This window comes from Nocardia arthritidis, from assembly GCF_011801145.1.
Taxonomy (GTDB): domain Bacteria; phylum Actinomycetota; class Actinomycetes; order Mycobacteriales; family Mycobacteriaceae; genus Nocardia; species Nocardia arthritidis_A.
On the sequence record NZ_CP046172.1, the window covers coordinates 1,838,684 to 1,895,473 of the forward strand.

The following is a 56,790-nucleotide window of genomic DNA, read 5'->3' on the forward strand; positions in this document are numbered from 1 at the left end:
TTCGTTTGGACGCCGATTGCTCGGCGGCAATTGCGTGCGATTCCGCAACCGGCGGCGCTGGCATTGCTGACCGCGCTGACTCTGCTCGGTGACGACCCCTATCGGCGCGATGGCGTCGATGTGAAAGCACTGACCGGTCGCTCGGGCTACCGCCTGCGAGTGGGCGACTATCGCCTTGTCTATCGCGTTGACGACGGCAAGCTGATTGTCCTCGTCGTGGCCGCCGGACATCGACGCGAGGTCTACGAGCGCTGATCGAAGAACTGGGCGTTTCTCAATCCGCAGCAGGAGGCCTTCGCCGTCGACGGAGGTTGGGCGCTGAGCGGGGCGAAGCGGTTCGTCTCCGGCGCCGAGATCGCCGACTACCTGTTGGTGAACGCGCTGGTGGACGGCGTGCCAACGTTTTTCGGCGTGGTGCCGGACGCGACGGTCTCGGTGATTCCGATCTGGGACACCCTCGGGCTGCGCGCGACCCGAAGTCAATTGCTGGCCTTCGACAATACGGTGCTGTCCGGTGAATATCGCGGGCGCGCCCCGGGTCCCGGCGATTTCGCGGTGATTCCGGCTGGGCTGCCCGCGATTTCGCTCGGTATCGCCGATGCCGCGCTCGATGCGCTGGTGGAGCACGCCCGTTCGCGCGTCATCCTCGGCAAGCCGCTCGCGCATCAGCAGTGGGTGCAGCATGAAGTGGCCGACGTACAAACCAAACTCGCCGCCGCACACGCACTCTACGATTGCGGGTTGGCCGAGGCGGACGAGGGCCTGCCGTCCTTCTTCCCGACGCTGGTGCGGTCGAAGTATCTGGCGAACAAGGTCGCGGTGGAGGTGGCGCAGCTCGGCGTCCGGGTCGGCGGCGCCTCCGGCTACCTGAAACAGTCACCGATCCAACGACATCTGCGCGACGCCGAGGCCGGACAGCTCATGGCCTACTCGACCGAGGTGCTCGCGGGCGAAATCGGCATGGAGGTATTGGGCATTTCCGAAAAACATTGACCCGCACGGAAATCACTCGATACGCGCCGCGACAGCGGGTAATCGATCCACCATCGCGATGGCGAAATCGGCGACGAGATCGATCAATTCGGCTCGGCCGATGTCCAGTCCGCCGTCCAGCCAGACCAGGACGAGTTCGGCCGCGCCGCCGGTAATGAGCTGTGAGGTCGCCGCGACCGCCAGGTCCTGCCCATCGGGCAGGTGCAGGACCAGGCGGGTCTGCTCGATGATCACCTGCGCGACCTGGCGCATCCCGTCGAATCTGCTGCGCATCAGTGCCGGGCTGCCATACGCCTGCGCGAAGGCGATCTGCGCGCGCCGCGGATCGTCGGTGAGGTCGGTGATGAGCGCGGCGACGCCTGCCCGGATCCGGTCGGCCGGTTCGCCCGGCGTCTCGGCGATGGCGGCCTGCGCCCTTTCTAGCGCGGAGCGCTGCACCTCCAGCAGCAGTCCGGCCGCGAGCGCGTCCAGATCCGGGAAAGCCTCGTAGAAGAAGCGCGGTCCTACCTTGGCCAGCTCGCATACCCCGCGCACCGTCAGGGCGGAAAGTCCTTGGGTACCAACAATTTCCAATGCGGCATCGAGTAACCGCCGCCGCCGGTCGGCCTGGCGTTCGACGGTGGATGTCCCGCGGTAGGTGCCGGTGGATGCTCGGGTCACGGGTTCAGCGTAGACCAAATCGGGAAACAACCGTTTACGGAAACGAGTGTTTCCCGTATTGTCAGAGGTATCGCACCGCCGCGAAGGGATCGACCATGACGCTTCTCCTGCCTCCATCGATCGATGCGGTGACCAGCGGCGTCCGTCAGGCGCGGGCGATGTTGGCCTGGCAAGCGCAGCGGGTGGGCGCCGGTATCGCCGGGCACTATCCGGTTCGGCCGCGACCGCTCGCCACGCCGCCGCCGGGAAGTGGATTGCGGCCTGTGCTCGGCGATTTCGGGCCGCCGGGCATCGGCTACACCCTGCAGGTGCTCGCCGATCCGATCGCGTTCTCCCAGGAGCGGGTGCGACGTTACGGCCCGGTGCAGTGGATGGGTGTGCTCGGCCGCCGTGCGGTGGCGGTCGCCAGCCCGGAGGCACTGGAGGCGGTGTACCTGGACCGGGCGAAAGTCCTTTCGGCGCAGCGTGGTTGGGAATATCTGATCGGTCCGTTCTTTCGCGGCGGCCTGCTGCTTCGCGACTTCGACGAACATCTGTTCCATCGCCGGATCATGCAGCAGGCGTTCACCAGGACCAGATTGGTCGGCTATCTCGAGCTCACCACGCCGCGGATCACCGCGGGGGTCGCGGGCTGGCGGCCGAGCCGCAACTTCCATGCCTACCGGGCGATCAAGCAGTTGCTGTTGGAGCAGGCGACGGAGGTGTTCGCCGGTGCGGAACTCGGTCGCGACGGTGCGCGGTTGGAGCGCGCCTTCGAGGATGCGGTGCGCGGTGGCCAGGCGCTGATCCGCACCAATATGCCGGGCGGAATCTGGGCCCGCGGCATGCGCGGCCGTCGGGTGCTGGAGGAGCATTTCCGCCGCGAGCTGCCCGCCAAGCGGGCCGGTGCGGGCGCGGATCTGTTCAGCGTGCTGTGCCGGGCGAAAACCGAAGAGGGACATACCTTCACCGATGAGGAAATCGTCCAGCACATGATCTTCGTGATGATGGCCGCGCACGACACCAGCACGATCGCCACCTCGATGCTGATCTACGAGCTGGCGCGGCATCCGCACTGGCAGGATCGCCTGCGCGCGGAATCGCGCGCGCTGGGCAAACCCGCGCTCGACTACGCCGATCTGGATCGGCTGCCCGCGCTGGATATGGCCTTCCGCGAGGTGCTGCGCATGTATTCGCCGGTGGGGCAGCAGGTTCGGGAAACCGTCGCGGACACCGACCTGCTCGGCCACTACATACCCGCGGGGACGCTCATCATGTGCGGCTCGTACGCCATGATGCGCAGCGACGAATACTGGCGCGACGCCGCCGTTTTCGATCCGGAGCGGTTCGCGGCCGAGCGTCGCGAGGACAAATCGCACCGGTTCGCGTGGGCGGCCTTCGGCGGCGGCGCGCACAAGTGCATCGGCATGTATTTCGGCGGTATGACCGTGAAAGCGGTATTGCACCAGATGCTTTCGCGCTACCGCTGGAGCGTGCCGGATGGCTATCGGGTTCCGCTCGTCGCGACCACCGGCCCGACGCCCGGCGACGGACTGCCCATTCGCCTGGAACGGTTATCCGACTGAAATTCGTTGGCGCGGTATGAGTTCAGACATCGAGGCCGTGCTGGAGGGCCGTGATGGTGGTATCCAGGATCCGGTGCAGCGCGGTGATGGAGTGATCGGCGCCGAGCGTCCAATTGTCGAGGGCCACCGCGAACGCGGTGAAGCTGGTCGCGGCGGCGAGCTGCGGGCGCAGATCGGTCTCCGGTAGGCCGGAGCGGGCGGCGAAGCGCTGGGTCAACGCGTGTTTGCGGCTCATCGCACCGGTGAAATTCTCCTGCCGCAGTTGCGGATTGGTGACAAGCACATGCCTCGCCCTGCGCGCGGTGTCGGCCTGCCGGTCGAGCCGCTGCCGGTCGTCGGTGTCCAGCAGTAGGTCGCGGACCGCGTGACGCAGTGCGGTGAGCGCGGATTCGCCGGGCGGGCGGCGGTCGAGCGCCGAAAGCAGTTGCGCCATCAGATCTTCCTCGTGCGCGAAGACCACCGCCATCTTGGAGGGGAAGTGCCGATGGAAGGTACGGCGCGAGACGTGCACGGCGTCGGCGATCTGCTGCACGGTGGTCTGCTCGAAGCCCTGCCGCTCGAACAGGCGCAGCGCGGTATCGATGAGCTGCCCGCGCACCCGGGTCTTCTCGCGTTCGCGCAGCCCGTTCGAATCCGTCATCGACCCCTCCCGTTATCCGCGTCACAGTCAATGGTGTCTCAAAGTGACACTTTCTAGGATAGCGGGAGCAAAGTGTCTCAATGTGACACCATCGAAAGTGAAAGGAATGCGCCGTGCAACTGCGACGCACAGTGCTCGCCCTGGCCGCCGCCGGCCTGCTCGCCGGACCGCTCACCGCCACCGCCGCGGCCGAACCCGCCGGTCAGGCACCGGGGACCGTGGTGCGCGACGAGGCGCTACCCGCGGACCTCTGGATCGCAGGCACCGGATCGGCCCGCCGCCTGACCTACTGGACCCAGACCTCCGACGGACGGCCCGCGCTGTCCACCGGCGCGATCTTCGTTCCGGCGGGCACGCCGCCCGCAGGTGGCTGGCCCGTCGTTTCGTGGGAACACGGCACGGTCGGCGTGGCCGACGAATGCGCGCCATCCGTCGCGGGCCGCTCCGGTCGCGACATGGCATACCTGGCCACCTGGATGAAGCAGGGCTATGCGGTGGTGGCGACCGATTACATCGGCCTCGGCACGCCGGGCGTGCACACCTACCTCGACGGGCGGGCCGAGGCGCACGCCGGAATCGATATGGTGCGCGCGGCCCGCGCGGTGGAGCCGGCTCTCGCGGCGAAGTGGGTGGCCATCGGCCAGTCGCAGGGCGGCGGCGCCGCGGTGTTCACCGCCTCGCTGGCCACGAAATACGCGCCTGAGCTCGATTATCGCGGCGCGGTGGCCACCGGGCCCGCCTCCAACGTTGTCGAGGCGGCCATGCTCATCGGCCCGCGGACGCCGCCGATTCCGTCCGCGCACATCACCGCGTACGCGACCTATGTGATGAACGGGCTGCAAGCGTCCCGGCCGGACTTCGACCTCGACAGCTACCTGACACCGGTCGGCCGGGAACTCGTAACCGCCGCGCAGACCGAATGTTTCACCACGCTCGCCGACCGCATCGGCGGCGTGACGGTGAATCAGCTGTTCTCCCGGCCACTTTCGGAGGGCGATTTCGCCACCGTCGCGCATTCGGTGATGGATGTGCCGCTGACCGGTTACGACCGCCCGCTCTTCATCGGCCAGGGCACCAACGACACCGACGTCTTGGCCCCGCTCACCACCAAACTCGTCGCGGACCTGACCGCCAACGGCGTTCGGCCCGAGGTGCACTTCTACCCGGGGCTCGACCACAGCGCGACCGTCGCGGGATCGCTTCCCGACAGCGTCCCGTTCGTGGCTCGCGCCTTCGCCTGACGCCCCGAGGTTTCGGCTACCCGCGCATGTGATGGTCTGCGCGGGACGCGAATCGCCTACGAACCGGCGTTCAGGAAGTTGAGGACGAGTGGTGTTGCGACACTGCGGAATTCGTCGAAGTACGCGTGGCGGGCGCCGGGGATCAAGTGCAACAGCGCGCCGGGGATGCGGTCGGCGATCAACGGGGCGTTGGCGGTCGGGTTGAAGATGTCGTCGGTGCCGTGGACCACCAGGGTGCGGGATCGGATATGCGGCAGGGCATCCCACGCGTCGTGCTGTGCGCTGGCGACGCGGTGCCAGCGCTGTGCGTACGGCGGCATGGCCGGGTCGCCCAGCGTGTTGAAGGGGCCGGGTTCGGTGGCGAGCCAGGCGGGGGTGTACATGAGTTCCAACAGGGCCTGCCGGGCGGCAGCCGGATCACGTTGGGCGAGTGACCTTTTCACGTCTTCGCTGCGTTCGAGGCCGTGGGCGCCGCCGGGGGAGGTGCAGCCGAGGACCAAAGCGCCGACGCGGTCCGGGTGGCGGACGGCCAGCCACTGGGCCACCCGGCCGCCCATCGATGTGCCGTACACATCCGCTCGCGCGATGCCCGCGTCGTCCAATACCGCGATCACGTCATCGGCGAATCCGGTTGTGCTGTAAGGGGTATCGGGCCGGTCGCTGTCGCCGGTGCCGCGCCAGTCGAGCGTGACGGTGCGTCGCGTGGCGTCGAAGTCGTCCCGGATGCCGTCCCACCAGTGATGGTTGTTCGCCTGCCCGGCGAGCAGGATCAGCGGGTCGCCCGCACCCGAGACCTGGTAGGCGATGCGGACCCCGTCCGCGGCCTTCGCGTACGGCACGGCTAGCTGTACCTCCGGTTCGAACAGCGAATCATGTGCCCGATGGTAACCGGCCGGTCTCGGCCGCCGTCCGGCCCACACTGCCTGATAGCGTGCGGTCATGCAGGACAGCGACACCACCGCACCGGTATTCCTCGGGCTGGGCGCAGGGCCGGGCGTCGGCCTGGCCGTGGCCAGATGCTTTGCCCGCGACGGCTATTCGATCGCGTTGGCCACCCGGTTCGCCGAGGAGGCGGAGCCGCTGGCAAAAGACCTGCGCGAGAGCGGTTTCACAGCCGATGGCCTCGGCGTAGACCTCGCCGATCCGGACGATGTCACCCGATTGGTAACCGAAGTGGGCGAGCGGTACGGGCGCATTGACGTCCTGCACTTCAACCCCAGCATCTTCCGCGAAGCCGATCCACTCCAGCTGACGGTGGCCGAACTGGTCGCCGACTTCACGATCGGCGCCGCCGCGCTGCTGCCCGCCGTGCAGGCCGCCAAGGCCTACTTCCCGAAGGGCGCGCGGGTGCTGGTCACCGGTAGCGCCGCGGCCGATAAACCGTGGAACCGGGCCGCCTCGCTCGGGGTGCAGAAGGCGGCCGTGCGCAACCTCGTCATCAGCCTGGACACCACCCTCGCGCCGGAGGGCGTGCGTGCGGTGGCGGTGCAGGTGAACGGCGTGCTCGACAGCGGAAAGTTCACCAGGGAACGCGTCGCCGAGGCACTGTATGCCGCGGCTATCCGCCCTGACGCGGAATGGACGCCGCACGTCGCCTTCGACGGATAGTTCGATCCGTCGGCAGCGGGTACCCGGCGACCATGAGCACACCCGAGATCGATCCGACGACGGCCGAATCGCGACAGCAGGACCCGGATTTCGCCGAGGAGCACCGGAAACCGACCCACGCCGACGAACATTCGCAGCCCGATGCCATCGAGCGCGACGAGTCGACGCCGGATGAGCACGGCGGCATGGATTTCTGACGCACGGATCAGGCCCGTTCCCGCACGGAGTGGGAACGGGCGCTCAGGGTGGCGTCGCTCAGGCCTGCTGGCCGAGCTCTACCTCCAGCGACAGGTTGATCTTCTCGCCGATCACCGCGCCGCCGTCCGGCAGCGGCATATCGATGGTGATGCCGAAGTCGCGGCGGTTCAGCACGGTCTTGGCCTCGAAGCCCGCGACCGGCCCGTGGCCCATGCCCGGGTTGACGCCGAGGAATTCCACCTGCAGCGTCACCGGCTTGGTGACGCCGTGGATGGTGAACTCGCCGTCGACCTCGAATTCCTCTCCGTTCACCCGGAATCCGGTGGACTTGAAGGTCGCCACCGGGAATTCCTCGACGTGGAAGAAGTCGGCGGTGCGCAGGTGCGCGTCGCGCTGCTCGTTGTCGGTGGTCACCGAATCGACGCGGATCTCGGCCTCGGCGGTGGCGCTGCCGTCCTCGCCGATCACCAGCTTGCCGCTGAAATCGGTGAAGCGCCCACGGATTTTGCTCACCATCAGGTGGCGGACCGAGAAGCCGAGGGTGGAATGGGCCGGGTCGATAACCCAGGTGCCCGCGGTGAGCTTGTTGGCGGTGTCGGTGGACATGACGTCTCCTCGAGTGTTGAACAATTCGATTGTCGGACAGGGAAGTTCGGCGCCGTTGCCGAACGATCAGGCAGTGCCGCCGCCCAGCAGTTGGGCGAACGGCACGGGTTCGTCGTAGGGATCCGCCGGACGTCCCGGGCGGTCACCGCTCAGGACACCGGCGAATTCGCCTGCCGCGCGGGCGATCCGGGCGTTCAACCCGTCCGTTGTCGCGGAGGCCCAGTCTTCGGATGCGGCGAATACCGAGGTCGGCACCACCGTCGAACGCAGGTAGGTGAACATCGGACGGATGGCGTGCTCGAGGGCCAGCGAATGCCGCGCGGTGCCGCCGGTGGCCCCGATCAGCACCGGCATACCGGTTAGCGAATCCGGTTCGAGCACATCGAAGAACGTCTTGAACAGCCCGCTGTAGGACGCGTTGAAGATCGGCGTGACGGCGATCAGCCCGTCGGCGGTCGTCACGCCCCCGATGGTCGCGCGCAGCGCCGCCGACGGAAAGCCGGTGAGCAGGTTGTTTGCCAAATCGTGTGCGTGGTCGCGCAATTCGATGACGTCTACCCGGACATCTCGGTCGGGCAGCGCTCGCTCGGTGGCGGCCGCGAGCCGGTCGGCGAGCAACCGCGTCGACGATGGTTCGGACAGTCCGGCGGAGATCACCGCGATGCGCTTCATGCGATCACCGAATCCTTCTGCGCCGCAACGAGGCTCGCATGGGTCGGGGCGTCGGGAACGTGGGCGGGGCGCCCTGCGGCGAACTCCTTGCGCAATACCGGGACGACCTCCTCGCCGAGCAGATCCAGTTGCTCCAGCACCGTTTTCAGCGGTAGGCCCGCGTGATCCATCAGGAACAGTTGGCGCTGATAGTCGCCGAAGTACTCGCGGAAGGTGAGCGTTCGATCGATCACCTGCTGCGGACTGCCGACGGTGAGCGGTGTCTGCTCGGTGAACTCCTCCAGCGTCGGCCCGTGCCCGTACACCGGTGCGTTGTCGAAGTACGGCCGGAATTCGCGCACCGCGTCCTGGGAGTTCTTGCGCATGAACACCTGTCCGCCGAGCCCGACGATCGCCTGGTCCGCCGAGCCGTGCCCGTAGTGTTCGTAACGCCTGCGGTACAGCGAGATCAACCGCTGGAAGTGCTCTTTCGGCCAGAAGATGTGGTTGGCGAAGAAGCCGTCACCGTAATAAGCGGCCTGCTCGGCGATTTCGGGGCTGCGGATGGAACCGTGCCAGACGAACGGCGCTACGCCGTCGAGCGGGCGCGGTGTCGCGGTGAACGATTGCAGCGGGGTGCGGAACCGGCCCGCCCAGTCCACCACGTCCTCGCGCCAAAGCCGGTGCAGTAGTTGGTAATTCTCGATGGCCAGCGCGATGCCGTCCCGAATGTCCTTGCCGAACCAGGGATACACCGGGCCGGTGTTGCCGCGGCCGAGCATCAGGTCGACCCGGCCGTCGGCCAGGTGCTGCAGCATCGCGAAATCCTCGGCGATCTTCACCGGATCGTTGGTGGTGATCAGGGTGGTCGCGGTGGACAGCTGCAGGCGCTCGGTGCGCGCGGCGATATAGCCGAGCATCGTGGTGGGCGAGGACGGTACGAAGGGCGGGTTGTGGTGCTCGCCGGTGGCGAAGACGTCGAGACCGACCTCCTCGGCCTTCTGGGCGATGGTCACCATCGCCTTGATCCGCTCGTGTTCGGTCGGCGTCCGACCGGTTGTCGGATCGGTCGTCACATCACCGACGGTGAAGATTCCGAACTGCACGCCACCCTCCTTGGTGAAGTAGTCTGCCACTCATTTGGTGGATGTGGCAACCAAATGAACCGACCAAGGTATTGGGGTATTCCCGATCCCGTTCGGTGGCGTAGGTCACTACACTTGTTTTCCCGAGATGTGGCGAGAGGGGCAGGCCATGGGCGGCGCGGATCCGTTACTGGCCATGATCGCGGAAGAGGCGCGGCGGCACGGATATTCGTGCCGGGTGCTCGCCAGCGACGAATTGGTCCTGACGCACAGTGGCGCGAGCTTCGCCATGTCGCTGGTGAACCTGCGCAGGTTGATCGCCCGCGAGCCGCGCGACGAGTGGCGGGCCATGGTGGCCGACCATCTGAGTACCGGCATCGCCAGCTTCGAGCTGGAACAGCGCAATCCGTTCGACTTCCGCGAATTCGGCGATGTCCGCGGGCTGGTGCGCACCCGGTTGTATCCGAGCACGGCCGCCGCGGGCGGCGCGGTCCGCCGGTTCGTCGCACCGGGCCTGACCCAGCGCATCGTGCTCGACAACGTGCACGCCGTGCGCACGGTGACCTACGACATGCTGCGCGACTGGCCGATCAGCGAGCGCGACCTGTTCGAGCTGGCCGAACGCAATGTCAGGGCCGACGGACCGCTGGACACCCTCACCACCGAATTCGACGATCCGATGGCGGCCGGGCTGCCGTTCTCCATCCTGTTCGGCCCGGAATACACGACCGCGCACGCACTCTGGCTGGCGGAATACCCGGTGACCGGGCGGGCGGGGGCGCTGCTGATCATCCCGTCCAAGCGCTTTCTCTACACCTATCCGATCAACGATCTGGACGTGCTGCGCGCCGCGGTGATCCTGGCCCGCCTCGCCGTCCACGGCTATGCCGAACAGCCTTGGCCGGTAAGCCAATTCGTCTATCACTGGCACGGGCGGGTGCAATTGGCCGCCACCACGTTCAGCAACGAGGACGGCATCACCATGGTGCCGACCGACGACTTCCACAGCCTGCTGAACGCCCTGGAAAGTATCTAGTGCCTCTAGGACAGATACTGCCGCAACCACGGCAGACCGAGTTCGCGCAGGACATGGGCGCCGGTGTCCAGCGAGACACCGCCGAAACCGTGGTCGAGGAACGGCAATTCGACGTAGCGGTTCGGCACGCCTGCCGCGCTCAGCTTGTCGGCGTACGCGGCAGTGTGGTCGGCGAGCACCAGATGGTCGCCGCCGCCCTGGACGATCAGGGTCGGCGGGGAATTCTTGGTGATGTAGGGGTCGGAGTTCACGGCGGCGTAGCGGTCGGCGTATTGCGCGGGCGGTCCGCCGACGTACTTTCGGGCCGCGTCGACGCCCACCGCGGTCTCGGTGCCCGACGCGGTGAGGTCGACCGCCGGGTAGAGCGCGATCACGGCGCGAATGCGCGGCAGTTCGGCGGCGGTGCCGCAGGTGGGTTGCAGCGCACCGGAATTGATCTTGTTGGCCACATTGACGGCCAGGTTGCCGCCCGCCGAGCCGCCGAGCGTGGCGACCCGGCTCAGGTCGAGGCGGTATTCGGGGCGTGGGCGCTCGCCCAGGTCAGCGCGCAGCCGACATCGCCCTCCTCGGTATCCCACCGGTGGTGTTGACCGTCGGCCAGGCGGTAATCGACATCGAGGACGGCGTAGCCCTGCTGGGCCAGCCAGGTGGTGTACGGGTTCGTGCCGCGGCTGCCCATGATGAACGCGCCGCCGTGGATGCTCACCACCAGCGGTGCGGCGGAGCCGTTTTCGGGGAGGTAGAGGTCGGCGCGCATCGGCTCGCCGTCCAGCGTCGCGTAGGTGACGGTGTGCGTCGGCGGCTTACCGGTCTGCCGGAACGGCGCGGCCGGTGCGAACGCGACCCAGCTGCCGGTGGCGTTGTGCACCGAGAACGCGAGCACGGCGCTGGTCACCAGCGACAGCGTCAGCGCGAGCGCGGCGAGGCCGGTCACCGCGCCCGCGAGCCGCTTCCGGTCGCCCAGGCGCAGCGCGAACAGCGCGACGAGCACGCTGATAAGTGCGAGCGGCACGATCCACGAGCCGAGACCGTCGCGCAGCGAATCGATCATCAGGATGGTCGTCTGCGGGAAAGTGTGCCGCAGTGCGGGCATGGTCCAGGAGACCGGAATCACCGCGAGCAGCTGGCCGATCAGCACGAACAGCCCCAGCAATACGGCGGCCAGCAGTAGCACGGCCCTGGCCACGCGGATCCAGGGGCCTCGCTCAGTTTCGGTCGTTTGCTCGGTGCTCATCCGGATTGCTGCCCTTCGCCTGGTGGAACTCGAACTATCCGACGCGATGGCGCAAGGGTACCGACCGTATGGTGTGTGCTACCAGGTGTAAGTGACCGCCCGGCGGGTGAATCAGCGCACGGCGGTGGCCTCCAGTCCGCGCGGTTTCTGTTCGTAGACGAACTCGACGCGCTGTCCGGCGGTAAGTGTTTTGTATCCCGGCGTGACGATGGCGGTGTAATCGACGAATACCTGGCCGATGGGTTCGTCGGGATCGATGAAACCGAAACCCTTTTCGGTGTCGAACCAGCGCACCGTCCCCCGGTGCCACGGTGTCGTCATAGCACTGGAGTGTGCAGCGTCGGGCGTGGTTGTGGAAGGCGCGGCAGGCGTCATGCGGAAGTTGCGGCCGGGGTGGGTTCGGTATCGGGGGACATCACCTGTTGCCACCATCTCGCGAGCGGGCTGGGATCGGGCCATCGGATGGGTTCGTCCGCGCTGTCGGGCTGCGGGAGCGTGCTGCGCGCGGAGGTCGACAGTGGGTGCTGTTCGGCAATGGGCATGACGTGACTCTCTGCGGTTGGTGACGCGAGCATGAAGCACCGCGAGCACGAGGGGGAGCACCGTGCTCGCGGTGGAAAGGGAGGAAGATGTGACTTTGTTCGTGGGGTCACCCGCTTCAGCGATGCGGTGGCCGGTTCCGACGCCACATCGTGTGGCAGTGCGCTGGTCTCCGGTTCATTCGATGCGCCTGATCTGGCCGTTCCCCGCACGCTGTCGCGTGGATTCGAGCATGGACTGGCATCACCTGCCCTTCATGTGAAATCAACTGCACTGCACTAAGTTTCGATTCATGCGACCGCTGCCTCCGGCTCGCGGAGGTGCGCGTTCGGTGGCCATGACCGGTAACGCCGGTTGCCGGCCGGGTGTTGGTAGCGCGCCCTCGGTCGGTCCGGTCGCCGGTTGCCGCGACGTACCGGTGCGCAGTGGCGGTGACCGTCGCGCTCGGCATACGGTCATTGCCGCGCAAAGGATCTCGTCGATTTCGGCATACAGCTCGGTGACCTCGGGCGGGTCGAGCACCGCGAGCGGCCTGATCTCTCCGGTGGACATATCCGACACTTCCTTCGCGAAAAGTGTTGGTTCCGTGGATCAGACGCGGATGTCGAGCCGTTCCGTGCGGCAGGGAGGCGGCGTGCGCCGGAAAGGACTACGGAACGAATCGGAATGCCTCAGCATGGTCGCCACCTCCAACTCACTCGTATCGGGTTCGACTGGTGTCAGATAATCTATGTCATCGGACACACATTTCTTATATCACTACCTATAGGAGATCGCAAGTGGGTTGGGCAGGTAATCTTTGCTAGATGCGGGAAGTGAGAATGCGATGAGCCGTGACCAGGCCGGTTCGCCACGGCACCCGGACCCCGGCGAAGGGGTGTACGGGATCTCGGTGGCCGCCGGACTCTCCGGTGTCGGGGTGCAGACGCTGCGCCTCTACGAGCGGCACGGGCTGCTCAACCCGACCCGCAGCGCGGGCGGTACGCGTCGCTACAGCAGCGACGATCTCACGCGGTTGCGCCGCATAGCCGAACTCGTCGCGGCCGGAGTGAATTTGGCGGGCATCGGCCGCATCCTCGCGCTGGAGGACGACAACGCCGAGCTGCACGCCGACAATGTCCGGCTGCGCGATCACAACGCGGAGCTGCGCGGGCAGGGGTGAGGTGCGGTCGGGGCGGTGCGCTAGCGTCGGCGATATGCGGCTTCACGTGGGATGTGCGATGTGGACGCACCCGGCCTGGCAGCAGGCGCCCAGCGAGCGGTTGCGGTCCTATGCGGACCGGTGCACGGCGGTGGAGGGCAATACGACGTTCTACGCGACGCCCGCCCGGCGCACCGTCGAATCCTGGGCGCGGCAAACCGATTCGGATTTCCGCTTCATGATGAAGCTGCCGAAGACGGTCACCCATGAGCGAAGGATGTCGGGGGCCGACGCCGAACTCGGTGCCTTCCTCGACGCGGTCGAACCGCTCGGCCCGCGGCTGCACGCGCTGTGGGCGCAACTGCCCGCCTCGTTCGGCCCGACCGATCTGGGCGTGCTCGCCGCCTTCCTGCGCGGGCTGCCCCGCACCTACCGGCCCGCGGTGGAGGTGCGGCACCGGGCGTTCTTCGAGGACGAGCGGGCGGCGCGGCAGCTGGAGAGCGTGCTCGGCCGGGTCGGCGGTGAATGGATAACCTTCGACACCACACTGCTTTTCGACGGTGCGCCGATTTCGCCCGCCGAGCGCGAGGCATGGTCGAAGAAGCCGAGGGTGCCGCGGCGCACCGTCGCGCTCACCGAACACCCGATCGTCCGATTCCATGGCCGCGACGCCGAGGAGCGCACCGTCGCGGGGTGGCGGCCGTGGGTCGATGTCGTCGCCGACTGGCTGCGCGAGGGGCGCTCACCGACGATGTTCATCCACACGCCCGACAATGCCGCGTCGCTGGAGCTGGCGCGCCGGTTCCACGACGAGGTGCGGGCGCGGGTGCCGGAGCTGACGCCGCTGCCCGAACCGGCGCCGGCCGAACCCATGACGCTGTTCTGATCAACCCGCGATCATGCACGCCCGGCCGACTCCTCCAGCCCGTAACCCAGGCGGATGTCGTGGGTGGCCCGGCCGCCGGATACGGTGACGCGGCTGGTGACGGGCGGATAGCCGCGCGCGACGACGGTGTACTCACCCTCGGGCAGGTCGGGGACGAGATAGCGGCCGGTGTCGTCGGTTTGCGCGGTCGCGGTCAGGTCGCCGACCGCGTCGAGCAGCATGATCTGCACATCGGGTACGGATCTGCCCTCGGCCCAAGCCGTTCCGGCGAGTACCGCCATCGGCTCCAGTTCGATGTCGTGATGGAGCAGGCCGCTGTCGGTCACGGTGAGCGTGGTCGCGGCGGGGCGCATGTGGTCGGCGACGGCGACCATGGTGTACGTGCCCGACACCACGCCGTGGCAGGCGTAGCCGCCGTCGGCGGTGGTGACCGCGGCGCCGACCACCTCGCCGTGCGGATCGGTGAGCGTTACGGTGGCGCCGGGCAACGGATTTCCGCTCACCGCCGACCTGACGACCCCGGATACCTCGCCGGACCCGCTGAGCGTGAGGTCGAGCCGCTGCGGCCACGGCCCCGCGACCACGCTGATCGCGGCGGGTTGATGGCCGCCCGCGGACACGATCAGCACGTAGCTGCCCGCCTCCGGCGCGTCGATCGCGTATTCGCCGTCGGCATCGCCCGCCCCGCGGGCCACCTGGTGGCCGCGTTTATCGATCAGGGTGAGCGCCGCGCCCGGCACCGCGCGGCCGTCCGCGTGCCGGATTCGGCCCGTCAGTGAGTGCTCATCGGAAGTGGTTGCGCTGCTGTATATTTCGGGTTCAGGTTCAAAGGCATCGTTCCATTCCGCACCCTCGAAGGTGACCGGAATGTCTTCCAGCGGAATCTCTTTCATGAACAGCAGCACCGCACCCGCCAGCACGGCGACGGCCGCCGCGGCATAGAACACCCAGTCCATCGAATCGGTGAATCCGACCAGGATCGGCGCCCGCAGATCGGCGGGCAGGTCGGCGATGCCAGTGGTATTGCTCTGCAACTGGCCGAGCCGCGTCGCGTCGAGTCCCGGCGGCAGCTGCCCGCCGAACGCGTCGACGATCTTGTGCGGCAACAGGTTGAACAGGATGGTGAGGAAGATCGCGACACCGAGCGTGCCGCCCATCTGCCGGAAAAACGTTGCCGCCGCGGTGGATACGCCCATATCCCGGCGCGGGCACGCGTTCTGCGCCGCGAGGATCAGCGGCTGCATGCACGCGCCGAGCCCGGCGCCGATCACGCCCTGGTACACCAGCGAATGCCAGAGCGGGCTGTCGTAGTGCACCCGGCCGAACAGCACCGATCCGGCCGCGACGACGAAGCAGCCGAATACCGCGAGCAGCTTGTAGCGTCCGCTGAATTTGGTGATCATTCCGCCCAATTGGGCGCCCGCCATGATGCCGACCACCAGCGGCAGCATCAGCAGACCCGCCCGGGTGGGCGAATATCCGCGCACCACTTGCAGATACAGCGGCACGACGACGATCGCGCCGAACATGGCGACGCCGAGTACGAATCCGCCGACGATGGCGACGCTGAAGGTCGAATTCCGGAACAGGCGCAGCGGGATCAGCGCCGCGTCCCGCATCAGGAATTCGGCGAGCAGGTAGAGCGCCAGCCCGCCGGCCGCGATCCCGTAGCAGAGCAGTGCGCGATCCGACCGCCAGCCCCAATCCCGGCCCTGCTCGGCGATGATCAACAGCGGCACAACGCAGATCGTCAGCGCGAGCGCGCCCGGCCAGTCGATGTGCTGGCGCTGCCGCTGATGCGGCACGTTCAGTACCCGCGCGACCACGATCAGGGCCACCAGCCCGATCGGCACGTTCACCAGGAACACCCAGCGCCAGCCGTCGAGCCCCCAGAGCCGGTCGTAGTTCGACAGCAGGCCGCCGAGCACCGGCCCCAGCACCGTCGCGCTACCGAATGCGATCATGAAAACGCCCTGGTAACGCACGGTTTCGCGGGGTGGAACAAGATCGGCGATGATGGTGAACGCCAGCGACATCAGCCCACCGGCGCCGAGCCCCTGGAAGGCGCGGAATCCGGCCAGCTCGTACATCGATGTCGCGAAGGTGCAGGCGATCGATCCGATGACGAACAGCCCGATCGAGATGAGATACCAGGGTTTGCGCCCGTAAATGTCGGCGAGCTTGCCGTAGAGCGGCGTGGCGATCGTCGCGGTGATCAGGTAAGCCGTTGTCGCCCATGCCTGTTGGTCGAATCCGTGCAGGCTGTTGGCGATTCGGACGATCGCGACGCTGACAATGTTCTGGTCCAGTGCGCCGAGGAAAACGCCGAGTAGCAGCCCGGACAGGATGGTGAGGATCTGCCGGTGCGACAGCGCCGCCCGCTCACCGGCGACCAGGTCCGGCGCCGGTGCCGGGGCCTGGGCGGTCGTATTCGTCATGGATGTGCCCTGATTCTGAATCGGTCAACGGTGGCAATGTCGTGCGCGGTGCGCGGCACAAAACAAACTGCTCGGTCGAACTGACGGTGAATCTCAGCGTGCTACAACGGCGGCGATCTTACCGGTACGGTTTCCGCCGTCTTTAACGAGGCTAACGGCAGACCGCCCGTTACCCGGCGGTGGGGTTGGCACCACCGCATTCGGCCGTACGAGCCCCATGGACGGGGCGGCGCCGATGCCGGATGCTGGGCGAATGCGCATGCGGCACAGCAGGATCGCGGCGACCCTCGCCGTGGTGCTCGCGACCGGTACGGCCTGCGGCGGCACCGCAGATCCCGGTTCCGGTGCGCCGGACGGAGTTTGGGAGGTCACCGACTACGGCACGGTGCTCGACGTGCGCGGCGACCTTTTGCAGACCTATCAGGTGACGTCGATCAGCTGCCTGAAGGGCGATGCCGGGACCGGACCGGACCATCGCTTCACGCTGCCCGGCTCCGACGTGTACACGGTGCGGCCGGGTGCCGGTCCGGACCGTGCGCTGCTGCACGTCGACGGTTCGCCAGGCGACCTCGCGCTGCGTCGGTTGCCGAGGCTGCCCGAGGCGTGCGACGCGCCGCCGCCACCGGCGTTCGACGTCTTCTGGCAGACCTTCCGGGAGCACTATCCGTTCTTCGCCATGAAAGGCGTTGACTGGCAGCAGGTTCGGGATCGGTTCCGGGAGCGCGCGGTGACCGCCGACGATCCGGGTCTGTTCGCGGCGCTGCGGGATATGGTCGCGCCGCTCAACGATATGCACGTCATGGTGTCGGCGGGCGATCTCGGCAGGTTCACCATGGTCAGGCCGGGCACCGAGATGCCGACCCGAGATCTGGATACCAAGGTGCGTGAGCACATTCGGCGCCGGGACCTCGGCGATCAGCCGTTCACCGAATTCGCCGGTGGCCGGATCGCGTTCGCCACGCTACCCGGCCATCCGGAGTACGGCTATCTGCGCGTCTCCGGTTTCGCGGGCTATACCGCCGCGCACACCTTTGCCGCCGACAGCGCCGAATTGGACCGGGCCATGGACGCGATCCTCACACCCGGCCTGCTCGGCCGGATGCGCGGACTGATCCTGGATCTGCGGGTGAACGGCGGCGGCGCGGACAGCCTCGGCCTGCAATTGGCCGGACGGCTCACGGACCGGGCGTATTTCGCCTATACGAAGAAGACCGCGGGCACCGATGCGCGCACCTTCTCCGTCGAACCGGGCCGGACGCGCTATACCGGGCCGGTCGCCATCCTCACCGGCGGGTCCACCGTGAGCGCGGGCGAAACGTTCACCCAGGCAATGATGCGACGGCCGGGCAAGACGGTGCGGATCGGCCAACCGACGCAGGGCGTGTTCTCGGATGTGCTGGAGCGCAAGCTACCTGGCGCGGGCCATGACGATTGGGCCTTCGCGCTGCCCAACGAGATCTTCCTGACCGCGGACGGTCGCGCATTCGACGGCACCGGAATACCGCCCGAGCTGGCCGAACCCGTCTTCACCGACGAGGAATTCGCGCAGGATCGGGATTCGGCCTTCGATCGGGCGGTCGCCTGGTTCGGCTCGTGATCAGCCGGTCAGCGATCGGGACAGGCGCTTTCGCGTGCTGTCCAGCACTGCGGGATCCAGATCGGCGCGCGCGGTGAGCAATTCGAGCACGCGCAGCACCTGTAGCGCGTGAACACGTTGCGGTAGTTCGGGTTCCGCGGGATCGATACCGGCGCTCACCAAGAATTCCGGCCAGGCCGGGTCGTCGATACGCGGGCCCGCGAGGCCGACCGACCAGGCCCACCAGGCCGGGTCGAGTAGTCGATCGGCCAGCCGCACCGATTCGAAATCGAGTAGGCCGGTGAGCGCGGCGCCGTCGGTCAGCATGTTGTCCGGCGCGAAATCGCCGTGTGCCAGTCGAATCTTGCGGTTCGCGAACAGGTCGGGCACGGTGTGCAGCAGCCGATCGAGCGCCGCCCGCTCGGCGTCGGTGAGCGCCGGATCCAGTTGTGTCACCCAATTTTTCGCCCGGGCCACCAGCCTGCGTGGATCGGCCCACAGATCGTCGATGCCGAGACCGGCCGGGCGCAGCCGCCGGAAACGGGCGAGCAGTTCACCCATCATCCGCGCGGATTCGACACTGCTGGAATCCATTTCATCGCTGACCGAGACCGGGACGCCCGGCAGCGCGTCGAAGACGATCCACGCCGGATCCGCGTCGAGATCGAAGTGCCGGACCCGCGGTATGGCGATACCGCGCAGCGCGGCCGGATCCAGCAGCGCGAGCATCACCCGGACTCTGCGTTCGGCATCCACCCGGCTCCGATAGCGTTGCAGCACAACGCGCGCACCGTCGGTGAGGGTGATGAGTTCGGTCCGATTCCGGAATCCCGCTGGCGCGGCGGCCCGTTCGGCGATGGGCTGGGCAAGTATCCGCTCCAGCCAGTCATACTCCTCGCGATCCACCCGGCCACACTAGTGGTCGCGCAACGGAATCGCTTACTTCATCCGCGGGACAGTGCCGCCCGGATAGGTCGCGCCGATGGCGTCGGTATATCCGACCTGCACCTTGTAGTAGCGGTCGTCGGGGCCGTATGCGACGTAGAACACCAAACCCTCCGGGCGTCCCGGTCCCGAATACGGTGCGCCTTTTACGAATCTGTCGAGCACCGGGTGCAGGTGTGTCGGGAAGTTGTCGATATCGCAGCGCAGCGGAAAACAGATGCGGCGCATGCGGGGTGAGGTCCAGGAGAAGGTGCGGTAGAGGTTGAAGGTGCCCGTCAGCAGCCGCAACTCCTCCTCGGAGGCGGGCACGAAGTCGAGATCGGCCAGTATCCGGGAGATTTCGGCCGGGGGGAGTTCGCCGGGCGGGAACACCTTCGAATACAGGTTCATCGTTCGATTGGCGAAATCCACTGCCATGATGCCGATTTCGCCGCCGTAGCGGTCGAGGTGCGCGGCATGGGCGCGGGCGCTATCCGGTATGCCCGGGAATTCGAGCATCCGCGTCACCGGAACCAGTTCGGGAAAGACCGTCCAAATCTTCTGCACGCCGCTTGTGACCGAGACGTCAACGCCCCAGGCCACCGGTACCGCGTCGCCGACCGCTGTGAGCAGCTGTTCCATCGGGTGGCCGGTGTAGGTGAGCAGTCCGGCTTTGCGCAGCCGCGGCACCAGATCGGGTGCGTTGGAATGCATCATGCGCACGTTGAGCTCGCGCTCGGCCACCGGATGCGTTGTGGTTCGAACGCCGACCACCGAGGTGGTCCACAGGTCGGCCAGCGTCTCCAGTATGGGGTCCATGACCGCGGAGTCGTACTCGACCTCGGCCAGGTCCGCGTAGCGGCGAAGATCGTGCCGGAATTGCTCGAGCGTCACGCCGGGCGTGCTCATGGTCACCTCGAATACCCACGTGCAGGTGTGGGCTGTGGTCCGTAACAGCGATGTCGTGGCTCAGAATAACTCTTCGTGCACGGACGTTTGGGCGCTCGGACCAAACCCGGCCGACCTCCGTCTTCTGGTTATTACCTCCGAAGTAGTGGACACTACGGTTTGTAGTAGATACTGTGTGTGTTGTCAGAGCCGCACCATGGGAGGGCGACATGACGATCACAGAGATCTTCGCAGTCAATCTTGGGCAATCCGGTGTCCCCGTGCCGCGTGGGGTACGGAACTTCTTCCGGATATTCTCGTTCTAGCTCGGGCCTTCGCCCAAAAACCTTGCTGCATTTGATGTTCTAGCCTTCGCGCGCATGCGCGCCGCAGGGCTGGTTCAGGCTGCGGCGAGACGTCCAGCCGCAGCACTTCGACGTTCTGCGATGTTGCTGTTATGGTATGTATGTACCATCAAAAATGAATGGGAGAGTGGTATGCCGGTCAGTGTGGACCGACGTCCAGTTCTTGCCGCCGCCGTATTCGGGCTGCTGGCGTCGGCGGTCACCGGAGCGATCGGTCGGCCGCTGTTGGGTGGATTCCTTTGTGCCGGACTGATATTGGGATTCGGCAATGCGCTGATCACCCGGTGGGGCGTATCCGGTGATCTCGACCGATCGCGGTTGGCCGCCACCTCGGCATTGAGATTGCTTGCGGTAACGGTGATTTCGTTGGTGATCGGCTACTTCGTTCGTCCCGACGGTATCGGTATATTCTTCGGGCTCACCGCATTTCACGTCATCATGGCGCTGCACATGGGGCTGCCCGCGCCGCGCAGGCTGCGATCATGAGCGCCGAGGTGCGCGCGGGCGCGAAAATCGAAGTGGGCGAACATCAAACGACCCACCTGCTCGGCATGGACTTCAATGTCGACACCATCCTGTCCACCGCGGTGGCCGCGGCGGTCGTGCTCGGACTCGCCTTCTACCTGCGCGCCCGGCTCACCAGCGGCGTGCCGAACGGGGTGCAGCTGTTCTTCGAGACGGTCACCGTGCAGCTGCGCGGACAGGTGGAAAGCGCGGTGGGACTGCGGATCGCGCCCTATGTGCTACCGCTCGCGGTGACGCTGTTCGTCTTCATCCTGCTGTCCAATTGGTTGTCGGTGCTGCCGGTCCAGTACGGGTCCGGTGAGCTGATCAAACCGCCTGCCACCGACGTCAACTTCACCTTCGCGCTGGCGCTGTTCGTCTTCGGCTGCTACCAGTGCGCCGGGATCGTGCGGCGCGGTCCGTTCGGGCACGTCCAGCAGCTGCTCAAGGGCCATACCGGTTGGGGGCCGATGATTTTCATCAACGTCATCGAGGAGTTCGCGAAACCGCTCTCGCTCGCGCTGCGGCTGTTCGGCAATATGTTCGCGGGCGGCGTGATGATCTCGGTGATCACCCTGCTGCCATCCTGGATCAGCTGGGGGCCCAACGCCGTCTGGAAATTGTTCGACCTGTTCGTCGGGCTCATCCAGGCCTTTATCTTCGCCCTGCTGACCATCCTCTACTTCGGTCAATCCACCGCGCTCGAGCACGAAAAGCATTGACCGGCAACCGATCTGTTCACCTTTTCAACGAAGAAAGGCAGTGATGACAATGACGGATATCACCTCGGCGGCGATCGTCCAGGCGGCCGCACTCCTCGCGGGCGGTTTGATGATGGTCGGCGGCGCGATCGGCGCCGGCTTCGGCAACGGCATGGCCGCCTCGGCGCTCATCAACGGCGTTGCGCGGCAACCGGAATCGGAAGGCAAACTGCGCGGCAACTTCCTGATGTCGGTCAGTCTGGTCGACGCCGTGTACTTCATCAACCTGACGTTCATGGCACTGTTCGCCTTCGCGACACCCGGGAAGTAGCACCATGGCGACGAACAACCTTGCGGGACAGAACTTCCTGATCCCGAACGGGACCATACTCGTCGAGTTGCTGCTCTTCCTGATCGTGCTCGCGGTCATCTGGTTGTTCGTCGTGCCCCCGATCCGCAAGGTGCTCGCGGATCGGGCGGCGCGGGTCGCCGAGACCGCCGCGGACCGGCTGCGGGCCGCGGAATCGACCGCGGCGGCGCAGGATCGCTATCGGTCCGAGCTGGCGGACGCACGGGTGACGGCGGCCGAGATCCGGCGGCGGGCGCGGCTGGAGGGGCAGGCCGCGGTCGCGGCGGCCCGGCTGGCCGCGCAGGCGGAGACCGACGAGATGGTTGCCCGCACGGCCGTCGAATTGCGGTCGCGGGCAGCGCGATCCGAGGAAGAACTGCGCGCCGAGGTCGAACCGTTGGCCCGGCGCCTGGCCGACCGAGTGGTGGCGGACCGATGACCGAACGGCACGGGCTCTACGAAATCACCTGGGACTGGCCGGTTTTCCTCAGCCAGCTGTTCGGCTTCGGGGTGATCGTGCTGGCCGTCGTGAAATGGGTGCTACCGCCCGCACGGGCGGCGATGGCCCGGGCTCAGGCGACGATTCGCACCCAATTGGCCGAGAGCGAACAGGCCAAGCTCGAATTGGCAAGTGCGGAACGGGCTTTGGCGGAATCGGCGACCGGGGCTCCCGCAGCGGCCGAGCGGGTGCGGCGGGACGCGCTCGCCGCCGCCGACCGCGTCGCGGCCCGGTTCGCCGCGCAGGCCGCCGACGAGGCGGATCTGGTTCGCCGCCAAGGTCACGACCGGGTGTCCCGCCTGCGCCGCGAGCTGACCCGGGAACTCGAGAGCGCCATGCGGACCGCGGTATTGGACCGCACCGAACATCTCGTCCGTCAGCGCCTCGCCGCACCGTCGGCCAGGGCGGCGAGCATCGACCGGTTCCTGGACACCCTGGACCACCGTCCGAGCGATAGCGAGGAGGTGCGTGCCGATCTCGTAATGCCGTAAGGCAGCGACCTTTCGCCGCGGTACCTGGTGTGCCGCGGCGAATGCGGTCCAGCAAATGGTTGCCGAATAATAGCCTCGGCGGCCGAGCTGGTCGGTTACGGTGGACAACATGCCGATTGCTCGACGATCGCTCTTGGCGCTCGGTGCCGCCGGGGCCTCGACCCTGCTGCTCGACGCCTGTGGGTCGGACAAGAAGAAGAGTCACGACAAGACGACGCCCGCGCCCGCACCGCCCCCGGCGCACGGCGGCGCGATGCCGAATACGGTGATGATCATCCGGCACGGCGAGAAACCGACGGGATCCGGTGCGCCGTACGGTGTTACCGAGGCGGGGGAGAAGGACGGCAAGTCGTTGACGGTCGTCGGCTGGAATCGGGCGGGTGGGCTGGCCGCGCTGTTCGATCCGCGGGCGGCGGACGGTTCCCCCGCCGAGCTGCGGCCGCATTTGTTCCGGCCGGCAACGATTTTCGGGTCCAGTCCGAACGGGGACGGAAGTAAACGGCCGTTGGAGACGATCACGCCGCTCGCCGCCGCGCTGGGGCTGACGCCCAATCAGCAGTACACCAAGGGGCAGGAGGCCGAACTCGTCGCAGGGCTGGCAGGCGCGGCGGGCCCGGTCCTGATCAGCTGGCAGCACGAGAAGATCGGGGCGATTCTCGCGCAGCTCGGCCCCGCCGATCCGACGCCACCCGCGAATTGGCCGGACAACCGTTTCGATATGGTATTCGTGCTCACCCGGAATTCACCCGGGGACCGGTGGACTTTCACCCAGGTGCCGCAGTTGCTGCTCGCCGGCGACCTGCCGACGCCCATCTAATACCAGTGGTGCTGCTGCCAGAATTCCCAGGCCGCGTCGGGGCTGCCGTATCGGTGATTCATATAGTCGTATGCCCAGCGGATCTGGGTCAGTGGATTGATCCGCCAATCGGGCCCGTGTGACGCCATCTTCTCCGGCGGTAGGGCCTGGCCGAGGCCATATGCGCCGCTGACCGGGTTGATCGCGAATGTGTTCCAGCCGCTTTCCCTGGTGATGATGTTGTCGAACGACGGAAATTGACTGGCCGGAACCACGAGTCGGGCCAGGGTTCGCGGTGCGGCGCCGAAAATCGGCAGAAAATAGCCGGGGCCCGGAATATCGGACAGGCCAGGCAATACCGCCGAGAACGCGGGTGTGACCGGGATATCCGGGTCGTCGTCCGCGCTTGCCGCGGGCGCGGCAACGATCGCGAGCGCGCCGAACAGCGCCGTGACGACGGCGATCCTGGCGGATCGTCGGCGAGGCGGATTCGAGCGCGACATGGATCAATTTGCCTTTCGCGTCATATGGCGGATTTGTCCAATATGAGGAGCGAAGGACAGCAAACCATTAGTTATCGAAAGGTATGGCGAACCAACCCGGCGTGTCCGCCATCGATTACCCTGCGCCTCATGCCTTTCGTCATCGATGGCTCCGTGACCTGCTATCTGATGCCCGACGACCATGACGAGGCCGAACGACGATTCCTGGAATTGGTGGCCGCGCCCGGCGAAACCTGGCTCATCGCCTACAGCTTCACCTTGGCGACGGCGGTGGACGAATTGATCGCCGCACATGGGCGCGGGGTGCGGCTGCACCTATATCTGGATCATTCGCAATCGACGGGAAAGGCGGAGCATCCGGTCATTTCCCGGCTGGTGGCGGCGGGTATCGAGGTCACCATCGGGACGAGCACCAGCGGCGCCGGATATATCTGCCACAGTAAAGGGCTGGCCGTCGACACCGCGGCTGGTCCGCAATGCTGGGAAGGGTCGGTGAATTTCAGTAGCACCGGCTGGCTACAGGTGAATACCGCGATGAATTTCGCGGCGGCCGACTGGCGCGATCACTTCGTCGCGCAGTTCAATACGCTGCGTCGCTACGCCTGGACGCAGGAGCGCGATCTGCAACTGATGCCGCAGCCGCCCGCGGATCTGAACACCGCCGCCGCGCTGCCGCTGACCGAGACGGGTTGAAGGCGCTACGCCGGAGAGGCGTCATCCGGAGCCGGGTAGATGCGATGGATCGTCAAAGCCGCCGCCAGCAGCCGGGATTCGCTCGGATCGGTGGGGTCGAGATCGGTGAGCTCGGCGACGCGGCGCAGTCGGTAGCTGAAAGTGTTGGGATGCACATGGATTTCGGCGGCCGCGGACTTGCGGTCGGCGCCGTGGCGCAGGTGGGCGTCGAGCGCCTCGATCAGATGCGGGCTGGATAGCAGCGGGGCGATCCGCTCCGCCAACCTGTCCCGGGCCGGTCCCGGCCTGGTGAGCTGGTATTCCAGGAGCAGATCGTCGAGCCGGTAGAGGCCGGCGGGCCGTCCGGCCAGGCGGGCCAGTTCGGCGAGTCCGGCCGCGTCGTGCGCGGTGGCCGGAATGGATTCCCGAGCGACCCAGCGGCTTTCGGCGACGAAGACGTCGACGCCGAAGTGCCCGGTCAGCTCGGCGGCCAATTCGCGGTGGCGGGTGTCGTCGGCATCGGATTCGGCCGCCGCGGGTAGCAGGGCGATGCCGGTCGAACCGTCGAAGGTGGCCAGCGCGGTGGTGCTCGTCAAACCGTCCAGGCAGTGCTGCAGGATCCGGATGCGCCGCCGCGCAATGAGATTGGCGACCGCGCTCGGCTGATCGGTTGGCGCGGTGCGGATCGCGAGCACCGTGTAGCGCTCGGCGAGGGTGGTGTCGGCGCGGGCGGCGAGCTCGTCGGCGGGCAGGCCGCGCAGCAGCGCCGAGCACAGCTCGCGGCGCGCCTCCCGCTCGACGTTGTAGATGGATTGTTCGACGTCGGTATAGGTTTCGACCACGGTGATGGTGATCTGGCGCAGCAGATCGAGCAGCCTGCTGCCGACCGTGACCAGCTCGTCCAGCTCGGCCGGGGCGGCGAGCGCCGCGGCCTCGGCGAGCACCGATTGCGCGGACCCGTGAATGGCCTCCAGCAGCAGCGGCAGCGGAATGCGGTCCTCGGCATGCCGTTCGGCCACCGGCACCACGAAGGTCGCCACCTCGGCCCTGGTGAGCGTCCGGTGCTGGCCGATGGCCTGCAGCACCGCGCGCCCGCAGGCGTAGATCGCGGGCAGCACCTCGGCGGTGAAATGTCCCTGCGGGAGGTCGGCGGTGGGTTGGGTGGTGCCGAGGCCGGCGGCCAGCATCCGCTCGGCGATCTGCGGCCACCGGGTGAGCAACCGGGCGACAAGTGGCGCGTCCTCGGTCAACTGCGGCGGACTGGTGGACATGCTCCGATTGTTTCCGACCACCGGGTGGCGGACAACAATACCGTCGGATCGGCCGAAATCTTGTCGCCGACAACAAGGTTGCGACGGCAAATCACTCTCCGACGTGCAGTGACGATCCGGCAGGCCGGGCAATAGATTCGAGCGGCGGCCCGATATGGCGGCCGTCACATCGGATTCGCGATGTGAGTTGGGAAACATGTTGCGGTGCCAGGCTATTCGACACCATGCCGCAGCACTCGACGGCAAAGGTTGTGAGCGGAATGTTTGCGAAGAAGCGCAGTCGGCGAATTCGTGCGGTCGCCCGGTACGGGGGAATCGGGGCCGCGATGATGCTGATCGCGATGTCCGGCACCGGCTTCGCCGCAGCGGATCCGTCTGCGGCGGAAACCGATTCCGCCGCAACACGACTCGCGGCCGAACTGGACCAGGGCCTGGCCGCGACGCAGGACGGCAGGCAGCCGAGGGCGATCGTCGACACCGGCAGCGCCGCGACCAGCCGGGCGTCCGACGCCATCGGCGAGGGACCCGAGGTGTCGGCCTACCTGGCGGCCTTCGGTTACGGCCTGACCCATCCCGACGCCGCGCCGCCGGGCGCGAACCGCTGGGACTGCAAGCCGAGCGCCGAACATCCCCGCCCCGTCGTGCTGCTGCACGGCACCTGGCTCAACGCCTACGACTCGTTCGCCTACCTTTCGCCGCGATTGGCGCGCGCCGGATACTGCGTCTTCGCGGTCAATTACGGCCGCTCGGGCCTGTTGGAGGGCGGCGGGATCGGGCCGATCCTGCCGGGCCGCAACGGAGTCGGCCGGATCGAGGATTCGGCGCGCCAGGTCGGCGGCTTCATCGACCGCGTGCTGGCGTCCACCGGCGCGGACGCGGTGGATATCGTCGCGCACTCCCAGGGTGGCACGGTGGCCGATCAGTATCTGAAATTCGAAGGTGGACAAGGGAAAGTGGGCAAGCTGATCAGCTTCGGCGCGACCTTCCACGGCACCACGCTCGACGGTATCGCCACGCTCGGCAGGCTCATCAACAACCTGGGCGTCGATGTCATGGGCTTCTACCAACCCGTCATCGGCTACGCGAATGTGCAGCAGGCGGTGGGCTCGGAGTTCTACTCGCGCTTGAATGCCTTGGGCGACACTGTTTCCGGCGTCGACTACACCTCGGTCGCCTCCCGTTTCGACGAGGTGATGAACCCGTACGAGTGGACCTTCCTGCAGGCCGGTCCCGGCGCGACCGTGGACAACGTCACCTTGCAGGACGGGTGCGGGCAGGATATGTCCGACCATTTGACGATCATGTACTCGCCGCGAGCGGCATCGATCACGCTGCACGCCCTGGACCCGGCGGCGTATCCGGCCCTGGACTGCGCCTTCAACCCGTGGTTCGTCGGCGGTGGCGGGAGCATCTGACGACAGGTTTGTCGCTGCACGGAGCGGAGAACCTGGAACGGGTGAATTGGCTTCGGTGACAATTCCTTTCGCGATGGAGGCCGCGTTGACTCGAAATATGGGCACAGCATCCGAGGTGGCGCCGGTCCCGCCGGTCGAGGAAATCGCGTCCAGGCGGCCGCAATTGCCGGAGTTCGACCCCTTCTACTACCCGCCGGAGGGCATCCGGCACTTGCCACCGGGTGCGACGATTCGCGTCCGCCGGGTGCGGGTGGCGCTGTTCGGCCTTGTCGCGCAGCGAATTCCGGCCTGGCAGCTGCTCTACCGCACCTGTGATCTGCACGGTGTGCCCGAGGTATCGGTGACGACGGTACTGTTGCCGCCCGGTGCGGATCCGGCCGAACCGCGACCGCTGGTCTCGTTCCAGTGTGCGATCGATGCCGTTGCGTCCAAATGCTTTCCGTCGTACGCGCTGCGTCGCGGTGCGCGGGCGCTCGGTTCGATCCCGCAGCTGGAGCTGCCGCTGATCGCCAGTGCGCTGGCCCGCGGCTGGGCCGTCTCGGTGCCCGATCACGGCGGGATCGGCGGGCGGTTCGGGGTGCCGAGGGAACCCGGATATCGGGCGCTGGACGGGATCAGGGCCTGCCTGAACTTCGCGCCGCTCGGCCTGAGCGCGACGACATCCGTTGCGCTGTGGGGTTATTCGGGCGGCGGCCTGGCCACGGCGTGGGCGGCGGAGATGGCCGACGAGTACGCGCCGGAACTGCGGATCGTCGGCGCGGTCGCCGCGTCGCCGGTGGGGGATCCGGCCGCGGCATTCGTACGGATGAACGGGACGATGTTCGCCGGGTTCGCCGCGGTGTTCACCGCGGGGCTGCGCAAGGCGTATCCGGATCTGGACCGCCTGCTGACGGAATCGCTCGACATGCGATACCTGACCTGGCTGCGGGATATCGAATCGGCCGCGACCTTTCCGCTGCTGTACCGATTCGCGCGCCGGGATATCAACCGGTACAGCAGTTCCGGGCTGGCCGCGCTGTTGGCCGAACCGGGCATGTGCACCATCCTCGACGATATCCGGCCCGGTGGTTGCGCGCCGAGTATGCCGATGCTCGTCTTGCAGGGGGTGTACGACGAGGTGATCGCCGTCGCCGATGTGGACGCGCACGTCGAGCGGTACCGGGCCGCGGGCGCGCGGGTCCGGTATCTGCGGGACCGGCTCAGCACCCACCTGCTGCTGCAATACCTGGGGCTGCCGGTGATGGTGGATTGGCTCGCCGACCGCTTCGCCGGGCGCCCGCCCGCGCCGCACGGCACCGAGACGGTCTGGTCGGTGACGTTCGGCAGGCGGGCATTGCTCGGGCAGCTGCGGTTCGCCGGGTTGCTCGCCCGCATGCTGTTCGGGCGGACGATCCGGGTCTCGCGGCCATAAAGCTACTGAGTGTGGGCGTAAATTTGACCGGTTGATCACCGCGATCTGATCGACCTCGCTCGGGTTAACCCGTGGTTTCCGTCACTGAAATCCAGGTGTCGCGAATTCTTCATCTACTATCGATCTCAGTAGATGACGGCGCTCTAGGCAGCGCCGTCGGAGCGGCGGCGACTCCGCGCCCGAGCGCGGGTCCGTGCCGCTGTCGACGAAAACGAGGCAAAGGGGCCCCATGACGCGACGATTTCCCCGACCCATAACCGCCACACCACCGCACCCCCGATCCGGCTCGATCCGGACGGCGACCCGCGCCGCCGCGGTCGCGCTGCTGCTCGGCGCGCTCACCGCGGGCACGGTCGCCGCCGCGGGCATCTCCGTCGCCGAATCGTCGGCACGGTCTCATACCTCGAGCACCGATCCGGGGCTCACGGATTGGAGTGCGCACCTGAGCGACCCGATGGGCGTCAACCACGTCGACTCGAACCCGCTGCTCCAACAGGAGCATCGAAATACACTGCGCGACTACCACATTCGGGAGAACCAGCGACCGCGGGCCGACATGCTCACGACGAATCCGAACGCGGACAAGACCTGGACGGCCAATCCGCGCCCGGATGGCGGCGCTTGGACGGTGTGCCCGGCGCTCGCCACCTGGTGCTGACCCGCCGCGGCGAAAATCCCTGTCCCGAAGAACGATCAGGAGTAGATGACGATGAAGTCACTTGCGGTCGCCGCGATCGGCGTCGGCATGCTCGGCTTGGCCGATGGCATCGCGGTCGCCGAGCCGGACCCGAAATCCGCTGCCGCGAACTGCCTTTGGGCGGGGGCCGGTTACGGCCAGGGCACCACCGTGCGCGCGGGCGGCTGGAACTTCCGCTGCGGCATCGATAACGGCGGCCCGTACTGGTTCCAGGGTGAACGGGCGACCGGTGCGAGTACTGTCCCCAATCCGGGCGCGCGCAGCAATCCCGCCGGGGTTTTCAGCCCGGGCGCGCGTCAACCGGGCACCGCCTACACCGACTATTGCGTCGGTGGCCAGCTGATCGCGGGTACCGAGGACGTGTATCAGGCCGTGGCCCATGGCAATTCGATCTACTGGAAGGCCGCGGCGCCCATCGGGCAGTGGACGTTCGACTCCGCCGCCGAACGTCCCGAGCCGACCTGGCGCACCGGGAGCCTGTGCTACGAGGGCAACCTCACCTGAGTCGAATGCCCGCTCCGGCAGGTGATTCGGTGAGATCCGCCGGATAGATCATCCGGGCGGGCGGGTTGGCGGTGCGCCGGGCGAGCGGGTAGTAGATCGCGGCCGTCACGACGATGCCGACGATCCAGGAGATATCCGCGCCGCCGAGCAGATCGGTGACCGGCCCGGTGTACAACTTCTGCGCCAGGAACGGGATCTGCGCCAGGATGCCGACGACATAGCAGGCCAGGGCGATGTAATTCCAGCGCCCGTAGCGCGCGTTCGGGTCGTAAAGCGCTGGGATGTCGAAGCGTTCGCGGGAGATCAGGTAGTAGTCGATCAGGTTTATCGCGCTCCACGGGGTGAACACGGTCAGCAGCACCAGCACGAAATTCTTGAAGTTGTCGAGGAAGTCGGCGCTGGCGGCCAATGCGATGAGCACGGATACGGCGGTGAACCCGACGATGTACGCGGTGCGGGCCGCGGTGCCGATGCGGGACCGGCCGGTGAACGCGGTGACCGAGGTGAGCATGGACATGAAACCGCCATATGCGTTTAGGCAGTTGATGGTCAGCTTGCCGACCACGATCACCAGGTAGATCAGCAGCGCCAGCGTCGCGGGGCCCGCCAGGTCGCCGATGAACCCGACCTGGTTGCCGAGGAATTTCTTTCCGGCGACCGCCGCCACTAGCGCGCCGAGCGACATCGCCCACTGCGATCCGACCACGCTGCCCGCGAAGGTCGCCCAGAACGTGGCCCGCTCGCTGGTCGAGCGCGGCAGGTAGCGCGAATAGTCGGCGACGTACGGCCCGAACGTGAGTTGCCAACCGGCGCCGAGGGATACGGCCAGCACGAAGGTGACCGCGTCGAAGGATTTCGCGCCGACCACCGCGCTCACGTCGTATTCGACGAACAGCCGGATGGTGAGGTAGGTGAAGCCGAGGATGCCGATCACCGTCGCGATCCGGCCGACGACGTGGATCAGGCGATAGCCGGTGACCGCGACAATCGCGGTGAGCGCGCCGAATACGACGATGCCGACGGTCGCGTTATCGATGTGCAGGATCTTGTTCACCGCCTGCCCGGCCAGCACGGTGCCCGTCGCGGCGAAGCCGAGATACATCACGACGACGAGCAGCAGCGGTATTACCGCGCCGAGTACGCCGAATTGTGCCCGGCTGGAGATCATTTGGGGCAGGCCGAGGCGCGGCCCCTGCGCCGAGTGCAGCGCCATCACGATGCCGCCGAGGACATTGCCGATGAGCAGGCCGATGATCGCCCACAGCGCGTCGGCGCCGAAGACCACCGCGAGTGCGCCGTCGACGATGGCGGTGATCTGCATATTCGCCCCGAACCAGAGGGTGAACTGGCTGCGCGGGGTGCCGTGGCGCTCGGCGTCGGGAATGACCTCGATGGTGCGGCGTTCGATGGTGTGGCCCGCGTCGGGCTCGTTGTGCGGCACGGTTTCCGCCTTCCGTCGAGAGAAGAGCAGCTACGGAAGTGCGGTTTCGGGAGAGCCCGGCTTTGCGCCCTCGCTTGTGCTCCGGGTCACTGGAACAACCCAAATGCATAGTCCTGTATATACAAGTCGCTGTCAACCGCTAATCTCGACAGGCGGCACGAGACAGGCGAGAGGCGGTTGCCATGGACCGATGCGCCAGCGATGCGGACCTGGCCGAGCTGTTCGCGGCCGCGGGCCCGGAATCGACGCCCGCGTACGAGCGGATCAAAAGGCTGATCCGCACCCAGATCGGTGCCGGGCGCTGGCTCCCCGGCGATCAGCTGCCCTCCGAACCGCAAATGGTGCGCGCGCTCGGCATCTCCCGGATGACCATCAACCGCGCCTTCCGCGAGCTGACCGCCGCGGGCGTCGTGGTGCGGAATATGGGTGTCGGAACGTTCGTCGCACCCGCGAAGGTGACCTCACCGCTGTTCGAGGTGCGCAATATCGCCGACGAGATCCAGCGGCGCGGCCACCGGCACCGCACCGAGGTGGTGTTTCTGCGCAGCGAATCCGCCGATGCCGCACAGTGGCCCACAGATCGCGTATTCCATTCGCTGCTGGTGCATTTCGACGACGAGTCACCCATTCAGCTGGAGGACCGATTGGTGAATCCCGAAGCTGCGCCCGGCTATTTGGACCAGGACTTCACCGCGATCACCCCGAACCGGTACCTCAGCGAGGTCGCGCCGCTGGTCCGCGGCGAGCATGTGGTGGAGGCCGTACAGGGCAGCGCCGAAGAGTGTGCGCTGCTGCGCATCCGGCGCACCGAGCCGTGCCTGCTGATTTGCCGCCGCACCTGGTCTGCGGCGGCACTGGTGAGCTCGGCGCGGCTGCTGCACCCGGGTTCGCGCAGCAGGCTGGAGGGCGCGTTCGAGGTGTGAACCCGGCAATTCGGGCCGCAAACTTGTTCCGCTCTGGCACAGTTGGCGGATGGGCCGATCGCTGGCCGTCGTCTGCACGGCGCTGCTCGTATTCCTGACCGCATGCACGGCTGCCGAGCCCCCCGGTGGCAGCCCCTGGGCCGAATTACCGCTGCCCGCAAAGGATGCGCGGATATTGGCGTTCACGCCGATTGCCGGTGGCCTGCTCGTGCTCGGCTCGGTGCCGGGGCCGGATGGTAGGGCACCCGCCGCGTGGACCACATCGAACGGTCACGAATGGCGTTCGGTCGCGGTGGAACCGCACAGCCCCTATGCCTTTCAGACGGAGCTGATCTCCGCCGGAGTCGGTGATCGAATCACGGTGCTGGGCCAGGCCTTCGGCGGTGCGCACAGCAATCCGCGCATGACGGTATGGGGCGGCGACACCACGAAACTCGTCGAATTCCCGCAGGCCTTCGAGCTTTTCGGGGGACCGCACTCGATCGCGGTGAGCGCCGCGGCCGCGCTCGGCGGCACGGGGGTGCTGGTGGGCCAGTGGGATGGCAGCAGCCACCGGTACGGCGCGGCGGTGTGGACCTCGCCCGACAACGCGAACTGGCAGCGCTCGGCCGACGATCCCGCGCTGTCCTCGGCAGTGGGTGAGCAGACGGCCGCGGTGGGGGTGACCACCGGACCGCCCGGCTTCCTCGTAGTCGGAAACACCCAGCGCAACGGCGAATTCGAGCCACTGGCCTGGACATCGCGGGATGGTGCGAGCTGGCAGCGGATCGCGCTCCAGGGCTCCGGCGCGGTCGCGCAGCGGGCTGGTTGTAACCCTGACCGCTGTGTACTGCTCGGTCAGACGTTAGGGGACCGGCCGCATGCGCTCTGTTGGCCGACAACGGATTCGGCTCCGGTATCCGGGTTGGACGGTGCCGGCCTTGATATTTCGCAGGTACTGATGTCGGACTCGCGCCATTGGCTACCGATCGGGCCGGTTCTGGCCGTTATTCGGATCGACGGCACCGCTCACCTGGCCTTGATGAACTATGACTGCACCCATTGGGACGACATCCGCCTTCCGGTGCGGGCCGCCGAGGCCAGAATCGGTGCGCTGCAGGGCAATGGGGTGCAGGGCGGTGCGGTGCTGCTGGCGACAACGGATCAGGCCGCGAGCCGACTGTGGATCCAGTATCCGCCGACCGAGTAGACCGTCCGACAGCCCGCCCGGACGCGTTGCACTGCGCAAAAACGCATCCGGGCCGGTGCATCGGGCTCAGTCGAACCAGCCATCCATCCGCAGCGCGGTGGACATACTCCCGCGAATCCCCATCCGGCCGGTGGCCAGCAGCTGTAAACCACTGGCCTGCCTGGTGATGACGCGCAGGAAGGAGACATCGTCGATGGTGACCGTGACATCGGGCGGCAGACCCGCCGGACCCGTTGTCGCGGTGCATGTCCCATGCGAGACGTGCATATCCCAGATATCCGGGGCCGCGCCGATCTGCCAGCGCAGCACCGAGTCCACCCGTTTGGTCTTGCGGACATTGACGCTGGCGCACCAGAGTTCGAATATCCGCTCCAGGATCGCCTGGCGTTGCGCCGGATCGACCATCAGCTCGGTCAGTTCGTCATCGGATGCCTTGGCCACGAATTCGACGAATTCGGCTTCCGTTGTCTCGGGGCTCATTTCACCTCCCTGAGGGTGACGCGCGCCGCCTGCCGCGGCGTGCGTATCTCGTCGAGCCAGCGCGCGCCGATCGGCCCGACCACCCGCTGATAGGCGGGCCCGAGCAGGCGGTGCGCCAGTTCGAGCAGCCAGGCGTCGCGGCCGATGAGCACGCGGCCGCGTTCCGCGCGGACACCGGCGAGGATGGTCCGCGCGGCCGAAACCGCCGAAACGCCTGGGTCTTTGTCGAACGACGCCACCAGCGCGTCGACATCGATATCGCGCGCGGCGGTCGAATTCCGGACGATGCCCGTCTTCACCCCGCCGGGTATCACGCAGGTGACCTTGACCGGCCGGTGCTGCTCGCGCAACTCCATCCGCAGCGCCTCGGTGAACCCGCGCACCGCGAATTTCGATGCGGTATAGGCGCTTTGACCCGGAAACCCGACCAGTCCGAAGACGCTGGAGACGTTGACGACATGTCCGGCGCCGGAGGCGATCAGGTGCGGCAGGAACGCCTTGGTCCCGTTGACGACACCCCAGAAGTTCACCCGCAGCACACGTTCGAAATCGTCGAGATCCGACTCCTCGACCGATCCGGTGAATGTGGTGCCCGCATTGTTGAACACCACGTGCACCGCATCGAACCGGGACCGAATCTCATTGGCGTAGGCGAACATTCGATTCCGGTCACCGACATCGATGACGTCGCCGTGCACCTGTGCGTCCAATGCCCGCACTTGGCGCACCGTTTCGGTCAGGCCCGGCTGGTCGATATCGGACAGCGCCAGCCGCGCGCCGGACGCGGCCAGCTGTCTGGCCAGCGCCTGCCCGATGCCCGAGCCCGCACCGGTGACCACCACCGTCTTACCGAGGAATTCGGTCATCGCATCGCCCTGTCTATCTCGGCCAGCGGCGGTGCGCTGATCCTGGCCCCGCGGGCCGGCGCGAAGGCGACGTGCTTGGAGCTGGCCGCCTCCGGTTTACGCCGGTCGGTGGTGATGGCGCGGCGCGAGAGCAACACCCGCAGCACCTCGACGGCCTCCATCATCGCGAAATTCGCCCCGACGCAGCGGCGTGCGCCGCCGCCGAACGGAATCCAGGTGGACGGCGGAATCTCCGGGCCCAGAAAGCGTTCCGGCCGGAATTCGTCCGGCGCCGGATGATTGGCCGGATCGTTCTGCACGATGCCGATCATCGGCATCAGCGTCGCGCCCTTGGGCAGCCGGAATCCGGCCAACTCGACATCCTCGGTCAGTGTCCAGGTGACCTCGAAGATCACCGGATGCTGCCGCAGCGATTCCTTCACCACCGCATCGAGATACGCGGTGTCGTCGGTGAGCGCGGCCCTGGTCGCCTCCTTGGCCACCCGCGGGTTGCGCGCCAATTCGTGCAGCGCCCAAGCCAATCCGGTGGCCGTCGTCTCGTGACCGGCGATCAGCAGCGTGATCACCTGATCGCGAATCTCCTTGGGGCTCAGCCGATCATCGCCCTCGCCCGCGACGAGCAGGCGGGAGAGCACATCGTCGCGCTGTGCGAGATCCGGTACGCCGCGGCGTTCCTCGATCGTCGCGTAGATCAGCACGTCGATGCTGTGCAGCAGCTCCAGCGCGCGCCGCCACGGACCGTATCGGCGCGCGGCGGGCACGTTGAGGCCCATCAGCACGGCCAGGTCCATGCTGAGCAACTTGCCGAGCTGCGCGCGCAACTCGTCGAAGATCCGCCCATCGGCCATGCCGAAGGTGACCCGCGACATGATGTCGAGGGTGAGCTCGCGCATCCGGTCATGGCTTTCGAAAGTCGTTGCCAGCGGCCAGGTGTCGACCTCTTTCTCGGTGAGCTCCTGCACCGTTTCCAGATAGCCGCGCACCGCGGTCTTGCCGAACAGCGGCGCCATCAGCCTGCGCAGCCGCCGGTGTTCGGCACCGTCGGCCATGAACACCGACTGCTCGCCCATCACCGGCGACATCACCCGATTGCCTTCTCCGGCATTGAATCTCGACGGCGGCGAGGTGAACATCGCCCCGATGTGCGCGGGATCGTAGAGCAGGATCACCTTGCGCCACGGGTAGATATCGAGCGCGATCACGTCACCGTACTTCTCCCGCAGGCTCTTCGCCCACAGATGCCGCCACCAGGTGAAGATCGCGGTCTGCACCGGCCACGGCAGCCACGGCCCCGGCGGGGCGACCAGACCGCGGCCGCCCCCCGGTTCGATTCGTTCCATCAACATATTTCGCTCCGTGCCTCAGGCCAGGAACAGCCCGTGCTCTTCCATCTCACCGACACACTTGGCGAAGGCCTCCGCGATGTGATCGAGGTCGGCCGAGGTGTGCGCGGCGTTCAGGAAGAGTCCGTGCAGTTCCGGGAAGTACACGCCGTGCGGGCGCATGTAGTAGGCGAGCGCGATACTCGCTTTGATGTTGGTGCCGGCGATCTTGTCCCGCACCAGCTTCGGCGACGCGTAGTCGAAGGCGATGTTGAACATCGAATGCGAACCCTTGATCTTGCAGGCGATACCGCGCTCGTCGGTGGTCGCCTTCAGGTCGGCGATCAGCCTGCGGGTGTTCGCGTCCAGCTCCGCGTAGATTTCGGTATGGCCGCCAAGGTATTCCAGCACCGCGAGCCCGGCGGCGGTGGTGATCGAATTACCGCTCATGGTGCCGCCGACGAAGGCGCGCTCGTCGATATCGGTGAACGGGTCGCCGGTGGTCCGGCCGCGCTCCATCACCTCGGGCCGCCCGACCACCGCACCGCACGGCAGCCCGCCGCCGATGATCTTGCCGAGGCAGGTCAGATCCGGCCGCACGCCCGCAAGATGTTGTGCCCCACCGAAATGCACCCGGAATCCGGTGACGACCTCGTCGTAGATCAGCACGATGCCGTTGGCGGTGCAGACATCGCGCAGCTGCTGCAGGAACACCGCGTCGTATTCGAGGGTGGCGCCCGGCATCGGCTCGATGATCACCGCGGCCAATTCGTCCGCGTGCTTGGCGATGGTCTCGAACGCCGACGGGTGCCCGTACTGCAACAGCACGGTGCGATCGGTGACGGCCCGCTGCGCGCCCGCCGAATTGATCGGCCGCGGCTTGTATTTCTCGCCGCTGAACACGAACCACGAACTGACCGTGCCCTGATCGGTGAAGCCGTGGTAGTGGCCCTCGAATTTGGCGATCCGGTCGCGACGGGTGTGCGCCCGCGCCAGCCGCAGCGCGACCTGCACCGATTCGGTGCCGGAGTTGCAGAGGATGACGTTGGTCAGCGGGTCGAACGCGTCCGAAATCAGTTCCGCCAGATCGAGTTCCCCGCGGTTGCCCATCGCGTTGACCGCGCCCTTGGCCGCCGCCTTCTGAATCGCCTCCACCGCGACCTCGGGTGCGTAGCCGAGGATATGCGGTCCGTAACCGCAAGAGAGGTCGATGTATTCGTTGCCGTCGATATCGCGGACCTTGGAACCCTTTGCCTCCTCGATGATCATCGGGAACTGGCTCGGGAATACGTAGCGGTCCAAGTGCGTCGGCGCGATGAGCGCGCGCTCCGGATTGTCCTTGATCGCGATGGAGGCCGGGCTCATCGACCCGATCTCCTCCTCGAAGCGGGCCGCGAGGTCCTCGCTCATGTAGGGGGAGTAGCGGTCGTTGAAGCGGCGCGCGTTGGCCCAGATGTCGATCTGCGGGTCGACGACGGATACGAAACCCTCACCGGTTAGGAAGGCCAGCGAGAGCAGGGTGAACCGGGTGGTCGGCCGGGCGCCGTACTTGTTCAACAGCGCGATGGCGTCGTCGAAGAACGACATCGTCGACCACTTGTCGGTCTGCTCGAGGAAGTACAGCCGCAGGATCCCCGCCATATCCTCGGCGTAGGCGTCCCAGTGCTTGTCGAGGTCGCCGCGCTCCTCGAGGAAGGCGTTGGTGAACCGCAGCACGGCCTTGTCCCACTCCTCGCGGGTGCAGGCGAAGTAGAACCCGGCCAGCGCCCACTTGTCGTCCTCGTTCAGCTCGCCGACCAGGCCGAAGTCGAGCAGTACGATCTCGCCGCCCTCGCGGAACATGACATTGCCCGGATGCGGGTCGACGTGGAAGAGGCCGTGGAAGTAGGCCATGGTGTCGAAGGCGTCCTGCATGCGGCGGGCCAGATCCGGGCGCAGTTCCGGCGAGATCAGGTCGACGTCCTCACCGGAGATGCCGTCGATGTACTCCATCACCAGCACCCGGTCGGTGGAGAACTCCTCGAGCACCCGCGGCACCCGCAGGTACGGATGCGAGCTGAAGTTCTCCGCGATGGCGCGCTGCCGCTTGGCCTCCGCCCGCATATCGCACTGCCCGGTGACGAACGGCCGCAGCTCGTTGAAATTCGCTGGGCCGTCGAGCTTTCGGACCGCGGGAATGAGCGCGTGCGCGGTGTTCAGCAGCGCGCCGAGCACCGTGGCGCTGGCCTGAAGTCGTTCCGCCACACCGCGTTTGACCACCTTGATGGCGACGGTCTCACCGGATTTGAGCACCGCGCGGTGCACCTGGGCCACCGAACCGACCGCGACCGGCTGCCAATCGAAGTGTGCGAAAAGCTGATTCACCGGTGCGCGCAGCTGGGTGCGCAGCGTCTCCTCCAGATCCTTGCGGCTCATCGGCGGCAGGTTGGAGAAGAAGGAGCGGAATTCCTCGGTGGCGTCGCGGGGGAGCAGGCCGGTCTGGGTGCCGAGCACCTGTCCGGCCTTGATGTAGAGCGGGCCCATGTTGAGCAGGTAGCCGCGCAGCAGTTTCGCCGCGGTGACCTGGCCGGTCTCGCCCTTCTTACGGGCGCCGCTGAGCGCGTAGCGCGCGCCGTAGAATCCGGTCCACCAGAGCAGCCTGCCCGCTTCGACGGCGGCGAGGCCCGGCTTGGTCAGCGCGTCGGATAGTTTCCGCGAATCATTGGACATTGTCGTCTATCTCCTGAAAGTTCAAGCGGTTCAAGGGAGTCGGTAGGGGGCGCAGCCTGCGACGGAATGACCGTCGGCGGCCAGGAACAGCGCGTGTTCCGCGGTGCCGGGCGCGTCCTCGTCGAGCCAGGCGCGGTAGGCGAAGGGCAATGCCGCGCTGTGCGGGTTGCCCGGGGTTTCCGGGGTGAAGTAGCGATCGATACCGACAGCGGCGGCAACGGATTTGGCGAAACCGGGCCGGGGCTCGGCGGACAGCAGCACGGTGCGTGCCGGATCGATCCGCTCCTCGGTCAAGCAGCGCTGCGCCGCATCGATCGCGATCTCGAGCCCGCGCTCCAGCGCCGACTCCTCGGGCGGGATCACCATCACCGTGCTGCGGCCCTCGGTGCCCATCGCGGTGAGCGGGATGAAGCCCACCGGGCGTTGCGGCGCAACGGATCTCGCGCGGTACACCCGGCCGAAGCCGGATTCGTCCGTGCTCGGCTTCACCAGCACGGCCGCCGCTGCGGGCAGATAGGGGAAGTAGACGTCCTGCGGGGTGGTGCGGGCCGGATGCCCGTCGCCGGAGACGATGACGCCGACTCCCGCATCCTTGGCGCCGAACGTCGCGGTGGTCACCTCGATGGCGTCCAGGAATCCGCACGGGCCGTTCATCAGGTCGAAGGACAGCGCGGGCGCCGGCTGGCCGACATAGGACAGGTTGATGCCCGCGTGCTTCTGGATCAGCGCCGAGATGGCCGGCTCCATCAGGTTGTCGTCGCGGTATATGCCGGTGTTCACCAGCAGATCCACCTCGCTCGGGTCGACACCGGCCCTGGCCAGGCACTGGCGCACGGCCAGCGTCGAGCGGTCGATCGAGCCGAGCGCGTCGGATTCCGGGACGACGGCCGAGGCGAATATGGATATGCGCATGATCAGCTCCTCAGTGCGGAGACTCGCAGGGACATGTGGCCGTAGACCATCCCGGACGCGGACGGGATGACCAGAATTTTCGAACCCGGCGCGATGGTGCCCCGTTTCAAATGTTCGTGCAGTGCCACGAAATGGGAGGTCGACGCCGTATTGCCGAAGTCCTCCATGACGGTGAGGCTGGTCGGCGCGGGCACGCCGGACTCCCGTTCCAGCAGCGCGTTGATATAGTCCAGCGCCCGGCTGCTGAATTGGTGATGGAGTATGAAGTCGAATTTCTCTTCTTCTATCTTCGTGCCCCGGGCACGCAGGTAATCGAGATACCAGCGAATTCCCTGCAAATAACGTTCCTCGGTGTGCATCGACTTGTTGTCGGTATACATCGCGACGCCCTCGGTTTTATCGCTGGGTTTGCCGAGGCAGAATTCCGCGTAACCGGACGAGGTCATCAGGTCGACGTAATCGATGACATCGGCGTCATCGGTCGCGGTATCGATCACCACGCTCGCGCCCGCGTCGCCGACGCTGAGCGAGGCGAACTGCGGGTCGTACTGCTCGGTGATCTCCCGCACCGCGGTCTCGGCGATGGGGGTGATCTGCTCACCGCTCACCACCATCCCGGTGCGGGCAAGGCCCTGGCGAATCATCCGGTCCAGCACCATGACCCCGGTGACCATGCCCGCGCAGGCATTGCCGATATCGAAGGTCGCCGCGTTTTTCGCGCCGATACCGTCGGCGATCAGGCCGGAGAAGGCGGGTTCGATGCTGAACCGGTCCGGACCCCTGCGGCGGGTTATCGAGGTCGAGATCAATACGTCGAGATCCTCGGCGCGGTACCTGGATCGGGTCAGTGCATCCTCGGCGGCGCGGGTGGCCAGCACGAAAGAATCCTCGTAGCCGTCGGCGGAACGGTCGTAGACCCGGCGCTGCCGGACGCCGGTGAGGGCCTCGATCGGCGGCGCGGCGCGGGTCTCGATTTTGTCCAGGAGTTCGGCGGTCGAGACCGAGGTTGCCGGAAGATAGGTTCCGATCGATTCGATCCTGGTGTTCTTTTCTTTTACCGATGGCATCAGCGCAGCTCCATTCCAGGCTTTTCGATGGCCTTCTGGGCAATCGTTCAACAGGCCCGCGAGAACAGTCAACTTTCGATGTGACAAAAGTCCTTTTCGTGGTTTTATCGATGGGCATGCAAAAATACCGTGCCGACCAATGAGAATTTATGGTCCGCGCACGGCGAATTACCGGATCGCGACGATATTCTCCGCGTCGGACCGGAAAAATTACCGAGAGGCGCGGCCGATCATGGATCGGTCGCGCCATCGATTAACTGAGCAAGTTATTCCTATGAGCCTGCGGCCGGCGCGATCGCGCTGAGCCGAGCCTCCAGCCGATCACCGATCATGGCCGCGAAACCCTGCCAGCTCTGTGCGTTCTGGCGGGCCATCTCGTGGATCAGGTTCAGGCAGTGCTCAGGCAATTGTCCTGCCAGCTCTACGGATTCGGCCTTGCTGCGCGGTGCGGCGTCGAGCCAGCGCAGCACCTGACGCCCGGTCTCGGACAGGCGCAGCGACGGGTCGCGACGCAGCCGATCAATGAGCGAGGTGGCCGCAGCATCCGCATCGGATTCGGCGCGCGCCCGGCTCGGGTGGTGCGCGCCGGCGCGCCGCTGATCCCCAGATCGGGACGTGCTGGTCTCGCGAAGTCGGCGAACCCGTCCGTCGCGGCCCAACCGGGTAGGCGTTTGGGGAATTTCCCCAGCCGCGCGGCGGCGGATGGCGCCGACGGTCTTGTGATCGAGCCCGGTCACCACGCCGATCCTGCGGTCCGACCACGCCGGGTACATCAGCATGATCCGCAGCGAGGCGACCTTGCGGTCGCGCAGCGAGAGCGGCAGTCCGTGCGCGATATTCGACTGGACCGCGAGCACGAACGCCGCCTCCGCGCTGCCCTCGAAGAAGCGCACCGGAATCGCGCGCAGTCCCTTGGATTTCGCGGCCTGCAATCGGTGCAGGCCGTCGATGACGTGCATGGTGTCGCGGTGGACGACGATCGGCGGCAGTGGTCCATCGGTTTGCGCGAGCAGTTCCGCGTGACCGCTGTCCACCGCGCGTACCCGCAGAAACTCGCTGCTTTCGACCGCATCAATGGGAACCTCCACCACCTCGTCGGAGATTCCGTTCACGGTAATCGGAACGGTGTTGCCGATCGCTTGACGATAATCGACGACACCAGCATTTTCCCGCCCCGCCGGTTGCCGTCCTCCGGTACCGGCTGACTGTCCATTCATGCTGAATCACCCCTGCGCGGGCGCGCGCTAGCCATTTCGCCACACGCCCCAGTCGTATCTCATCGAGAGATCGAAAAGACCGAGCTCAAGCACAACGTGGGCACCCCAGTGGGCCGAACCGCTCGTCACTCGCTGTCGTGAAGAATTATTGCATGTTGATTACGGCGACGCCAGGAAACGTGCACAAACGTGACAGTCAGCTCAGGATATGCGAAAAGCGCTGGACAACGAACCGTTCCGTATGTGAACAAGATCACACATGCTCGGATTTCCGTTTCAGCAAGACGACTTTTCGGTTAACGGTTCCACTTGGCAAGAAGAATCCTTTTCTCCGCCATTGTGGTAGCCACCAATTCCATGGGCCGAACAGCCGCAGCAGCGCCGGCACGAGCACCAGCCGGACCAAGACCGCGTCGATCGCGACCGCGACCGCGAGGGAGAAGCCGATCTGCTTGTCCTCCAACACATGTGCGGTCACGAAGCTGCCGAAGACGACGACCATGATGGCGGCGGCGGTGCTGATCGGTCGCGCCGTGTGGGACAGTCCGGCGGCGACGGCGCGCTCGTTGTCCCGGTCCATGTCCCATATTTCCTTTATGCGCCCGATGAGAAAAACTTCGTAATCCATCGACAGTCCGAAGAGCGTCGCGAAAACAACGGTCGGCAGGAATACCTGGATGAATCCGCGGCTGTGGAAATCGAATAGAGATTCGCCGAGACCCCATTGAAATACCGCGACGGTCGTGCCCATGGCCGCGGCGATGGCGATCAAATTCATCACAATCGCCTCGATGGGCAGCAGCGCGCTCCGGAAAACAATGATCAGGAATATCAGTGACATCGCCAAAACGAGTCCGAATACCAGTGGCGTTTTATCGGTGATTTCCGCGCCGAAGTCGACGTATTCGGCGGTCGCGCCGCCGATCCGTAGCGTCGGCCCGTCGTTCTCGGCGACCTTCCGCGCATCGGCGCGCAGTGATTTCACCAGATTCGTGGCGTCCGGGGAATCGAATGCCGGTCGCAGGATGACGGTGGCCACCGTGCGCCCGTCGGCGGTTTCCGGCAGCACCTGGGCGATGCGCGGGTCCGTTGACAATTTGTTGAAGAACGCCTGTGCGCGCTGTGCCTGATCGGCGTTCAGCGGGCCGGTGTCGGCGGTGGTCGCGACGATTTGCAGCGGCGCGAGCAGGCCGCTCGCGAATTTCTGCTCGATCACCTGGGTCGCCTTACCCGACGGCTGCTGGGACAGTGCCTGCACGCCCGCGTCCAGGCCGAACTTCACCCCCGTCAGCGGCAGTGCGAGCACGGCGAGCGCGGCCGTAGCGGCCAGGGCGAAGACCACCGGCCGCCGCATGATGCCGTGCGCCCAGCGCTCCCAGCCGCCGCGGGATTTCCCGTCGCGGGTATCGGGCGGTTGGAAGGCGGCGGGCAGCGAACCCGCGTTGACTCTGTTGCCGAGCGCCGAGAGCACCGCGGGCAGCAGCGTCATCGAGACGAGTAGCGAGGCGGCCACCGCGGCGGCGACTCCGCCCGCGACGGCGCGGAAAATCGGCACCCGCACCACGAACAGCGCGCCGAGCGAGATCATCACGATCAGCCCGGAGGCGAGGATATTGCGGCCCGTCGTATCGATGGTCACCGCGACGGCGTGTGTGATCTTCGTGCGCTTGTCCGCTATCTCGCTGTGCGCCAACTCTTCTCGGAATCGGCTCACCAGGAACATGGAATAGTCGATGCCGACGCCGGTGCCGATCATGGTGGCGACCGCGAGCACCAGGGTGTCGAAGTGCAACAGCGTGGACAGCAGGAAGATCAGCCCGTACGCGCCCGCGATACCGGCCACCGCGACGCCGACCGGCACCACCGCCGCGACCACCGCGCCCATCGCGAGCACGAGCAGCAGCAGCGCGACGGGCATGCCGATGGATTCGGCCTTGGTCGTATCCTCGACGCCCACCTCGATCTGATCGTTCTGCTGCGGGGAGTGCCCGGTGAGTCCGACGTAGATCATGCTGGAGCTGTATTTGTGCAATTTCGAGGTCAGCTCCTCGGCGATCTCGCCGCGGCGCGTCTCGTTGCCGTCGAGGCTGACGATGGCGATGGCGGAGCTGTGATCGTCGGCGAGCAGGTTCATCGGCGCGCCGTCGAGCGGCCCGATCGCGTCCGAAACCCCGTGTGTGGTGCGGACCGCGGTGAGCACCCTGGTGATCAGCTCGCGATATTCCGGCGTTTCGACCGCGCGGCCGTGCCCGTCGAAGACGATGACGTCCTGCTCGGCGCCGATACTCGGGAAGTGATCGGTCAGAATCGTGCGCGCGGCCGCCGATTCCGCCGAATCGACGGTGAAATCCGGTGCCCGCAGCCGGTTTTCGAGAATGGGAACGCAGATCGCGCAGGCCACCAGCAGCACCGCCCAAATACCAAGCGCCACACGCCAATGTGCCGCGACGAAGGCGCCCCACCGATAACCGAAGCCCAGCCGGCGTGCCGATTCGGCCCGCTCCAGTACCGAATCCAGTTGTGCCATCGCACATCTCCCGCCTGAAAGCGACTCCCAGCTGTCCGCGAGTCTACGAGCGGTTCGCGGAATCCTGCAAGTCACTTTCTGTTTCGCCGGGGCGCTGGGTAAGCTGTGGCAGGTGACCCGTTCAGAGTTGAACGCGCCCACGTCGAAGGCGACCGGTTCGGTGTGGGAGCGCAAGAAATTGCACGCCATGCGCGAGATCCAGCGCGTCGCCCTTGATCTCTTCGATGAGCACGGCTTTCGAAATGTGACGGTGGAGCAGATCGCCACCGCGTCCAATGTGTCCCCCAGCTCGATCTACCGCTACTTCGGCACGAAGGAGGCGCTGATCCTGTGGGACGAATACGACCCGCAATTCATCGAGCTGCTCGCCCAGGAGGGCGGCGAGGTGGTGACGCCGGCGGAGTTCGTCGGCATGATTCGCGCGGCGGTGCCCGCGCTGGTGCAGGAATTGGCCGCTGACGAGGAGCGCATCCGCCGCCGGATGCGATATGTGGTGAGTCAACCCGATGTGCGCGACGGCCTGGCCCGGCAGACCAGGCAGCTGGAGGGCGTGCTGCGCGCGGTGATCGCGCAGCGCATCGGCCGCGGCGCGGGCGATCTGGATGTCCGGCTGCTCGCGGCCATCGCGGCCTGGGGTTTCGACGCCGCGCTCGACTACTGGGGGGAAACCGGTTTCGAACTGCCGCTCGCGGATGCGCTGACCTATGTGATCGAGGCGCTTACCCGCAGTGCCGAGGCGGTCCTGTCGTTTCCGCCGCCCGATCTAGGGCCCAAGGACACTCCCGGACAATCCTGAAAGTCACTTGCAGGTTACGGTGCCGGAGGCGTAGAGTCACCGGTTACGTGATAGTCACTGTCTAAATTTTTGGGGTGGCGGCATGATTTCAGGGGAATCTTCTAACCCGTACCGCACGATCGTCGTCGGGGCCAACGGCTCCGCGAGCTCGTTCGCGGCACTACGGCGGGCAGCGATATTGGCCAGGGTCGCGCGGGCCGAACTGGTCATCGCCTGCGCGTACGACCGGGCATACGGGGCGGATCGACATTCCCCGATCGGATCGTATAAGGACGCCGAACATCTACTACAGGTCACCGCGGCCGTCGACACCATCCTCCAGGCGGCGGTCGGGCATGCCGAGGCGCTGGGGGTCGAACGGATAACGCCGTTCGCCGTGCCGGGTACACCCCGTGACGGATTGCTCAGTGTGGCAACGGATTACGAGGCTGACCTGATGGTTATCGGGAACAGGGAAGCGGGCTCGAGCGCGGTCTGCGACTGGGTCGGGCCGGTCGGTCACGCCGTCGCCAACCATTCCGAGGCGGACGTGCTGCTGGTCCGGCCCCGCGGGCGCTTCGGCTGTTGTTCGCCGCTGGCCGGGGACGAGGTGGCGCGATGACCAGGATCCTGATGCTCGGCGGGGCCGGGCAGATGGGACAGTCCGCGGCGCGGATACTCGCCGCCGCACCGGCGGTCGATCGGCTCGTGCTCACCGATCTGGATGCCCGGCGTGCCGCGGACTTCGCGAAAACCTTGGGCCCCAAGGCTTCCGGCATCGGGCTCGATGTCACCGACGAACTCGCGCTGCGCGCCGCACTGGCCGACTGCGATCTGGTGCTCAACACCGTCGGCCCGTATTTCCGCTTCGGCGAACCGATTCTGGCCGCGACCATCGCCGCCGGACGCAACTACATCGATATCTGTGACGACTGGGAGCCGACGCTGGCCATGCTGGCGATGGACGAAAAGGCCCGTGCGGCAGGTATTTACGCGCTGGTCGGAATGGGTAGCAGTCCGGGTGTCGCCAATATGCTCGCGGTGACCGCGGCGCGTGAACTCGACACCGTGGACAGCATCGTCACCGCGTGGAGCGCCGAGGACGCCCGCACGGCGGTCTCCGACGACGGCCCCAGCGCCGCCTTCGTGCACGGCATGCACCAGATCAGCGGCAGCATCAGGGTGGTCTGCGACGGCGTCCACGTGGATCGCCCTGCGCTGGAACGGATTCGGATCGACTACCCGGGCATCGGGCGCGGTGTGGCATGGAGCTTCGGGCATCCCGAGGCGGTCACCCTCGACCGGGCCTTCCCGGAACTGCGCGGCAACACCAACGCCATCGTCGCGGACAACCTGTTCATCGGCGTATGTCATCTGCTGCGCTGGGCGGTCGGCGCAAAGCTGTTCACGGTCGACCGCGCCGCCGCCGTCGCGCATCGCATCGTCCCTCTGCTGCCCGCATCGGGTCTCATCAAACCGGGCGCCCTGCCCCGCTGTTCGCCGTGGCCACCGGTTTGAAGGGTGGTGAAAAAGCCACTGTCGCAACGGCTCTCGCCCAGGCCCCCGGCGCCGGCATGGCCGAGAACACCGGCGTCCCACTGGCCGTCGCCGCCCTGCTGCTCGCCGACCGAACCGACGCCAAACCAGGCGTCCACACCCCCGAAACCCTCCTCGACCCCAAGGACTTCTTCGCCGGCTTCGCCCCCTACTGCATCGGCAACCCGCCCCCCGACGCCATGACCGCCACCACCCGCTCCTGGGCCACCCCCGACGAAAACCGCGAAAGTCTCCGCGTCTCCCTCCTCACGGCCTTCTTCGCGGCCTGAACGTTGGGGCGCAGCTCCCTCGATACGGGCTGTTTGCCTCGGTACGGGGAATGATCCCGCGAGATTCCATCGGCGGGACCGAATCGGCTGGTTAACGCGGGTTGGGTGGGTGGCGATATTTGAGCACACGAAAGTCGTGCCGGGTGATCGCTGAGCGGTGGGGACAGTCGGAGTTCGACAGGAGTACAGCTGTGGCCACTACACAGGGCGTGGCGGCGGGGACCGGCACGCTGCAGACGTTCACGTTGGACGATCTCGCGCAGTACACGCGGGAGGGGGAGTTCGGGGTGACGGCCAGCCCGGATTTCCGGGTGTTCTATGTCGGCCGCGACGATGTGCACGGGGTGCTGGTGCACCTGTTCAGCCGGGTGCGGTTGAGCGTGAAGATGAATATGTTCGGCTACGACGATGACGAGCTGAACGATCTGATCTTCGGGCTGGCGCAGGATCCGACGGTGATGGTTCAGGTCACCCTCGACAAGTCACAGGCCAACGGGGTGCACGAGAAGCAGATCCTGGCCTCCGATACGGCGAAGGATCCGGCGGTGTTCGCGGCGGATTTCGCGGTGGGACAGTCGGCGACCCATCAGATCAGCCACACCAAAGGCGGTGTGCTGGACGGGATCGTCGCCTTCGAGGGTTCGACGAACTGGTCGAGCTCCGGCGAGGGCATCGGCATCGCCCTCGGCAAGGCGAAGCAGGCGCCGGGATTCAAGGCGCAGAACAATTCGCTCGCGGTGTACACGAATCCGTATGAGATAGCGAAGTTTTCGGCCAGGCTCGACTACGAGCACGGGATCGCGGCACATCAGCCGCAACCGCAGATCTGACCGGAACCAGCCCGATCCCGTTGACCACCAACGGGATCGGGCACGGCGTCAGGCTACCGCGACCAAGCGGGCCTGATTCGCGGTGACGTCGTCGGCCGCCTCGTTGGCGGCAAGCTCGGCCTGCACGCGGTCCCGGTAGCGGGTCACCTCGCGCTCGACATCCGCTGCCTCCCAACCGAGATGCGGCGCGATGAGCTCCGCGATCACCGGCGCGGCGGTGAGACCGCGATCGGCCACCTCGATGGAGATGCGGGTGCGTCGGGTCAGCACATCGTCGAGATGCAGTGCGCCCTCGTGTGTCACGGCGTACACGGCCTCGGCGGCGAGGTATTCCTCGGCCCCGGGCAGTGTTTCAGCCAGCGCCCGGTCACCCTCGATGAGCTCGAAGATGTCGGCGATCGCGGAACCGTAACGGCCGAGCAGATGTTCGACGGTGGCCGTCGGCAGTCCGGCGCGCGCGGCGACACCGGCGACGTCCTCGGCCAGTTCCTGGTAGCCGACGGCGCCGAGCAGCGGCAGCTTATCGGTGACCGACGGCGCCACCGCGCGGCCGAAGCCCTTGACGGCGGCGTCGACGACGTCGGCGGCCATCACCCGGTAGGTGGTGTACTTGCCGCCCGCGATCACGAACAGACCCGGAACCGGTTCGGCGACAGCGTGTTCCCGCGACAGCTTGGTGGTGTCGCTGGACGAGGCGCCCGAGAGCAGCGGCCGCAGCCCCGCGTAGGTGCCGACGATATCGGCCTCGGTGAGCGGTTCGCGCAGCAGCGAATTCACGTGATCGAGGATGTAGCGGATATCCGCCTGACTTGCCGACGGGTGGTTCTTGTCCAGCGCCCAGTCGGTGTCGGTGGTGCCGATGATCCAGTGCGCGCCCCACGGGATCACGAACAGCACGCTCTTCTCGGTCCGCATGATCAGACCGCTGTCGAGATCGAGGCGCTCGCGCGGCACCAGGATGTGCACACCCTTGGAAGTGCGCACGTGGAACGGGAATTCGACGCCCGTCATCCGGTTCATCTCATCGGTCCACACGCCGGTCGCGCTGATCACGCTGCGTGCGCGCACGGTGTATTCGTGGCCGGTCTCCAGATCGGTGACCTGCGCGCCGACCACCCGCTCGCCCTCGCGCAGCAGGCCGGTCACCTTGGTGCGGGTGAGTACGGTCGCGCCGTGCCGCGCGGCGGTGCGGGCGATGGTCATGGTGTGGCGCGCGTCGTCGACCTGCGCGTCGTAGTACCGGATCGCGCCGGTGAGCGCGTCGTGCCGCAGCGCGGGCGCCAATTCCAGTGCCCGCGAACGCGTCAGGTGCCGATGCATGGGCAGGGCCCTGGCGCCGCCCATGGTGTCGTACAGCGCGACGCCCGCGCCGATGTACGCGCGCTCCCACACCCGGTGCTGCAGCGGGAACAGGAACGGCACCGGGCGCACCAGGTGCGGGGCCAGCTTGCGCAGCAGCAGGCCGCGCTCCTGCAGCGCCTCCCGGACCAGCCAGAAGTCGAGCTGTTCCAGGTAGCGCAGGCCGCCGTGGATCAGCTTGCTGGAGCGGCTGGACGTGCCCGCCGCGAAATCCCTTGCCTCGACCATGGTTACGGTCAGGCCGCGGGCCGCCGCGTCGAGTGCGGCGCCGGCGCCGACCACGCCGCCGCCGATCACCAGCACATCGATTTCGTTGTCACCCAGCGCGTTCAGCGCCGCGGCGCGGTAAGTGGAGTCCAATCGTGCGGACACTGTGATCTCCTTGCTTCGTAATCAATAGAACGTTCTGGGCTACCGGGTGATTCCGGTCAGTCGTCGACATCCACCCAGTCGAGGGTGCGTTCGACGGCCTTCTTCCAACGGCCGTAGCCCTTTTCGCGCTGCTCCTCGGTGTAGGTGGGCTCCCAGCGCTTGGCTTCCTGCCAGTTCTGTTCCAGCTCATCGGTATTGCGCCAGAACCCGACCGCGAGACCGGCCGCGTACGCGGCGCCGAGCGCGGTGGTTTCGGCGACCACCGGCCGCGATACCGGAACGCCGAGGAAATCGGCCTGCAACTGCATGCAGAGTTCGTTGGCGGTGACGCCGCCGTCCACCCGCAGCGTCTCGAGTTTCACACCGGAATCGGCCTGCATCGCCTCGACCACGTCGCGGGTCTGGTAGCAGATGGATTCCAGTGTCGCCCTGGCCAAATGGGCGTTGTTGCTGAACCGGGACAGCCCGACGATGACGCCGCGCGCATCCGAGCGCCAGTACGGCGCGAACAGTCCGGAGAAGGCGGGCACGAAGTAGACGCCGCCGTTGTCCTCGGCCTGCCGGGCCAGCGATTCGCTCTGTGCCGCACCGGAAATGATGCCGAGCTGGTCGCGCAGCCACTGCACGGCCGAACCGGTGACCGCGATCGAGCCCTCCAGCGCGTACACCGGCTTGGCCTCGCCCAACTGGTAGGCGACGGTGGTCAGCAGGCCGTGCTGCGAGCGCACGATTTCGGTTCCGGTGTTGAGCAGCAGGAAGTTTCCGGTGCCGTAGGTGTTTTTCGCCTCGCCGGGCCGGAAGCAGACCTGGCCGACGGTGGCCGCCTGCTGATCGCCGAGCACGCCGGCCAGCGACACCGCGCCGCCGAACGGGCCGTCGGCCCGGGTGGTGCCGAACAGTCCGGGATTCGAGGACGGTGCGATGGCGGGCAGCATGGCCCGCGGAATCCCGAAGATCGCCAGCAGTTCGTCGTCCCAGTCGCAGGTCTCCAGGTCCATCAGCATGGTGCGGCTGGCATTGGTCGGATCGGTGATGTGCACGCCGCCGTCGACGCCGCCGGTGAGGTTCCACAGCAGCCAGCTGTCGGTGGTGCCGAAGATCGCGTCACCGCGTTCGGCATCGGCGGCAACGCCGGGGACGTTGTCGAGGATCCAGCGCAGCTTGCCGCCGGAGAAGTAGGTGGCGGGCGGCAAACCGGCCTTGCGCCTGATGGTTTCGCCGTGGCCGGCGCGCTCGAGTTCGGCGGCGATCTTGTCGGTTCGGGTGTCCTGCCAGACGATCGCGTTGCAGTACGGCCGCCCGGTCTTGCGGTTCCACACCACGGTGGTTTCGCGCTGGTTGGTGACGCCGACCGCGGCCAGGTCGCTCGCATCCAAATTCGCCTGGGTCAGGGTGGTTTGGATGACGGCGCGGGTGCGCTCCCAGATCTCGGTGGGGTTGTGCTCGACCCAGCCCGCGCGCGGCAGGATCTGCTCGTGTTCCAGTTGGTGGCGGGCGATTTCGTTGCCGCCGTGATCGAACACCATGAAACGGGTGCTGGTCGTGCCCTGGTCGATGGCACCGACATACCGACTCATGACTCGAGTCCTTTCAGGAAAAGCAAAGGGAGAGAAGGGAAATCAGAAGAAGAAGTGTGCCGCGACGCCGGCCAGCAGGCCACCCGCCAGCGGGCCGAGGACCGGCACCCAGGCGTAGCCCCAGTCGGAGTCCTTGCGGTTCGGCGCGCCCGGGTTCTCGGGCAGCTCCGCGCTACCCGCGGCGACCGGAACCCGTTGTGGCGCGGTCTTGTTGACGGGCAGGAGGGCGTGCGCGATGCGCGGCCCGAGGTCGCGGGCGGGGTTGATGGCGTAACCGGTGGGTCCGCCGAGCGAGGCGCCGATGCCGACCACCAGCAGCGCGGCGGCGAGCGGGCCGAGGCCGGTCTGGGTGTGACCGAAGGCGAGGATGCCGAAGACCAGCACGAAGGTGGCGATCACCTCGGTGAGGAAGTTCCATCCGTACGCCCGGATCTCGGGGCCGGTGGAGAAGACGCCGAGCTTCTTGGCGGCGTCGGGTTCGGCGTCGAAATGCCGCTTGTAGGCGAGGTAGGCGGCGACCGCGCCGAGGAACGCGCCGAACATTTGCCCGCCGAGATAGGCGACGGTGTTGGCGAATGTGACGTCGATACCCGGTGCGTATTGATCCGCGCCGCTGGCCAGGATGCCGATCGTCAGCGCGGGGTTGAGGTGGCCGCCCGATTTATAGGCGACGTAGGCCCCGGCGAGCACGCCGAACCCCCAGCCGAAATTGATCATCAGCCAGCCGCCGTCGAAACCTTTCGACTTGTTCAGCAACGCGTTCGCGACCACGCCGGCGCCGAGCAGCAGCAGGATTCCCGTGCCTAGTGTTTCGCTCAGGAAGATCGAGCCGAAGTTCACCGTTGAGCCTCCGTTTAAAGCAGCCGCACCATCGCGGCCGAGTCGAGGCTGACGTTACGACCGGATTACCGGTGCGGACAGCGGACACGTTCGACAATGTCGAACGCTTTCGGTAGAGGTGGGATGTATGGCCCGCTAAAGTCCGGACTCTTGGAGTCGCCTATGGCGTGGCTCACACTGTGTTTGGTGGTATCGAATGTGTTGCTGTGCGGTTACCGCGTGTTCGACATTGTCGAATGAACAGGATCCGGCTATGTTTCCGCACATGCTGTTCGGTTTCGCCTCCTGTCGTATCCGGGGGCACTGACCGCTCATGCCTGGACCGATCCAATCGATCGAACGGGCCGCGGCCGTGCTGCGGCTGCTCGCCCGCGGCTCCGGCCGGCTCGGTGTCGGCGATATCGCCGCGGCGCTCGACCTCGCGAAGCCCACCGCCCACGGAATCCTGCGAACCTTGCAGGGTGTCGGCTTCGTGGACCAGGACCCAGGCACCGGAAAATATCGGCTCGGCACCGCCCTGCTGAGCCTGAGCACCAGCTACCTCGATGCCAATGAGCTGCGGTCCCGGGCGCTGAACTGGGCCGACGCCCTCGCCTCGCGCACCGGCGAGGCGGTGCGGATCGCCGCGTCGGTGGCTGACGCGGTCGTCGTCGTACACCATGTCTTCCGGCCGGACAACAGCGAACAGGCGCTGGAGGTGGGGGAGGAGCTCCCGGCACACGCCACCGCGCTCGGCAAGGTGCTGCTCGCCTACGACACCGAACTGGCCGCCGCGGTCCGCGGCAGCGAACTCGTCCGGCTGACCCGCCGCACCATCGTCGATCGGGCCGCGCTCACCAGGGCGCTGGCCGCGGTCCGCCAGTCCGGCTGGGCGGGCGACACCGAGGAATTCCGGCCGGGCGAGGCCGGAATCGCCGCGCCCATCCGCAGCCACGGTGGTCTGGTGGTCGGTGCGATCGGGATCAGCGGAACGGTAGATCGTTTGTGCGACAGTCAATTACGATTCAGACAGCCGCTGATCGGCCAGGTCCGCAGTGCGGCACAGTCGATTTCGCGCGACCTCGGTGCCGGGCAGTGACGGCGCACCGCATCGGCGCAACCTCCGTCCTTCCGGCGAATTCGGAGTTACAGGCGAAACCAGTTGGCCAGCAAATAATTTCAGACAGTTCCCAACGAAATCGCCCGGGCCCCCGCGCCCGCACGAACGACGGAATCGTGACAGCGTCGGAATAGCGGAATTTCGGCCGAGTTGGCCGAATTGTGACCAAGCCGACTGGACGACATCCGGACGACGGATCGCCACCGAGCCGGGACGACGGGATCGCCGACAGAGAGGCAGCGAAAAACAGATGGCGCAACAGTATGTGCTGGCGATCGATCAGGGCACCACCTCCACCAGGTGCATCCTGTTCGATCAACGCGCTCGCCTCGCGGGCGTGGCCCAGCGGGAGCATCAGCAGCGCTATCCGCGACCCGGCTGGGTCGAGCAGGACGCGATGGAGATCTGGCGCAATGTGGAACGCATTGTGCCGCAGGCGCTGCGCGATTCCGGAATCACCGCCGATCAGGTCGCGGCCATCGGTATCGCGAATCAGCGGGAGACCACCGTGGTGTGGGACCGCCGCACCGGCGTCCCGATCCGCCGCGCCATCGTCTGGCAGGACGTGCGCACCGAGGAACTGGTCAGCGAACTCGCGGAAAAACCTGGGGCGCAACGTATCCGGGAACTATGCGGCCTACCGCTGGCCACCTACTTCGCCGCGCCGCGGCTGCGCTGGCTGCTGGACAACAGCGCGGGCCTGCGGGACCGCGCCGAACGCGGCGAGGTGCTGTTCGGCACCATGGAAACCTGGCTGATCTGGAATCTCACCGGCGGCGCCGACGGCGGCGTCCACCTGACCGATGTCACCAATGCCAGCCGCACGCTGCTGATGAATCTGTCCACTCTCCAGTGGGATTCGGAATTGCTGGCGTTCTTCGGAATTCCGGAGGCGATGCTGCCGCGAATCCAGGCGTCCACCGCGCCATACGGAAAGACCAGCACCGTGGTGCCGGGTATCCCGATCGCGGCGGCGCTCGGCGATCAGCACGCCGCGTTGTTCGGGCAAACCTGTTTCGCGCGTGGGGAAACCAAATGCACCTACGGCACCGGCGGCTTCCTGATGATGAACACCGGCAGCGAACTGGTGCGTTCCGAACACGGACTGCTCACCACCATCGGCTATCAGATCGAGCGGGAACCGGTGTACGCGCTGGAAGGGCCGATCGCGGTGACCGGCTCACTGGTGCAATGGATCCGGGACAATATCGGTTTGGTGGCCAGCGCGCCGGAGATCGAAACCCTCGCCGCGACGGTCGAAGACAACGGCGGCTGCTATATCGTGCCCGCGTTCTCCGGGCTGTACGCGCCGCACTGGCGCAGCGACGCGCGCGGCGTGATCGTCGGGCTCACCTCCTATATCACCAAGGGGCATCTGGCTCGTGCGGTGCTGGAGGCCACCGCGTGGCAGACCCGCGAGGTGGTCGACGCGATGAACGCCGACTCCGGGCTGCAGGCGCGCACGCTGCGGGTCGACGGCGGAATGACCGCGGACAACCTGCTGATGCGCATCGTCGCCGATGTACTCGATATCCCGGTGGTGCGCCCGTTCGTCGCCGAAACCGTATCGCTCGGCGCGGCGTACGCGGCCGGACTCGCCGTCGGCTACTGGCCGGATCTGGAGGGGCTGCGCCGCAATTGGCGGCCCGCCGCGCAGTGGACGCCGCGGATGGATCCGCGCGAGCGCGCCGACGAATACGAGAACTGGCAGCGCGCGGTCGCACTCACCTTCGGCTGGGTGCGGCGCAAGAACCGTTGACGTAAAACTCGCGCGCCACGCCGGGTGTGGGAAGAACCCAAGTGGCGATGCCGTGTCCGAAACGTTATGCTCTTGCGCGAGATTCGAAACTGCCTGTCGGTCCGCGTATTTGGCGTGGGCTGCCGAGCTGACCCGGGAAATTGGAACGGGCCCAAGGGATTACCCGTTTTCCTTTGGTGCGCGCGAGTGCGGAAGTGCGGAACTTGTCACAGTCATTGAATCCGCCGGATGGCGAATCCGGGGAGCCGGCCGCGCGCCTACCCTATTCGGTGCTGACGACGACGGCCGCCGTCACCGCGGTCATCGTGCTGGTCTCGGTGTTCTTGGCACCGGCCGATTTTCGCCTACCGCTGGCCATCGGTTCGGGGATTGCCGCAATTGTGCTGTGCGCCACCATAACCGCCGCCGTCTATTACCGAGGCGAGGCGGTGCGGGCGAAACAGGTCGCCGCCGCATCGGTCGCCGAGGCCGCTGACAGCGTCGCGGCCGCCAACGAGACCATCGCCACCGCGAATACCGCGGCCTACGAGGCGATCGCCGCCGCGAACGAGGCGGCCCAGGCGCACGCCTGGACGGCCAAGGACAGCGAAAGCCGAAGGGCCGCCGCGATGGCCGCGTTCGCGGGCGCGGCGGGCCGGATGCAGGCCATGACCACCAGCATGCTCGCCGAACTGCGCGAGATGGAGCACCGGCACGCCGACCCCAAGGTGCTCGCCGACCTGCTGCACCTGGATCACCGCACCGCGCAGGCCGGACGCCTCGCCGACAGCATCGCGGTGCTCAGCGGCGCGCGCTCCGGCCGCCGCTGGGCCAAACCGATTGCGATGGAATCGATTCTGCGCGGCGCGATGGGCCGGGTCGCCGGTTATCAGCGGGTCCGGCTGCGCGCCATCGCCGAGATCGCGATCGCGGGCCACGCCGCCGAGGGCGTCATGCACGCGCTCGCCGAACTCATCGACAACGCGTGCAATTTCTCGCCGCCCACCACCGAAGTGCACGTCTACGCCGCGGAGGTGCCCGCGGGCGTTGTGCTCACCATCGAGGACAGCGGCCTGGTGATGAGCGAATCCGCGCTGCGCCGTGCGGAATCGGCGGTGTCCGGCGGCGGCGCCGCGGCATCGGACCTGTCCTCGCTCACCGGAACCCGGCTCGGGCTCGCGGTGGTCGGCCACCTCGCGCGCAAACACGGCCTCACCGTTTCCTACCGGCCCTCCGCCATCGGCGGCACCGCGGTGGTCGTCGTGGTGCCGAGGGATCTCACCGCCCGCCTGGACCGTTCGCAGACCGGCCCGATGGCCGCGCTCACCCCGCCGCCGCAGGCGCCCGCCCCCGAACCGGTCGCGGTGCCCGCCCTCGCCACCGCCGAATCGACGCTGCCGAAGCGCCGCCGCGGCAGCACGCTGGCCGCGGTGCACCCCGACGGCCTCGCCGCGCCGCGTGCCGTCGCCGACCCGGTCGACGCGCCCGCGAAACCCGCGGCGCTGGGCGCGTTCCAGCGCGCCATGGCGCGCCGCGACGCGGGCGATCCGCCGCCATCCGCCCCGCCCCCGACCGTGGAGAACGATCGATGACAACGTCCGCACCGGCCCAACTCACGTGGCTACTGGAACAA

56 protein-coding genes and 1 pseudogene (2 of these 57 only partly in view) are annotated in these 56,790 nt (G+C 66.8%); 32 read left to right on the forward strand and 25 right to left on the reverse strand.

From position 1 onward, the window contains the following. Together F5544_RS08230 and F5544_RS08235 are read left to right on the forward strand one after the other, a co-directional pair. A protein-coding gene (locus F5544_RS08230; protein ID WP_167472626.1) for a type II toxin-antitoxin system RelE family toxin crosses the window boundary here: on the forward strand, positions 1-255 show its 3' portion. Its footprint begins 12 nt before the window's first position; only the last 255 of its 267 coding nucleotides appear in the window; the start codon falls outside the window, past its left edge; its stop codon occupies positions 253-255. 117 nt (positions 256-372) lie between these two features. Beyond that, on the forward strand, positions 373-993 hold the full coding sequence (locus F5544_RS08235; protein WP_238847151.1) for an acyl-CoA dehydrogenase family protein: 621 nt from the start codon (positions 373-375) through the stop codon (positions 991-993). A 12-nt stretch (positions 994-1,005) separates the two neighbouring features. Here the strand turns inward: F5544_RS08235 and F5544_RS08240 are convergent, their stop codons facing one another. After that, positions 1,006-1,653 (reverse strand): TetR/AcrR family transcriptional regulator, encoded by a 648-nt coding sequence (locus F5544_RS08240; RefSeq protein ID WP_167472627.1) that lies wholly within the window; start codon positions 1,651-1,653, stop codon positions 1,006-1,008. Between the two features lie 95 nt (positions 1,654-1,748). On the opposite strand from F5544_RS08240, the gene F5544_RS08245 reads away from it, so the two are divergent. Continuing rightward, positions 1,749-3,218, forward strand: coding sequence for a cytochrome P450 (locus F5544_RS08245; protein ID WP_238847152.1), 1,470 nt, complete (start codon positions 1,749-1,751; stop codon positions 3,216-3,218). Positions 3,219-3,240: 22 nt separating this feature from the next. On the opposite strand, the gene F5544_RS08250 is transcribed toward F5544_RS08245, so the two are convergent. Beyond that, entirely contained in the window at positions 3,241-3,858 is a 618-nt protein-coding gene (locus F5544_RS08250) for a TetR/AcrR family transcriptional regulator (protein WP_167472628.1), read from the reverse strand. A gap of 119 nt (positions 3,859-3,977) precedes the next feature. On the opposite strand from F5544_RS08250, the gene F5544_RS08255 reads away from it, so the two are divergent. Further along, the gene (locus F5544_RS08255) at positions 3,978-5,099 is read left to right on the forward strand and encodes a lipase family protein (protein ID WP_428847167.1); all 1,122 of its coding nucleotides are present in this window, start codon (positions 3,978-3,980) and stop codon (positions 5,097-5,099) included. Between the two features lie 56 nt (positions 5,100-5,155). Here the strand turns inward: F5544_RS08255 and F5544_RS08260 are convergent, their stop codons facing one another. Next, positions 5,156-5,938, reverse strand: a complete 783-nt coding sequence (locus tag F5544_RS08260; protein WP_238847423.1) for an alpha/beta fold hydrolase — start codon at positions 5,936-5,938, stop codon at positions 5,156-5,158. Between the two features lie 100 nt (positions 5,939-6,038). On the opposite strand from F5544_RS08260, the gene F5544_RS08265 reads away from it, so the two are divergent. Then, entirely contained in the window at positions 6,039-6,707 is a 669-nt protein-coding gene (locus F5544_RS08265) for an SDR family NAD(P)-dependent oxidoreductase (RefSeq protein WP_167472631.1), read from the forward strand. Positions 6,708-6,739: 32 nt separating this feature from the next. Continuing rightward, on the forward strand, positions 6,740-6,904 hold the full coding sequence (locus F5544_RS08270; protein ID WP_167472632.1) for a hypothetical protein: 165 nt from the start codon (positions 6,740-6,742) through the stop codon (positions 6,902-6,904). 58 nt (positions 6,905-6,962) lie between these two features. Here F5544_RS08270 and F5544_RS08275 read toward each other — a convergent pair whose 3' ends face one another. The 3 genes from F5544_RS08275 to F5544_RS08285 form a co-directional block, all read right to left on the reverse strand. Continuing rightward, positions 6,963-7,511, reverse strand: a complete 549-nt coding sequence (locus F5544_RS08275) for a YceI family protein (protein ID WP_167472633.1) — start codon at positions 7,509-7,511, stop codon at positions 6,963-6,965. Positions 7,512-7,577: 66 nt separating this feature from the next. Beyond that, on the reverse strand, positions 7,578-8,183 hold the full coding sequence (locus F5544_RS08280; RefSeq protein ID WP_167472634.1) for an FMN reductase: 606 nt from the start codon (positions 8,181-8,183) through the stop codon (positions 7,578-7,580). Further along, positions 8,180-9,268, reverse strand: coding sequence for an LLM class flavin-dependent oxidoreductase (locus F5544_RS08285; RefSeq protein WP_167472635.1), 1,089 nt, complete (start codon positions 9,266-9,268; stop codon positions 8,180-8,182). Before F5544_RS08285 ends, F5544_RS08280 begins: the two co-directional genes overlap by 4 nt. Before the next feature lie 127 nt (positions 9,269-9,395). On the opposite strand from F5544_RS08285, the gene F5544_RS08290 reads away from it, so the two are divergent. Then, on the forward strand, positions 9,396-10,283 hold the full coding sequence (locus F5544_RS08290) for a hypothetical protein (protein ID WP_238847153.1): 888 nt from the start codon (positions 9,396-9,398) through the stop codon (positions 10,281-10,283). Positions 10,284-10,288: 5 nt separating this feature from the next. Here F5544_RS08290 and F5544_RS47445 read toward each other — a convergent pair. Both F5544_RS47445 and F5544_RS08305 read right to left on the reverse strand, forming a co-directional pair. Then, positions 10,289-11,517, reverse strand: a pseudogene (locus F5544_RS47445) (alpha/beta hydrolase). A gap of 111 nt (positions 11,518-11,628) precedes the next feature. After that, the gene (locus F5544_RS08305; RefSeq protein ID WP_167472639.1) at positions 11,629-11,838 is read right to left on the reverse strand and encodes a cold-shock protein; all 210 of its coding nucleotides are present in this window, start codon (positions 11,836-11,838) and stop codon (positions 11,629-11,631) included. A 1,045-nt stretch (positions 11,839-12,883) separates the two neighbouring features. Here F5544_RS08305 and F5544_RS08310 point away from each other — a divergent pair. Together F5544_RS08310 and F5544_RS08315 are read left to right on the forward strand one after the other, a co-directional pair. Then, a complete protein-coding gene (locus F5544_RS08310) occupies positions 12,884-13,219 on the forward strand; it encodes a MerR family transcriptional regulator (RefSeq protein ID WP_167472640.1) in 336 nt (111 codons plus the stop codon). Between the two features lie 34 nt (positions 13,220-13,253). Further along, a complete protein-coding gene (locus F5544_RS08315; RefSeq protein WP_167472641.1) occupies positions 13,254-14,084 on the forward strand; it encodes a DUF72 domain-containing protein in 831 nt (276 codons plus the stop codon). Between the two features lie 11 nt (positions 14,085-14,095). Here the strand turns inward: F5544_RS08315 and F5544_RS08320 are convergent, their stop codons facing one another. Then, positions 14,096-16,522: an MFS transporter gene (locus F5544_RS08320; RefSeq protein ID WP_167472642.1), complete on the reverse strand. Its 2,427-nt coding sequence runs from the start codon at positions 16,520-16,522 to the stop codon at positions 14,096-14,098. Positions 16,523-16,775: 253 nt separating this feature from the next. Between F5544_RS08320 and F5544_RS08325 the strand changes: the two genes are divergently transcribed. Continuing rightward, entirely contained in the window at positions 16,776-18,119 is a 1,344-nt protein-coding gene (locus F5544_RS08325) for a S41 family peptidase (RefSeq protein ID WP_167472643.1), read from the forward strand. Here F5544_RS08325 and F5544_RS08330 read toward each other — a convergent pair whose 3' ends face one another. Together F5544_RS08330 and F5544_RS08335 are read right to left on the reverse strand one after the other, a co-directional pair. After that, positions 18,120-19,004: a phosphotransferase enzyme family protein gene (locus F5544_RS08330; RefSeq protein WP_167472644.1), complete on the reverse strand. Its 885-nt coding sequence runs from the start codon at positions 19,002-19,004 to the stop codon at positions 18,120-18,122. 33 nt (positions 19,005-19,037) lie between these two features. Then, positions 19,038-19,931, reverse strand: a complete 894-nt coding sequence (locus F5544_RS08335; RefSeq protein WP_167472645.1) for an aromatic prenyltransferase — start codon at positions 19,929-19,931, stop codon at positions 19,038-19,040. Positions 19,932-20,407: 476 nt separating this feature from the next. Between F5544_RS08335 and F5544_RS08340 the strand changes: the two genes are divergently transcribed. The 6 genes from F5544_RS08340 to F5544_RS08365 all read left to right on the forward strand — a co-directional run bounded on the left by F5544_RS08340 (position 20,408) and on the right by F5544_RS08365 (position 23,636). Beyond that, positions 20,408-20,761 (forward strand): hypothetical protein, encoded by a 354-nt coding sequence (locus F5544_RS08340; protein ID WP_167472646.1) that lies wholly within the window; start codon positions 20,408-20,410, stop codon positions 20,759-20,761. Then, entirely contained in the window at positions 20,758-21,501 is a 744-nt protein-coding gene (gene atpB / locus F5544_RS08345) for a F0F1 ATP synthase subunit A (RefSeq protein WP_167472647.1), read from the forward strand. The genes F5544_RS08340 and atpB overlap by 4 nt, the downstream gene beginning before the upstream one ends. A gap of 49 nt (positions 21,502-21,550) precedes the next feature. Continuing rightward, positions 21,551-21,811: an ATP synthase F0 subunit C gene (gene atpE, locus F5544_RS08350; RefSeq protein ID WP_167479065.1), complete on the forward strand. Its 261-nt coding sequence runs from the start codon at positions 21,551-21,553 to the stop codon at positions 21,809-21,811. A 4-nt stretch (positions 21,812-21,815) separates the two neighbouring features. Continuing rightward, positions 21,816-22,268, forward strand: coding sequence for a F0F1 ATP synthase subunit B (locus F5544_RS08355; protein ID WP_167472648.1), 453 nt, complete (start codon positions 21,816-21,818; stop codon positions 22,266-22,268). After that, on the forward strand, positions 22,265-22,819 hold the full coding sequence (locus F5544_RS08360; RefSeq protein ID WP_167472649.1) for a hypothetical protein: 555 nt from the start codon (positions 22,265-22,267) through the stop codon (positions 22,817-22,819). Before F5544_RS08355 ends, F5544_RS08360 begins: the two co-directional genes overlap by 4 nt. 109 nt (positions 22,820-22,928) lie before the next feature. Next, positions 22,929-23,636 (forward strand): hypothetical protein, encoded by a 708-nt coding sequence (locus tag F5544_RS08365; RefSeq protein ID WP_167472650.1) that lies wholly within the window; start codon positions 22,929-22,931, stop codon positions 23,634-23,636. On the opposite strand, the gene F5544_RS08370 is transcribed toward F5544_RS08365, so the two are convergent. Beyond that, complete coding sequence (locus F5544_RS08370; protein WP_167472651.1) at positions 23,633-24,118, reverse strand: transglycosylase SLT domain-containing protein; 486 nt, start codon at positions 24,116-24,118, stop codon at positions 23,633-23,635. The genes F5544_RS08365 and F5544_RS08370 overlap by 4 nt on opposite strands. A 129-nt stretch (positions 24,119-24,247) precedes the next feature. On the opposite strand from F5544_RS08370, the gene F5544_RS08375 reads away from it, so the two are divergent. Beyond that, the gene (locus F5544_RS08375) at positions 24,248-24,811 is read left to right on the forward strand and encodes a phospholipase D-like domain-containing protein (RefSeq protein WP_167472652.1); all 564 of its coding nucleotides are present in this window, start codon (positions 24,248-24,250) and stop codon (positions 24,809-24,811) included. Between the two features lie 5 nt (positions 24,812-24,816). On the opposite strand, the gene F5544_RS08380 is transcribed toward F5544_RS08375, so the two are convergent. Continuing rightward, positions 24,817-26,061 (reverse strand): PucR family transcriptional regulator, encoded by a 1,245-nt coding sequence (locus tag F5544_RS08380; RefSeq protein ID WP_167472653.1) that lies wholly within the window; start codon positions 26,059-26,061, stop codon positions 24,817-24,819. Between the two features lie 260 nt (positions 26,062-26,321). Here F5544_RS08380 and F5544_RS08385 point away from each other — a divergent pair, with 260 nt between their 5' ends. The 4 genes from F5544_RS08385 (at position 26,322) to F5544_RS08400 (ending at position 30,088) form a co-directional block, all read left to right on the forward strand. Continuing rightward, complete coding sequence (locus F5544_RS08385; RefSeq protein ID WP_238847154.1) at positions 26,322-27,476, forward strand: esterase/lipase family protein; 1,155 nt, start codon at positions 26,322-26,324, stop codon at positions 27,474-27,476. 97 nt (positions 27,477-27,573) lie between these two features. Then, on the forward strand, positions 27,574-28,887 hold the full coding sequence (locus tag F5544_RS08390; protein WP_167472654.1) for a lipase family protein: 1,314 nt from the start codon (positions 27,574-27,576) through the stop codon (positions 28,885-28,887). Between the two features lie 229 nt (positions 28,888-29,116). Continuing rightward, on the forward strand, positions 29,117-29,545 hold the full coding sequence (locus F5544_RS08395) for a hypothetical protein (RefSeq protein WP_167472655.1): 429 nt from the start codon (positions 29,117-29,119) through the stop codon (positions 29,543-29,545). A gap of 51 nt (positions 29,546-29,596) precedes the next feature. Then, complete coding sequence (locus F5544_RS08400) at positions 29,597-30,088, forward strand: hypothetical protein (protein ID WP_167472656.1); 492 nt, start codon at positions 29,597-29,599, stop codon at positions 30,086-30,088. Here F5544_RS08400 and F5544_RS08405 read toward each other — a convergent pair. After that, complete coding sequence (locus F5544_RS08405) at positions 30,081-31,529, reverse strand: purine-cytosine permease family protein (protein WP_167472657.1); 1,449 nt, start codon at positions 31,527-31,529, stop codon at positions 30,081-30,083. The genes F5544_RS08400 and F5544_RS08405 overlap by 8 nt on opposite strands. A 182-nt stretch (positions 31,530-31,711) precedes the next feature. Here F5544_RS08405 and hutC point away from each other — a divergent pair, with 182 nt between their 5' ends. Continuing rightward, on the forward strand, positions 31,712-32,452 hold the full coding sequence (hutC, locus tag F5544_RS08410) for a histidine utilization repressor (protein ID WP_167472658.1): 741 nt from the start codon (positions 31,712-31,714) through the stop codon (positions 32,450-32,452). Between the two features lie 49 nt (positions 32,453-32,501). Continuing rightward, positions 32,502-33,641 carry a hypothetical protein gene (locus F5544_RS08415; RefSeq protein ID WP_167472659.1) on the forward strand — a complete coding sequence of 380 codons (1,140 nt, stop codon included), beginning with the start codon at positions 32,502-32,504 and terminating at the stop codon, positions 33,639-33,641. 66 nt (positions 33,642-33,707) lie between these two features. Here the strand turns inward: F5544_RS08415 and F5544_RS08420 are convergent, their stop codons facing one another. From F5544_RS08420 to F5544_RS08455, 8 genes are all read right to left on the reverse strand, one after another. After that, on the reverse strand, positions 33,708-34,121 hold the full coding sequence (locus F5544_RS08420) for an SCP2 sterol-binding domain-containing protein (RefSeq protein ID WP_167472660.1): 414 nt from the start codon (positions 34,119-34,121) through the stop codon (positions 33,708-33,710). Then, complete coding sequence (locus tag F5544_RS08425) at positions 34,118-34,987, reverse strand: SDR family NAD(P)-dependent oxidoreductase (protein WP_167472661.1); 870 nt, start codon at positions 34,985-34,987, stop codon at positions 34,118-34,120. The genes F5544_RS08420 and F5544_RS08425 overlap by 4 nt, the downstream gene beginning before the upstream one ends. Beyond that, positions 34,984-36,333 (reverse strand): cytochrome P450, encoded by a 1,350-nt coding sequence (locus F5544_RS08430; protein WP_167472662.1) that lies wholly within the window; start codon positions 36,331-36,333, stop codon positions 34,984-34,986. Before F5544_RS08430 ends, F5544_RS08425 begins: the two co-directional genes overlap by 4 nt. A 15-nt stretch (positions 36,334-36,348) precedes the next feature. Next, positions 36,349-39,018 carry an aminotransferase class III-fold pyridoxal phosphate-dependent enzyme gene (locus F5544_RS08435; RefSeq protein WP_167472663.1) on the reverse strand — a complete coding sequence of 890 codons (2,670 nt, stop codon included), beginning with the start codon at positions 39,016-39,018 and terminating at the stop codon, positions 36,349-36,351. Between the two features lie 30 nt (positions 39,019-39,048). Next, a complete protein-coding gene (locus F5544_RS08440; protein WP_167472664.1) occupies positions 39,049-39,930 on the reverse strand; it encodes a hypothetical protein in 882 nt (293 codons plus the stop codon). Between the two features lie 2 nt (positions 39,931-39,932). Further along, a complete protein-coding gene (locus tag F5544_RS08445; protein ID WP_167472665.1) occupies positions 39,933-40,997 on the reverse strand; it encodes a 3-oxoacyl-ACP synthase III family protein in 1,065 nt (354 codons plus the stop codon). A gap of 272 nt (positions 40,998-41,269) precedes the next feature. Then, on the reverse strand, positions 41,270-42,109 hold the full coding sequence (locus tag F5544_RS08450; RefSeq protein WP_167472666.1) for a ParB/RepB/Spo0J family partition protein: 840 nt from the start codon (positions 42,107-42,109) through the stop codon (positions 41,270-41,272). A gap of 358 nt (positions 42,110-42,467) precedes the next feature. After that, a complete protein-coding gene (locus F5544_RS08455; protein WP_167472667.1) occupies positions 42,468-44,741 on the reverse strand; it encodes an MMPL family transporter in 2,274 nt (757 codons plus the stop codon). Between the two features lie 112 nt (positions 44,742-44,853). On the opposite strand from F5544_RS08455, the gene F5544_RS08460 reads away from it, so the two are divergent. From F5544_RS08460 to F5544_RS08480, 5 genes are all read left to right on the forward strand, one after another. Further along, positions 44,854-45,537, forward strand: a complete 684-nt coding sequence (locus tag F5544_RS08460; RefSeq protein ID WP_167472668.1) for a TetR/AcrR family transcriptional regulator — start codon at positions 44,854-44,856, stop codon at positions 45,535-45,537. An 82-nt stretch (positions 45,538-45,619) separates the two neighbouring features. Beyond that, positions 45,620-46,138 carry a universal stress protein gene (locus F5544_RS08465; protein ID WP_167472669.1) on the forward strand — a complete coding sequence of 173 codons (519 nt, stop codon included), beginning with the start codon at positions 45,620-45,622 and terminating at the stop codon, positions 46,136-46,138. Next, the gene (locus tag F5544_RS08470) at positions 46,135-47,034 is read left to right on the forward strand and encodes a saccharopine dehydrogenase family protein (RefSeq protein ID WP_167472670.1); all 900 of its coding nucleotides are present in this window, start codon (positions 46,135-46,137) and stop codon (positions 47,032-47,034) included. Before F5544_RS08465 ends, F5544_RS08470 begins: the two co-directional genes overlap by 4 nt. Beyond that, entirely contained in the window at positions 47,019-47,342 is a 324-nt protein-coding gene (locus tag F5544_RS08475) for a hypothetical protein (protein WP_167472671.1), read from the forward strand. Before F5544_RS08470 ends, F5544_RS08475 begins: the two co-directional genes overlap by 16 nt. A gap of 191 nt (positions 47,343-47,533) precedes the next feature. Continuing rightward, entirely contained in the window at positions 47,534-48,172 is a 639-nt protein-coding gene (locus F5544_RS08480; RefSeq protein ID WP_167472672.1) for a hypothetical protein, read from the forward strand. 48 nt (positions 48,173-48,220) lie between these two features. On the opposite strand, the gene F5544_RS08485 is transcribed toward F5544_RS08480, so the two are convergent. The 3 genes from F5544_RS08485 to F5544_RS08495 are packed head-to-tail and all read right to left on the reverse strand — an operon-like array spanning position 48,221 to position 52,320. Beyond that, a complete protein-coding gene (locus F5544_RS08485; RefSeq protein ID WP_167472673.1) occupies positions 48,221-49,903 on the reverse strand; it encodes a glycerol-3-phosphate dehydrogenase/oxidase in 1,683 nt (560 codons plus the stop codon). Between the two features lie 56 nt (positions 49,904-49,959). After that, complete coding sequence (gene glpK / locus F5544_RS08490) at positions 49,960-51,480, reverse strand: glycerol kinase GlpK (protein ID WP_167472674.1); 1,521 nt, start codon at positions 51,478-51,480, stop codon at positions 49,960-49,962. A gap of 42 nt (positions 51,481-51,522) precedes the next feature. Next, positions 51,523-52,320: an MIP/aquaporin family protein gene (locus F5544_RS08495; protein ID WP_167472675.1), complete on the reverse strand. Its 798-nt coding sequence runs from the start codon at positions 52,318-52,320 to the stop codon at positions 51,523-51,525. Positions 52,321-52,633: 313 nt separating this feature from the next. On the opposite strand from F5544_RS08495, the gene F5544_RS08500 reads away from it, so the two are divergent. The 4 genes from F5544_RS08500 to F5544_RS08515 form a co-directional block, all read left to right on the forward strand. Further along, entirely contained in the window at positions 52,634-53,398 is a 765-nt protein-coding gene (locus tag F5544_RS08500) for an IclR family transcriptional regulator (protein WP_167472676.1), read from the forward strand. 271 nt (positions 53,399-53,669) lie between these two features. After that, positions 53,670-55,178 (forward strand): glycerol kinase GlpK, encoded by a 1,509-nt coding sequence (gene glpK / locus F5544_RS08505; protein ID WP_167472677.1) that lies wholly within the window; start codon positions 53,670-53,672, stop codon positions 55,176-55,178. Between the two features lie 203 nt (positions 55,179-55,381). Continuing rightward, positions 55,382-56,749 (forward strand): sensor histidine kinase, encoded by a 1,368-nt coding sequence (locus tag F5544_RS08510; RefSeq protein ID WP_167472678.1) that lies wholly within the window; start codon positions 55,382-55,384, stop codon positions 56,747-56,749. Further along, on the forward strand, positions 56,746-56,790 hold the 5' end (the start) of the coding sequence (locus F5544_RS08515) for a roadblock/LC7 domain-containing protein (protein WP_167472679.1). The gene runs 372 nt beyond the window's last position; the window shows 45 of its 417 coding nt (coding positions 1-45); it begins with the start codon at positions 56,746-56,748; its stop codon lies beyond the right edge, outside the window. Before F5544_RS08510 ends, F5544_RS08515 begins: the two co-directional genes overlap by 4 nt.

Coding starts and splice junctions, on each gene's coding strand:
- F5544_RS08355 (WP_167472648.1), top strand. CDS start 21,816: ATGGCGACGAACAACCTTGCGGGACAGAACTTCCTGATCCCGAACGGG.
- glpK (WP_167472677.1), top strand. CDS start 53,670: ATGGCGCAACAGTATGTGCTGGCGATCGATCAGGGCACCACCTCCACC.
- F5544_RS08425 (WP_167472661.1), bottom strand. CDS start 34,987: ATGACCGAATTCCTCGGTAAGACGGTGGTGGTCACCGGTGCGGGCTCG.
- F5544_RS08360 (WP_167472649.1), top strand. CDS start 22,265: ATGACCGAACGGCACGGGCTCTACGAAATCACCTGGGACTGGCCGGTT.
- F5544_RS08370 (WP_167472651.1), bottom strand. CDS start 24,118: ATGTCGCGCTCGAATCCGCCTCGCCGACGATCCGCCAGGATCGCCGTC.
- atpB (WP_167472647.1), top strand. CDS start 20,758: ATGAGCGCCGAGGTGCGCGCGGGCGCGAAAATCGAAGTGGGCGAACAT.
- F5544_RS08395 (WP_167472655.1), top strand. CDS start 29,117: ATGACGCGACGATTTCCCCGACCCATAACCGCCACACCACCGCACCCC.
- F5544_RS08305 (WP_167472639.1), bottom strand. CDS start 11,838: ATGACGACACCGTGGCACCGGGGGACGGTGCGCTGGTTCGACACCGAA.
- F5544_RS08420 (WP_167472660.1), bottom strand. CDS start 34,121: ATGAGCCCCGAGACAACGGAAGCCGAATTCGTCGAATTCGTGGCCAAG.
- F5544_RS08400 (WP_167472656.1), top strand. CDS start 29,597: ATGAAGTCACTTGCGGTCGCCGCGATCGGCGTCGGCATGCTCGGCTTG.
- atpE (WP_167479065.1), top strand. CDS start 21,551: ATGACGGATATCACCTCGGCGGCGATCGTCCAGGCGGCCGCACTCCTC.
- F5544_RS08245 (WP_238847152.1), top strand. CDS start 1,749: ATGACGCTTCTCCTGCCTCCATCGATCGATGCGGTGACCAGCGGCGTC.
- F5544_RS08440 (WP_167472664.1), bottom strand. CDS start 39,930: ATGCGCATATCCATATTCGCCTCGGCCGTCGTCCCGGAATCCGACGCG.
- F5544_RS08325 (WP_167472643.1), top strand. CDS start 16,776: ATGCGCATGCGGCACAGCAGGATCGCGGCGACCCTCGCCGTGGTGCTC.
- F5544_RS08365 (WP_167472650.1), top strand. CDS start 22,929: ATGCCGATTGCTCGACGATCGCTCTTGGCGCTCGGTGCCGCCGGGGCC.
- F5544_RS08385 (WP_238847154.1), top strand. CDS start 26,322: ATGTTTGCGAAGAAGCGCAGTCGGCGAATTCGTGCGGTCGCCCGGTAC.
- F5544_RS08470 (WP_167472670.1), top strand. CDS start 46,135: ATGACCAGGATCCTGATGCTCGGCGGGGCCGGGCAGATGGGACAGTCC.
- F5544_RS08500 (WP_167472676.1), top strand. CDS start 52,634: ATGCCTGGACCGATCCAATCGATCGAACGGGCCGCGGCCGTGCTGCGG.
- F5544_RS08430 (WP_167472662.1), bottom strand. CDS start 36,333: ATGTTGATGGAACGAATCGAACCGGGGGGCGGCCGCGGTCTGGTCGCC.
- F5544_RS08320 (WP_167472642.1), bottom strand. CDS start 16,522: ATGACGAATACGACCGCCCAGGCCCCGGCACCGGCGCCGGACCTGGTC.
- F5544_RS08390 (WP_167472654.1), top strand. CDS start 27,574: ATGGGCACAGCATCCGAGGTGGCGCCGGTCCCGCCGGTCGAGGAAATC.
- F5544_RS08315 (WP_167472641.1), top strand. CDS start 13,254: ATGCGGCTTCACGTGGGATGTGCGATGTGGACGCACCCGGCCTGGCAG.
- F5544_RS08275 (WP_167472633.1), bottom strand. CDS start 7,511: ATGTCCACCGACACCGCCAACAAGCTCACCGCGGGCACCTGGGTTATC.
- F5544_RS08455 (WP_167472667.1), bottom strand. CDS start 44,741: ATGGCACAACTGGATTCGGTACTGGAGCGGGCCGAATCGGCACGCCGG.
- F5544_RS08375 (WP_167472652.1), top strand. CDS start 24,248: ATGCCTTTCGTCATCGATGGCTCCGTGACCTGCTATCTGATGCCCGAC.
- F5544_RS08380 (WP_167472653.1), bottom strand. CDS start 26,061: ATGTCCACCAGTCCGCCGCAGTTGACCGAGGACGCGCCACTTGTCGCC.
- F5544_RS08250 (WP_167472628.1), bottom strand. CDS start 3,858: ATGACGGATTCGAACGGGCTGCGCGAACGCGAGAAGACCCGGGTGCGC.
- glpK (WP_167472674.1), bottom strand. CDS start 51,480: ATGAGTCGGTATGTCGGTGCCATCGACCAGGGCACGACCAGCACCCGT.
- F5544_RS08465 (WP_167472669.1), top strand. CDS start 45,620: ATGATTTCAGGGGAATCTTCTAACCCGTACCGCACGATCGTCGTCGGG.
- F5544_RS08435 (WP_167472663.1), bottom strand. CDS start 39,018: ATGTCCAATGATTCGCGGAAACTATCCGACGCGCTGACCAAGCCGGGC.
- F5544_RS08445 (WP_167472665.1), bottom strand. CDS start 40,997: ATGCCATCGGTAAAAGAAAAGAACACCAGGATCGAATCGATCGGAACC.
- F5544_RS08335 (WP_167472645.1), bottom strand. CDS start 19,931: ATGAGCACGCCCGGCGTGACGCTCGAGCAATTCCGGCACGATCTTCGC.
- hutC (WP_167472658.1), top strand. CDS start 31,712: ATGGACCGATGCGCCAGCGATGCGGACCTGGCCGAGCTGTTCGCGGCC.
- F5544_RS08270 (WP_167472632.1), top strand. CDS start 6,740: ATGAGCACACCCGAGATCGATCCGACGACGGCCGAATCGCGACAGCAG.
- F5544_RS08415 (WP_167472659.1), top strand. CDS start 32,502: ATGGGCCGATCGCTGGCCGTCGTCTGCACGGCGCTGCTCGTATTCCTG.
- F5544_RS08340 (WP_167472646.1), top strand. CDS start 20,408: ATGCCGGTCAGTGTGGACCGACGTCCAGTTCTTGCCGCCGCCGTATTC.
- F5544_RS08310 (WP_167472640.1), top strand. CDS start 12,884: ATGAGCCGTGACCAGGCCGGTTCGCCACGGCACCCGGACCCCGGCGAA.
- F5544_RS08290 (WP_238847153.1), top strand. CDS start 9,396: ATGTGGCGAGAGGGGCAGGCCATGGGCGGCGCGGATCCGTTACTGGCC.
- F5544_RS08265 (WP_167472631.1), top strand. CDS start 6,039: ATGCAGGACAGCGACACCACCGCACCGGTATTCCTCGGGCTGGGCGCA.
- F5544_RS08280 (WP_167472634.1), bottom strand. CDS start 8,183: ATGAAGCGCATCGCGGTGATCTCCGCCGGACTGTCCGAACCATCGTCG.